This window comes from Magnetovibrio blakemorei (assembly GCF_001746755.1).
GTDB lineage: Bacteria > Pseudomonadota > Alphaproteobacteria > Rhodospirillales > Magnetovibrionaceae > Magnetovibrio > Magnetovibrio blakemorei.
Window position 1 is genome coordinate 1 of record NZ_MCGG01000018.1, and the last position, 57419, is coordinate 57419.

56 protein-coding genes and 1 other RNA gene (1 of these 57 running past the window's edge) are annotated in these 57419 nt (G+C 55.7%); 16 read left to right on the forward strand and 41 right to left on the reverse strand.

The window, feature by feature from the left end; genetic code table 11:
• The first annotated feature begins 86 nt into the window (after positions 1–86).
• Entirely contained in the window at positions 87–446 is a 360-nt protein-coding gene (locus BEN30_RS06160) for a c-type cytochrome (RefSeq protein ID WP_084005126.1), read from the forward strand.
• Positions 447–562: 116 nt separating this feature from the next.
• Positions 563–1078: an adenine phosphoribosyltransferase gene (locus BEN30_RS06165; RefSeq protein ID WP_069957470.1), complete on the forward strand. Its 516-nt coding sequence runs from the start codon at positions 563–565 to the stop codon at positions 1076–1078.
• 11 nt (positions 1079–1089) lie between these two features.
• Here BEN30_RS06165 and mutY read toward each other — a convergent pair whose 3' ends face one another.
• Complete coding sequence (gene mutY, locus BEN30_RS06170; protein WP_069957471.1) at positions 1090–2160, reverse strand: A/G-specific adenine glycosylase; 1071 nt, start codon at positions 2158–2160, stop codon at positions 1090–1092.
• A gap of 212 nt (positions 2161–2372) precedes the next feature.
• Between mutY and BEN30_RS18280 the strand changes: the two genes are divergently transcribed.
• The 9 genes from BEN30_RS18280 (at position 2373) to BEN30_RS06210 (ending at position 10855) form a co-directional block, all read left to right on the forward strand.
• Complete coding sequence (locus tag BEN30_RS18280) at positions 2373–2858, forward strand: hypothetical protein (RefSeq protein WP_139134883.1); 486 nt, start codon at positions 2373–2375, stop codon at positions 2856–2858.
• A 42-nt stretch (positions 2859–2900) separates the two neighbouring features.
• A complete protein-coding gene (locus tag BEN30_RS06175; RefSeq protein WP_084005128.1) occupies positions 2901–3467 on the forward strand; it encodes a DUF721 domain-containing protein in 567 nt (188 codons plus the stop codon).
• Between the two features lie 133 nt (positions 3468–3600).
• Complete coding sequence (locus tag BEN30_RS06180; protein WP_069957472.1) at positions 3601–4254, forward strand: DsbA family protein; 654 nt, start codon at positions 3601–3603, stop codon at positions 4252–4254.
• 56 nt (positions 4255–4310) lie between these two features.
• Complete coding sequence (smc, locus tag BEN30_RS06185) at positions 4311–7769, forward strand: chromosome segregation protein SMC (protein WP_245649000.1); 3459 nt, start codon at positions 4311–4313, stop codon at positions 7767–7769.
• A 160-nt stretch (positions 7770–7929) separates the two neighbouring features.
• Positions 7930–8334 (forward strand): AtpZ/AtpI family protein, encoded by a 405-nt coding sequence (locus BEN30_RS17875; protein WP_084005130.1) that lies wholly within the window; start codon positions 7930–7932, stop codon positions 8332–8334.
• A gap of 226 nt (positions 8335–8560) precedes the next feature.
• Positions 8561–9283, forward strand: coding sequence for a F0F1 ATP synthase subunit A (locus tag BEN30_RS06195; RefSeq protein ID WP_069957473.1), 723 nt, complete (start codon positions 8561–8563; stop codon positions 9281–9283).
• A 79-nt stretch (positions 9284–9362) separates the two neighbouring features.
• On the forward strand, positions 9363–9590 hold the full coding sequence (locus tag BEN30_RS06200; protein ID WP_069957474.1) for a F0F1 ATP synthase subunit C: 228 nt from the start codon (positions 9363–9365) through the stop codon (positions 9588–9590).
• A gap of 104 nt (positions 9591–9694) precedes the next feature.
• Positions 9695–10261, forward strand: a complete 567-nt coding sequence (locus BEN30_RS06205) for a F0F1 ATP synthase subunit B family protein (RefSeq protein ID WP_245649001.1) — start codon at positions 9695–9697, stop codon at positions 10259–10261.
• A 12-nt stretch (positions 10262–10273) separates the two neighbouring features.
• Positions 10274–10855, forward strand: coding sequence for a F0F1 ATP synthase subunit B family protein (locus BEN30_RS06210; protein WP_084005132.1), 582 nt, complete (start codon positions 10274–10276; stop codon positions 10853–10855).
• Between the two features lie 37 nt (positions 10856–10892).
• Here the strand turns inward: BEN30_RS06210 and BEN30_RS06215 are convergent, their stop codons facing one another.
• The 27 genes from BEN30_RS06215 to BEN30_RS06350 form a co-directional block, all read right to left on the reverse strand.
• Complete coding sequence (locus tag BEN30_RS06215) at positions 10893–11288, reverse strand: histidine kinase dimerization/phospho-acceptor domain-containing protein (RefSeq protein WP_084005134.1); 396 nt, start codon at positions 11286–11288, stop codon at positions 10893–10895.
• 141 nt (positions 11289–11429) lie between these two features.
• Positions 11430–13517 carry an NAD-dependent DNA ligase LigA gene (gene ligA / locus BEN30_RS06220; protein ID WP_084005136.1) on the reverse strand — a complete coding sequence of 696 codons (2088 nt, stop codon included), beginning with the start codon at positions 13515–13517 and terminating at the stop codon, positions 11430–11432.
• Positions 13514–15190: a DNA repair protein RecN gene (gene recN / locus BEN30_RS06225; RefSeq protein ID WP_069957476.1), complete on the reverse strand. Its 1677-nt coding sequence runs from the start codon at positions 15188–15190 to the stop codon at positions 13514–13516. The genes ligA and recN overlap by 4 nt, the downstream gene beginning before the upstream one ends.
• Before the next feature lie 21 nt (positions 15191–15211).
• Positions 15212–16018, reverse strand: coding sequence for an outer membrane protein assembly factor BamD (locus BEN30_RS06230; RefSeq protein WP_084005138.1), 807 nt, complete (start codon positions 16016–16018; stop codon positions 15212–15214).
• Positions 16019–16271: 253 nt separating this feature from the next.
• Positions 16272–17210 carry a UDP-3-O-acyl-N-acetylglucosamine deacetylase gene (lpxC, locus tag BEN30_RS06235; RefSeq protein WP_245649002.1) on the reverse strand — a complete coding sequence of 313 codons (939 nt, stop codon included), beginning with the start codon at positions 17208–17210 and terminating at the stop codon, positions 16272–16274.
• A gap of 205 nt (positions 17211–17415) precedes the next feature.
• A complete protein-coding gene (ftsZ, locus tag BEN30_RS06240; RefSeq protein WP_069957477.1) occupies positions 17416–19107 on the reverse strand; it encodes a cell division protein FtsZ in 1692 nt (563 codons plus the stop codon).
• A gap of 154 nt (positions 19108–19261) precedes the next feature.
• A complete protein-coding gene (gene ftsA, locus BEN30_RS06245; protein ID WP_069957478.1) occupies positions 19262–20530 on the reverse strand; it encodes a cell division protein FtsA in 1269 nt (422 codons plus the stop codon).
• A gap of 79 nt (positions 20531–20609) precedes the next feature.
• Positions 20610–21509: a cell division protein FtsQ/DivIB gene (locus BEN30_RS06250; RefSeq protein ID WP_084005140.1), complete on the reverse strand. Its 900-nt coding sequence runs from the start codon at positions 21507–21509 to the stop codon at positions 20610–20612.
• Complete coding sequence (locus tag BEN30_RS06255) at positions 21506–22411, reverse strand: D-alanine--D-alanine ligase (RefSeq protein ID WP_069957479.1); 906 nt, start codon at positions 22409–22411, stop codon at positions 21506–21508. The genes BEN30_RS06250 and BEN30_RS06255 overlap by 4 nt, the downstream gene beginning before the upstream one ends.
• Positions 22408–23340 carry a UDP-N-acetylmuramate dehydrogenase gene (gene murB / locus BEN30_RS06260; protein ID WP_069957480.1) on the reverse strand — a complete coding sequence of 311 codons (933 nt, stop codon included), beginning with the start codon at positions 23338–23340 and terminating at the stop codon, positions 22408–22410. The genes BEN30_RS06255 and murB overlap by 4 nt, the downstream gene beginning before the upstream one ends.
• Entirely contained in the window at positions 23340–24782 is a 1443-nt protein-coding gene (gene murC, locus BEN30_RS06265) for a UDP-N-acetylmuramate--L-alanine ligase (RefSeq protein ID WP_069957481.1), read from the reverse strand. The genes murB and murC overlap by 1 nt, the downstream gene beginning before the upstream one ends.
• Positions 24779–25909, reverse strand: a complete 1131-nt coding sequence (murG, locus tag BEN30_RS06270; protein WP_069957482.1) for an undecaprenyldiphospho-muramoylpentapeptide beta-N-acetylglucosaminyltransferase — start codon at positions 25907–25909, stop codon at positions 24779–24781. The genes murC and murG overlap by 4 nt, the downstream gene beginning before the upstream one ends.
• On the reverse strand, positions 25909–27072 hold the full coding sequence (locus tag BEN30_RS06275) for an FtsW/RodA/SpoVE family cell cycle protein (RefSeq protein ID WP_069957483.1): 1164 nt from the start codon (positions 27070–27072) through the stop codon (positions 25909–25911). The genes murG and BEN30_RS06275 overlap by 1 nt, the downstream gene beginning before the upstream one ends.
• A 2-nt stretch (positions 27073–27074) precedes the next feature.
• Positions 27075–28502 carry a UDP-N-acetylmuramoyl-L-alanine--D-glutamate ligase gene (murD, locus tag BEN30_RS06280; RefSeq protein ID WP_069957484.1) on the reverse strand — a complete coding sequence of 476 codons (1428 nt, stop codon included), beginning with the start codon at positions 28500–28502 and terminating at the stop codon, positions 27075–27077.
• A 10-nt stretch (positions 28503–28512) separates the two neighbouring features.
• Positions 28513–29598 carry a phospho-N-acetylmuramoyl-pentapeptide-transferase gene (gene mraY / locus BEN30_RS06285; RefSeq protein WP_407655965.1) on the reverse strand — a complete coding sequence of 362 codons (1086 nt, stop codon included), beginning with the start codon at positions 29596–29598 and terminating at the stop codon, positions 28513–28515.
• 5 nt (positions 29599–29603) lie between these two features.
• Positions 29604–31037, reverse strand: a complete 1434-nt coding sequence (locus BEN30_RS06290) for a UDP-N-acetylmuramoylalanyl-D-glutamyl-2,6-diaminopimelate--D-alanyl-D-alanine ligase (RefSeq protein WP_069957486.1) — start codon at positions 31035–31037, stop codon at positions 29604–29606.
• Positions 31038–31039: 2 nt separating this feature from the next.
• Positions 31040–32542, reverse strand: a complete 1503-nt coding sequence (locus BEN30_RS06295) for a UDP-N-acetylmuramoyl-L-alanyl-D-glutamate--2,6-diaminopimelate ligase (RefSeq protein WP_069957487.1) — start codon at positions 32540–32542, stop codon at positions 31040–31042.
• Positions 32529–34316: a peptidoglycan D,D-transpeptidase FtsI family protein gene (locus tag BEN30_RS06300; protein ID WP_211563304.1), complete on the reverse strand. Its 1788-nt coding sequence runs from the start codon at positions 34314–34316 to the stop codon at positions 32529–32531. Before BEN30_RS06300 ends, BEN30_RS06295 begins: the two co-directional genes overlap by 14 nt.
• On the reverse strand, positions 34313–34669 hold the full coding sequence (ftsL, locus tag BEN30_RS06305) for a cell division protein FtsL (RefSeq protein ID WP_069957488.1): 357 nt from the start codon (positions 34667–34669) through the stop codon (positions 34313–34315). The genes BEN30_RS06300 and ftsL overlap by 4 nt, the downstream gene beginning before the upstream one ends.
• Positions 34666–35631, reverse strand: coding sequence for a 16S rRNA (cytosine(1402)-N(4))-methyltransferase RsmH (gene rsmH / locus BEN30_RS06310; RefSeq protein ID WP_069957489.1), 966 nt, complete (start codon positions 35629–35631; stop codon positions 34666–34668). Before rsmH ends, ftsL begins: the two co-directional genes overlap by 4 nt.
• Positions 35632–35635: 4 nt before the next feature.
• A complete protein-coding gene (locus BEN30_RS06315; protein ID WP_069957490.1) occupies positions 35636–36130 on the reverse strand; it encodes a division/cell wall cluster transcriptional repressor MraZ in 495 nt (164 codons plus the stop codon).
• Positions 36131–36589: 459 nt separating this feature from the next.
• Entirely contained in the window at positions 36590–37096 is a 507-nt protein-coding gene (locus BEN30_RS06325; protein ID WP_069957492.1) for a hypothetical protein, read from the reverse strand.
• A gap of 38 nt (positions 37097–37134) precedes the next feature.
• On the reverse strand, positions 37135–37935 hold the full coding sequence (locus BEN30_RS06330; protein ID WP_069957493.1) for an ABC transporter ATP-binding protein: 801 nt from the start codon (positions 37933–37935) through the stop codon (positions 37135–37137).
• Between the two features lie 51 nt (positions 37936–37986).
• Positions 37987–38373: RNase P RNA component class A (gene rnpB / locus BEN30_RS06335), an RNA gene on the reverse strand.
• Positions 38374–38393: 20 nt separating this feature from the next.
• Positions 38394–39065 carry an N-acetylmuramoyl-L-alanine amidase gene (locus tag BEN30_RS06340; RefSeq protein ID WP_069957494.1) on the reverse strand — a complete coding sequence of 224 codons (672 nt, stop codon included), beginning with the start codon at positions 39063–39065 and terminating at the stop codon, positions 38394–38396.
• Positions 39066–39073: 8 nt separating this feature from the next.
• On the reverse strand, positions 39074–39814 hold the full coding sequence (locus BEN30_RS06345) for a TerB family tellurite resistance protein (protein WP_069957495.1): 741 nt from the start codon (positions 39812–39814) through the stop codon (positions 39074–39076).
• Between the two features lie 251 nt (positions 39815–40065).
• Positions 40066–40977 carry an SEL1-like repeat protein gene (locus BEN30_RS06350; RefSeq protein WP_069957496.1) on the reverse strand — a complete coding sequence of 304 codons (912 nt, stop codon included), beginning with the start codon at positions 40975–40977 and terminating at the stop codon, positions 40066–40068.
• A 217-nt stretch (positions 40978–41194) separates the two neighbouring features.
• On the opposite strand from BEN30_RS06350, the gene BEN30_RS06355 reads away from it, so the two are divergent.
• Complete coding sequence (locus BEN30_RS06355) at positions 41195–42526, forward strand: TolC family outer membrane protein (protein WP_069957497.1); 1332 nt, start codon at positions 41195–41197, stop codon at positions 42524–42526.
• A gap of 7 nt (positions 42527–42533) precedes the next feature.
• On the opposite strand, the gene BEN30_RS06360 is transcribed toward BEN30_RS06355, so the two are convergent.
• From BEN30_RS06360 to BEN30_RS06375, 4 genes are read right to left on the reverse strand one after another with little or no spacing between them, the layout of a single operon-like run.
• Positions 42534–43766, reverse strand: a complete 1233-nt coding sequence (locus tag BEN30_RS06360) for an efflux RND transporter periplasmic adaptor subunit (protein ID WP_084005144.1) — start codon at positions 43764–43766, stop codon at positions 42534–42536.
• A gap of 18 nt (positions 43767–43784) precedes the next feature.
• Positions 43785–46157, reverse strand: a complete 2373-nt coding sequence (locus BEN30_RS06365; RefSeq protein ID WP_069957499.1) for an ABC transporter permease — start codon at positions 46155–46157, stop codon at positions 43785–43787.
• Positions 46151–46867 (reverse strand): ABC transporter ATP-binding protein, encoded by a 717-nt coding sequence (locus BEN30_RS06370; protein WP_245649003.1) that lies wholly within the window; start codon positions 46865–46867, stop codon positions 46151–46153. The genes BEN30_RS06365 and BEN30_RS06370 overlap by 7 nt, the downstream gene beginning before the upstream one ends.
• A 49-nt stretch (positions 46868–46916) precedes the next feature.
• Positions 46917–47516 (reverse strand): LysE family translocator, encoded by a 600-nt coding sequence (locus BEN30_RS06375; RefSeq protein WP_069957501.1) that lies wholly within the window; start codon positions 47514–47516, stop codon positions 46917–46919.
• A 91-nt stretch (positions 47517–47607) separates the two neighbouring features.
• Between BEN30_RS06375 and BEN30_RS06380 the strand changes: the two genes are divergently transcribed.
• Together BEN30_RS06380 and BEN30_RS19095 are read left to right on the forward strand one after the other, a co-directional pair.
• The gene (locus tag BEN30_RS06380) at positions 47608–48495 is read left to right on the forward strand and encodes an NAD(P)-dependent oxidoreductase (RefSeq protein WP_069957502.1); all 888 of its coding nucleotides are present in this window, start codon (positions 47608–47610) and stop codon (positions 48493–48495) included.
• A gap of 73 nt (positions 48496–48568) precedes the next feature.
• Entirely contained in the window at positions 48569–48694 is a 126-nt protein-coding gene (locus BEN30_RS19095) for a hypothetical protein (RefSeq protein WP_281201827.1), read from the forward strand.
• Between the two features lie 24 nt (positions 48695–48718).
• Here the strand turns inward: BEN30_RS19095 and BEN30_RS06385 are convergent, their stop codons facing one another.
• Positions 48719–49564: a fumarylacetoacetate hydrolase family protein gene (locus BEN30_RS06385; protein ID WP_069957503.1), complete on the reverse strand. Its 846-nt coding sequence runs from the start codon at positions 49562–49564 to the stop codon at positions 48719–48721.
• Positions 49565–49704: 140 nt separating this feature from the next.
• Here BEN30_RS06385 and BEN30_RS06390 point away from each other — a divergent pair, with 140 nt between their 5' ends.
• Both BEN30_RS06390 and BEN30_RS06395 read left to right on the forward strand, forming a co-directional pair.
• On the forward strand, positions 49705–50229 hold the full coding sequence (locus BEN30_RS06390) for a DUF2478 domain-containing protein (protein WP_170826979.1): 525 nt from the start codon (positions 49705–49707) through the stop codon (positions 50227–50229).
• A 151-nt stretch (positions 50230–50380) separates the two neighbouring features.
• Positions 50381–50941 carry a hypothetical protein gene (locus BEN30_RS06395; protein WP_069957505.1) on the forward strand — a complete coding sequence of 187 codons (561 nt, stop codon included), beginning with the start codon at positions 50381–50383 and terminating at the stop codon, positions 50939–50941.
• A gap of 84 nt (positions 50942–51025) precedes the next feature.
• Here the strand turns inward: BEN30_RS06395 and BEN30_RS06400 are convergent, their stop codons facing one another.
• From BEN30_RS06400 to BEN30_RS17880, 8 genes are all read right to left on the reverse strand, one after another.
• Positions 51026–51424 carry a hypothetical protein gene (locus tag BEN30_RS06400; protein ID WP_139134886.1) on the reverse strand — a complete coding sequence of 133 codons (399 nt, stop codon included), beginning with the start codon at positions 51422–51424 and terminating at the stop codon, positions 51026–51028.
• 84 nt (positions 51425–51508) lie between these two features.
• Entirely contained in the window at positions 51509–53083 is a 1575-nt protein-coding gene (locus tag BEN30_RS06405) for a dynamin family protein (RefSeq protein ID WP_069957507.1), read from the reverse strand.
• A gap of 22 nt (positions 53084–53105) precedes the next feature.
• Positions 53106–53687 carry a DUF302 domain-containing protein gene (locus BEN30_RS06410; RefSeq protein WP_211563306.1) on the reverse strand — a complete coding sequence of 194 codons (582 nt, stop codon included), beginning with the start codon at positions 53685–53687 and terminating at the stop codon, positions 53106–53108.
• A 37-nt stretch (positions 53688–53724) separates the two neighbouring features.
• On the reverse strand, positions 53725–55113 hold the full coding sequence (locus BEN30_RS06415) for a hypothetical protein (RefSeq protein ID WP_069957509.1): 1389 nt from the start codon (positions 55111–55113) through the stop codon (positions 53725–53727).
• A gap of 31 nt (positions 55114–55144) precedes the next feature.
• Positions 55145–55756, reverse strand: a complete 612-nt coding sequence (locus BEN30_RS06420; RefSeq protein ID WP_069957510.1) for a nucleotide-binding protein — start codon at positions 55754–55756, stop codon at positions 55145–55147.
• Between the two features lie 27 nt (positions 55757–55783).
• A complete protein-coding gene (locus tag BEN30_RS06425; RefSeq protein ID WP_069957511.1) occupies positions 55784–56533 on the reverse strand; it encodes a hypothetical protein in 750 nt (249 codons plus the stop codon).
• A 129-nt stretch (positions 56534–56662) separates the two neighbouring features.
• A complete protein-coding gene (locus tag BEN30_RS06430) occupies positions 56663–57136 on the reverse strand; it encodes a sulfur globule family protein (protein WP_084005146.1) in 474 nt (157 codons plus the stop codon).
• 236 nt (positions 57137–57372) lie between these two features.
• A protein-coding gene (locus tag BEN30_RS17880; protein WP_084005148.1) for a hypothetical protein crosses the window boundary here: on the reverse strand, positions 57373–57419 show its 3' end. Its footprint extends 442 nt past the window's final position; only the last 47 of its 489 coding nucleotides appear in the window; its start codon lies beyond the right edge, outside the window; its stop codon occupies positions 57373–57375.

Below are 57419 nucleotides of genomic sequence, written 5' to 3' on the forward strand. Positions count from 1 at the left end.
ATTAACGTATTCAGGCGGTCGCGTCTCATAGTCCACGTGCGACGAACCGTCGTTGTTGGAATTTCAAAAATGCTTGGAGAGATCCCATGAAGTCAATTCGCATCTCCACCGTAATCGCTTGCTTAGCCGCCATCGCCCCCGCCGCTTCCATGGCCGCCGACGGCGAGGCGCTGTTCAACAAAAACTGCAAAACATGCCATTCCATTGAACCGGGCAAGCATGGCCTTGGCCCGTCTTTGGCTGGCATCGTCGGCAAAAAATCCGCTTCTCAGGATTTCACAAAATACAAAGCCCTCGTTGGTTCCGACATCATCTGGGATGAAGCCAACATAAGTGCTTGGATCGAAGATCCGAAAAAATTCATTGGCAAAACCTCCACCATGGTCGCCAAGATGAAAGATCCTGAAGACCGCGCCGCAATCATCGAATACCTGAAAGCCCACTAAGTTCAGTGTTTCAAAGTTCAAGGGCTGGTGCTTTTGCATCGGCCCTTGAACTTTGAATTTTAAGGCATACGCCTAACATCTCTTTTCAGACAAATCACTTAAGGATCTCTGCGCTCATGGATATCAAAGAATACATCCGCGGCATCCCCGACTTTCCCAAGCCGGGCATCTTGTTTTATGACATATCCACCCTTCTTTCGCACGCCGACGCGTGGCAAGTCGCCATGGGGCGCATGGCACGCATTATCGGGGCGTATCAGCCCGACGTGTTGGTGGGCATTGAATCGCGCGGATTTTTGGTCGCCGCACCGCTGGCGCTGAAATTGGGCTGTGGGTTCGTCATGGCGCGCAAGGCCGGCAAGTTGCCGGGCGGCACCATTTCGCACAGCTATGATCTGGAATACGGCTCTGACACCATCGAAATCCAAGACGACGCCATCCACCCCGGACAGCGCGTGGTGATTCTCGACGATCTGCTTGCCACCGGCGGGACGCTCAGCGCCGCCATTCAGCTGTGCAAAAAGGTCGGCGGCGATGTGGTCGGCACTTCGGCGTTGATCGAGCTCACCTTCTTAAACGGTCGCGACAAGCTGGACGCCCCGTTCGAAGCGCTCATTTCCTACGACGAATGATCACAAAGGGGTCAAATCATCACGGATGAGACCTTTTTCATGACACTCGGCAGGGCTTGGGTGTGCAGCAAGTGCGGGGCGCACCAAAGCGTATCAAAAGAACGCTCTGGCATCGCATCAAGACGCACGGCAATCACGCCCAGTTCCAGATGAAAATGTGTGAAGGTGTGGCGCACGGTGGTTTCCATCGTGCGCCATGTTCCTGTGAAGACCCCACTCTGCATCGCCTCATCAACAGCTTCATCGGCGGTCATGGGCTGGGTTGCCCAGTGGGTGGTCGGAAACCCGGTCATGCCGCCCAGCAAACCTTTGTCGGGGCGGCGTTCCAACAACACCTGACCATCGGGGCGCTGGACCCAGAAGGCCCAACCTTGACGGGTCGGCTTTTCTTTTTTGGCGGCCTTTTTGGGGTAAGCGGTGGCCGCCCCGTCCCCTGAGGCGCGACAATCCGCACCCCAAGGGCATGCCGCACAATTGGGGTTCTTAGGTCTGCAGACGGTCGCGCCTAAATCCATCAAGGCCTCGGCAAAGTCACCGCTGCGCCCGGGGGGCGACATCTCGGCAGCGCGCACGCCAACGACGGCTTTGTTCAAAGGCATTTCATCAGCAATGGCGAACAACCGCGTCAGTACGCGGATGACATTGCCATCCACGGGGGCTGCCGGACCTTGGTGAGCGATGGCGACGATGGCCGCCGCCGTATAAGGACCAATACCGGGCAGACCCAACAAATCCTCTTCATTGCTGGGAAACTGGCCCTGGCGCTGTTCCGCCACGACCTGGGCGCATTTCACCATATTGCGCGCCCGCGCATAATACCCAAGCCCCGCCCATGTATGCATAACGTCTTGGGTGTCGGCAGCCGCCAGAGCCTTCACCGTGGGCCACTTTTGCATAAACGTTTCAAAATAAGGGATCACGGCCGCGCACGTGGTTTGCTGCAACATGATTTCCGCCAGCCACACGGCGTAAGGATCGCGCTCCCCGCACGGCGCACCGCGCCACGGCAAATCAGTCCGCCCCGCTTGGTCGAACCAAACCAGCAGTTTTTGTGTTAAAGATTGTGCGGAGCTTTGAGACATGCAATCGCGCCATTGTTTTGACCTAATGTCTATGGTCAATGTTATTGCTTGCGTCATTTCCTGACGAAATCTACTGTTTTTTTATAACATGTAACATATAGTTAAGCTCTGTTTTATCAGACACTTTAATGATCATCCGAACTTTTTAATTCTTGCTTTTCCCAGAATCGCGACTTGGCGAGTAGAGTTTTCTATTAGTGGAATGACGTTTCATGAAAAACCTAATTACTGTGCTAATTCTCCTATCGCTATCAGCTTGCACCTCAATGACAGAGCAAGGAATTATACGCGATGGTGGCTATCGATTAGATATTGATGAAAACCTACGAATTTATTTAGAAGAACCTCTACCTCTCAGAAAAAGCGTCCTAATCCCCAATGCAAATGGGTTTATCTCATTCATAGGAAACACGACAACGAATACAATTAAGTTATCGGTGACAGATATTTTTTGGCGCCCAGATGGGACGATGCATGGCATCAGTGAGGGTGGCCGCAAGACTCGACAGGATAGTGAAGGTTCATGGAAAGTGGTCAATAACGAGATCTGTGTTAACTGGGAACGCCCTAATTGGCCAGATACATGCTCGAGAACATTCTATGACCCGGGATCGAAGCAACTCCATCAAGTTCTAGAAGATGGTTCTGTATGGGTCTCAATATTCAACTTCAGGAGCGGCAATCCAGAAAACCTATAAGGGCCGATTGTTTTGCAGAGATAAGCGCCATACCATACGGCCATGACGAAAAAACCCGGCTCCTCAAAAAACAAGGCCCCGATTTCCAAAAGCCCGGCCCCACGTGGTATCGTGCCCAGCGAAGGCCGAACCCGTTGGGCCAAGCCGGTTGCCCAATCGGTGGATCGCCTGACCAAAGGCATGATGGGGCAGCATGGCTTTACCCATGGGGCCATCGTCACCAAATGGCCCGAAATTGTCGGCGATGTCATGGCGCGTCATACTCAACCGGAAAAAATCGTCTTTTCCCGTGATGGAACCAGCGGCGGGGTGTTGCACCTGAAAACCGACAGCGGCGCGTTTGCCACCGAACTGCAACACAAAGAACCCCTGATCGTTGAACGCATCAACACCTTTTTCGGCTACCGGGCGGTGGAGCGCATCAAGTTGATCCAGGGCCCCTTGCCCACCACAAAGGCTGGCCCCCAAGGCTCCCCCCCTCGCCCCTTAAACAAAGAAGAAGCCCAAAACTTGGCCGGGACCATTGCCAACGTTGACGACGCGGAAATAAAAGAAGCCCTGGAACGGCTGGGGGCCAATATTTTAGGCCGCAAAAAGGCCACAGATTGAGCGCATATCCCCCTGAGCCCGCCAAATCGGGCCAGTTATCCACAATAACTTCGCTTTTGAGGGTCTTCTGACGCTTGAGCGATAGAAAAGACTACCCTATATTCAACAACATCTTGTGGTACGGGAGCAACCAATGTCCATATATTCCATCAACGCCCATTTCACCAAATCATTGGCCTCGGCCGCTTTTGTGGCCATGGCCGTCCTTTTTAGCGCCCCCCAATTGGCGCGTGCAGAAATGGCCCCGATCAATGATGCCCTGGCTGAAATGAGCATCGGTTCACCGGACGCCCCCGTCACGCTGAACGAATATTCGTCGCTGACATGTGGGCATTGCGCCAACTTCCACATTAAAACCTTGCCAGAACTCAAGAAAAACTATGTCGACACCGGCAAGGTGCGCATCGTATTTCATGACTTCCCGCTGGACAATCTGGCCTTTGCCGCAGCAATGATTGCGCGCTGTTCCGGCACCGCACGCCATTTTGAACTGTTCGATCGCCTCTATCACACCCAGGAAAATTGGGCTCGCTCTGATGATCCCCGCTCTGCACTGATCGCCATTGCGCGCTTTTCCGGGCTAACGGCGGAAGATGTCGATCAATGCCTCAGCAGTCAAGAACTGGCAAAGGGCGTTCAAGCGGCATCCCAGACTGATCAGGGCCTCTATGACATCACCTCCACACCGACATTTGTGTTGGACGGCAAAAAAATTGTAGGGGCGCAAAGCTACGACGATTTCAAAGACATCCTCGACAAAGCCCTGGCCACCAAAGGCGCCAAATAATCATCTCACGGCTCTGCTTCATCCAAGAGCACCAAGTATAAAGGGAACACCAGGACGTGCTGCGCTTTACCAAGCTCAGACTTGCGGGATTTAAATCCTTCGTCGATCCGACCGAGCTCATGATTGAGCCCGGTCTGACTGGCGTTGTGGGTCCCAATGGGTGCGGTAAATCCAACTTGGTTGAAGCCCTGAAATGGGTCATGGGCGAAACGTCGGCCAAACAGATGCGTGGCTCCGCCATGGACGACGTCATTTTCGGCGGTTCCTCCAATCGCCCGGCGCGCAACTTTGCCGAAGTGGTTTTGCATCTCGACAACAAATCTCGGGTTGCGCCGTCCATGTTCAACGACGCCGAAGACTTGGAAGTCGTGCGCAAGATTGAACGCGACAGTGGCTCCAACTACAAGGTCAACGGCAAGGAAGTCCGCGCCAAGGACGTGCAATTGCTGTTCGCCGATGCCGCCTCCGGCTCGCGTTCGACGGCCCTGGTGAGCCAAGGCAAAATCGGCCAAGTCATTTCCGCCAAGCCGTCCGATCGCCGCGTCTTGCTGGAAGAAGCCGCCGGGATCACCGGACTGCATTCGCGCCGTCATGAGGCCGAGTTGCGGCTGCGCGGGGCGGAAAACAACCTGTCACGCTTGGACGACATCCTCATCACCTTGGAAGGCCAGCTGCAAAGCCTCAAAAAACAAGCCCGCCAAGCCACCCGTTATCGCAATCTGTCCGACCACATTCGCAAGGCCGAAGCGCTGCTGTTTCACATCCGCTGGACCCAATCCATTGATGGCTTGGAAGTGGACCGTGACAAGCTGAAGGAAGCCGAAAGCATCGTCGCCCAGCTGACCGCGCGGGTTGCCGCGGCGACGTCGTCCCAGGCAGGTGTTGCCGATGTGGTGCCAAATCTACGCAATCAAGAAAGCGCCGCCGCCGCCGAATTGCAGCGCATCACCTTGGCGCGTGACGGCTTGGACGGTGAAGTCAAACGCATCGAAGACGCCCGCCTGGACCGGGTGCATCGCCTGGAGCAGGTCAGCCACGACATCGCCCGTGAACGCAACTTGTCCGAGGACGCAACACAAGCCTCGAGCCGCTTAGCGTCTGAAAAAACCGAAATTGAAGGTGCCCAGGACGGTGAAGAAGAAACCATCGCCGTTGCTCAAAGCAAACTGGCTGAGGCCACCGCCGATGTAAACGCCTTGGAAGACAATCACACCCAGCTGACCGACAAGCTGACCCGCGACGAATCTGAACGCGCCAGCCTCAGCCGTTCGGTGCAAGACCTGGAAACCCGCATCGACCGTTTGTCGCATCGCCTGCGCGAACTCAACGACCAGCGCAAACATTTTGAGCGCACCGCGGCCGAAACCAGCGGCCTCAATGACGCCGAAGCTATTTTGTCGGCCGCTCAAGACGCCATCGCGGGGGCCCGTGAACATTTGGAGAGCACGGAGCACACCGCCGCCGCCAGCCAAGACGCCTCCGAGGCCGCCAATCAGCACCTCCAAGATGTCCGCGTCGCCTTATCGCGCTTGGAAGCCGAAGAGCAAGCCCTGGCCAAAGTCTTGGAAACCGGCGAGCCGGAAATGTGGCCGCCGATGATCGATGCGGTGTCCGTCGAAGCGGGCTTTGAAGCCGCCCTGGGCGCCGCCTTGGGCGAAGAGCTGGACGCGTCCTCAGACGATGCCGCCCCGGTTCACTGGACCCGCTTAGACCCCTTTGCCGACGCCCCGGCCCTGCCCGCAGGCGCGCGTCCTCTGTCCGACGTCACCCAGGCCCCGGCGGCACTGGCGCGGCGTCTCAGCCAAATCGGCGTTGTTGACGACGTTTCCACAGGGGAACGCCTTGCGCCCAGCCTCAAACAAGGGCAGCGTTTGGTCAGTCGTGAAGGCGCGTTGTGGCGTTGGGATGGCTACACCATCACCGAAGGCGCACAAACAGCCGCCGCAGTGCGTTTGGAACAACTGAACCGCCTCAAAGACGTGCGTGGTCAATTGGACGGTGCGCTGAACTTGGTTGACCAAGCCGATGCCCGTGCCCTCAATGCCCGCGAAGGGGCCGAAGACGCCCGTGACGCGGAACGCGCCGCGCGCCAAGCCTTGCGGGAACGCGAAGCCGCCTACAACCAAGCCCGCGATCAGGTGGCCGCCATCCGCACCCAAATTGCGGAACAAAATTCAAAGCTGGAAGCCGTCGTCGCGGCCATTGAAACGGTTGAGCACGACATCAATGAAGCGCGTGAGCAATGCGTCGAATCGCAAACCTCACTGGCTGAGCTGCCCAACACCGAACTGGCCCGTGAAGAGGTGATGCGGGTGCGTGAAGAACTGGCCAACAAGCGCACCGTGCAGGTCGAACGCCAAGGCATCTTTGCGGGTTTAAAACGCAACGCCGAAGAACGCGCACGGCGCTTGGCCGACATTGAACGCGAACTGTCTTCGTGGCGCGAACGCAGCGAAGGGGCCTTACAGCGCATCAGCGACTTGGACGAACGCACCGTTCAAATCCGCGCAGAACTGGAAGAACTGGCCAAGCGCCCGGAAGAAATCAAACAAAAGCGCGAACAGCTTTTGGACCTGATCGACGCCGCCGAGGCCAAACGACAATCTGCCGCCGATCAACTGGCGAGCGCCGAAGCTCAATTGAGCGAAGCGGACAAAGGCCTGCGCGAAGCCGAAAGCGGCTTGGCCCTGGCCCGCGAAACCCGCGTGCGCATCGAAGGCGCGGTCGAACAAGGCAAACAGGCGTGCGCCTCCATCGCCGAGCGAGTGAAAGAAAAGCTCGACTGCGGTCCCGATGATTTGGCCGCCATTGCCGAACACGAAGACGATACGCCCCTGCCCGATTTGCCGTCCGTCGAACGCAAAGTCGAACGCCTGCTGCGCGAACGCGACAGCATGGGCCCGGTGAACCTGCGCGCCGAAGACGAATCCAACGAAATGGAAGAGCAGATCGAAATGCTCAAAACCGAGCGTGGCGACCTGATCGAAGCCATTGAAAAGCTGCGCCGCGGCATCAACGAGCTGAACCGCGAAGGGCGCGAACGGTTGTTAACGTCCTTTCGCGAAGTCGACAAGCACTTCCAAGAGCTGTTTGTGCGGCTGTTCGGCGGCGGGCAAGCGCATCTGAAATTGATTGAGGCCGACGATCCGCTCGAATCCGGCTTGGAAATCCTCGCCAGCCCCCCGGGCAAGCGCATGCAAGTGCTGAGCTTGCTGTCGGGCGGCGAACAGGCGCTCACCGCCACGGCGCTGCTGTTTGCGGTGTTTATGACCAATCCGGCCCCCATTTGTGTGCTCGATGAGGTCGATGCCCCCTTGGATGACGCCAACGTCGATCGCTTTTGCACGCTTTTGGAAGAAATTGCCGCTGCGGGAACCACCCGATTCATGATCATCACTCACCACCGCATGACCATGGCGCGCATGGACAGGCTGTTCGGCGTCACCATGTCCGAGCGCGGCGTCAGCCAATTGGTCAGCGTGAATTTGGAAGAGGCCGAGAAAATCCGCGAGTAAGATTAGAGACTTACGCCGTGCATAAGAAACCTCTCATATTCCCTGTATTATCAATCACTTATATACGAAACCGCTGGGCTTGACAGGGTCGATCTGGCGTCTATGATGCCCCGGATTCCGGCCTCAAGTCCGGCAACCTCGGGTACAATGAGTGTCAGCAATGACAAACCACGATCCCGACAGGTCATTGGAAGAACAAGGCGCCGATCTGGCCCAGCGCTTACGGAAAGCGCACCAGAGCGATTTGGGAACCACCCTGAATGCGCCAAAGCTTCGCAATGAATCCTCCGGACTTGGCCAAGCGTTCCGTCTCAGCACCGAAATGATCTCGGCGCTGTTGGTGGGGGTTGGTATGGGCTGGATGCTGGACCGGGCGTTCGACACAAAACCCATGATGATGGTCATTTGCATCTTTCTGGGCGGCGCGGCGGGACTCTTGAATGTTTACAGAACGGCCATGAGAATGGCCGGGAATATCGAAAAAGATTCGAATGAATCTGACGCCGACGACGCAACAAATGAGAACGCCCTACCCGTTGATGAGGATGAAACCTCGAAAAAATGACATATTTTCCTTTTTTCACGCTTCTGGGGCTTGCTCTCGACGACTAAGACGGCTAGGAAAGGTTCGCCTTTTGATGCGCTGCAACATAACCGACGAAAAGGTGTTGTAAGCCCAAAAAAGGCCATAATACGCGGGTCAGGCCTCCGGTCTCCTTCGGGGATTGAAATAGAGGCTGGGTCTGCAAAGTAGAACATAGACGCTCAACCTGATCAGGCGGACATACAACGTGGCAAATCCTATTGCACAATTTGAGATCAAACCTCTGGTCGAGATCAATCTGGGTGGCCTGGACGCTTCACTCACCAACGCCGGCGCCTTTATGGTCCTGACCATTGTGTCCATCACCGCCTTTTTGGTTTTGGGCATGCGCAAGCGTGAATTGGTGCCGGGTCGCTGGCAATCCATGGCGGAATTGAGTTACGAGTTTGTCGCCGGACTGCTGCGCGACAATGTCGGCTCCGAAGGGCGCAAATACTTCCCGTTCGTGTTTTCGCTGTTCATGTTCATCTTGTTCGCCAACATTCTTGGCTTGTTGCCATACAGCTTTACCGTTACCAGCCACATCATCGTGACCTTTGCCTTGGCGATGGTGGTGTTTTTGATCATCACCTTGGTGTCCATTGCGCGCCATGGTGCAAAATTCATCACCTATTTTGTGCCTTCTGGCGTTCCGATGGCGGTGCTGCCGCTGATGGTGCCGATCGAGATCATTTCTTATCTCTCGCGCCCGATCAGCCTTTCTGTTCGTCTGTTCGCCAACATGATGGCCGGCCACACCATGATGAAGGTGTTCGCCGGTTTTATCGTGCCGCTGGGTTTTGCCGGCGTTTTGCCCTTGGGCATTGACGTTTTGATGATCGGTTTTGAATTTTTGGTCGCGTTTTTGCAAGCTTATGTGTTCACGGTCTTGACCTGCTTGTACCTCCACGACGCGATCCACCTGCATTAAGTTTGAAGACAAAGGGCCGAACGCCCAAACACTGAACTCAACCCTCTGTTCACATTGAACGAGCATAAGGAAATAAACTATGGAACTCGAAGCTGCAAAGATGATTGGTGCTGGTCTGGCTGTTATTGGTCTGGGTGGCGTTGGTGCTGGTATTGGCAACATTTTTGCGTCCCTGATCAGCGCGATCGCTCGCAACCCAGCTTCTGAAGGCAAAGTCTTCGGCCGCGCCATCCTGGGCTTCGCCCTGGTTGAAGCTGTTGCGCTGTACGCACTGGTCATCGCAATGCTGATCCTGTTTGTATTCTAAGCTGGTTTTTGGTTATCGGTGCCAAGGCCTTTCGTCTCAAAGACGCGTCCTTGGCACCATACGCCCGTTACCTTTAGGTCACATCAACAGGCAGGAGCCCGCACATGCGGATTCTGAATTCTACAATTGCTGTTAGTTTGGGGGCATCGTTTATTGCCTCACCTGCGCTTGCCGCCGGTCTGCCGCAATTGGACCCGCAAAACTTCTCGTCGCAGCTGATCTGGCTGGCCATCACGTTCGTCATTTTGTACGTGTTGATGTCCAAGATGGCCTTGCCGAAAATCGGCGATGTCTTGGAAGAACGCCAGCAACGTATTGACGACAACCTCGCCAAAGCCGACGACTTGCAGTCTCAGTCCGATGCCGCCGCCAAAGCTTATGAAGCCTCATTGGCAGAAGCGCGGGCAAAGGCCTTTTCGGCCATCCGCGAGGTCAAAGACAAGGCGCAAGCTGAAGCCAGTGCGCGCCAGTCCGAACTCAATACCGATCTGCAGGCCAAAATAGCCGTTTCTGAAAAGGCCATCGCAAAGGCCCGTGACGAAGCCCTATCCGGCATTATGGATGTGGCTGTAGACGTTGCAGCCAGCGCTGTTGAAAAGCTGATTGGCGAAGCCCCGAAAGAGGCCTCCCTCAAGGCGGCTATCAGCGCAGCCCTGAAAAGCCGGGCATAAGGAGAGACGCACATGCTGATCAACCAAGCCCAAGCTGCCGCTGAAACGGCTGTAGAAGCCGCCGCCGAAGCGGGACACGCCGTGGCGAACGGGGCGGTGCATCACGTACCGTTCTACCAAGACACCACGTTCTTTGTTGCCGTTGCCTTCGTTTTGTTTTTCGTCTTCTTTGGCAAGAAGCTTTTTGCCGCGATGGCCTCAAGCCTTGATGACCGCGCGCAGAAGATCAAAGACCAGATTGAAGAGGCCACGCGCCTTCGCGAAGAGGCTCAAGAACTGTTGGCTTCTTATGAAAAGAAGCAGCACGAAGCCCTTAAGGAAGCGGCAAACATTGTCAAAGCCGCCAAGGATGAAGCAGAGCGCCTGTCCGTAGAAGCTGCCGAACAACTCGACGCCAGTCTCAAGCGTGCCGAACGGTTGGCCAAAGACCGCATCGCTCAAGCCGAAGTTCAAGCCATCGCCGAGGTCCGCACCCTGGCCATCAACATCGCCATGGAAGCCACCCAGAGGGTCTTGGAACAAGACGTTTCCGCCACCAAGGCTGACGCTCTGATCGACACGGCCATTAAAAACATGGAAGGCAAGCTGCACTAAGCTTCCCGACGATCGCAGAAAAATCAAAGGCTCCCACTCAGGTTGGGAGCCTTTTTTCTGTCTTTAGATGGGCGCTTTCGTCTTGTGTTTGACGCGCCGCCTCAATTTCACAGACCGCTTCCAAGTAGCCCAGCATGGCTTCGATAACCTTCATCAATTGCTGCGCTGAAACGTCGATGTGATCGATGTATTCTTCAGGCTTGAGCCCCAATTCCGGTGCATCCTTGGCCATTTTGATCACCTGCGTAAAGCCAAGTATGGCCGTCAACGGGGTCCGCAGTTCATGGCTCATATAAGCCAGAAACTCGGCGTGCTGCGCGTCTTTGGCAGGCGTTTTTTGCAAGCGCGTTCTGAGTTCTATGTGACAAAAGGCCTTAGAGTTGGGGAAATCAGGAGTTGCATCTCGGGTTTTGGAATCCTCAGCACTTAACATTCGTCTCAATCCTCATCCAAAGGCCTACACCGCAGAGGCCTCCCATTCCCCTTGCGACACAATGTCTATCCCAAGGTTAAGTGAGAACGGTTGCAAGTATGTGGCAGTTTTGGGAATTATCGGAGAGGTTGTAGAACGATGCTAAAGCGACGTCAGCGCAATCCATTCGGCTTCACTCAGCACCTTCAAGCCCAATTCGCGGGCTTTCTTTTCTTTTGAACCCGCCCCTGGACCAATGACCACGAAGTCGGTTTTCTGGGAAACGGAGCCCGACACCTTTGCGCCCAAGCTTTCGGCCTTGGCCTTGGCTTCGCCGCGGCTCATGGTTTCCAAGCTGCCGGTGAAAACGACGGTTTTTCCAGCGACTGGAGAGCCTTCCGTATTGGGGGCGGTGAAGTCTTCAACCGTGACGCTTTGCAGCAATTGGTCAAGCACTTCGTTGTTTTTGGGCTCGACAAAAAATTCAACCAAGTCCTTGGCCATGCTGGTGCCGATGCCATCAATGGACAGCAATTCTTCCAACGCCTCGGAACCAATAACCCTTGCCCCCTTCATGGCTTCGCGCAGCGCCTCCATGGACCCGTATTGCTTGGCCAACAGCCGCGCCGTCGCTTGACCGACTTGGCGAATGCCCAAGGCAAACACAAAACGCGGCATTTCAATGGTGCGTTTGGCATTGATGGCCTCAAGCAAGTTTTGGATCGATTTGTCTTTCCACCCTTCTCGGCCTTTAAGCGCCTCGGCCTTTAAATGGAAAATGTCGCCGGGGGTTTTGATCAAGCCGGCATCAAAAAAGGCCTCAATGTGCTTGCCCCCCAAACCTTCGATATCAAAGGCATTGCGCGATACAAAATGCTTCAATCGCTCATGCGCCTGGGCCGCACACACCAGCCCGCCGGTGCAGCGCGTCGCCGCTTCGCCCTCTTCGCGCACCGCGTGGCTTTGACACACCGGACAAGTTGCGGGAAAGGTGTACGGGGGACGGTCTTGATGGCCGCCATCGTCAACCACTTCGAGCACTTGCGGAATAACGTCCCCGGCTCGCTGGATGCGCACCCGGTCGCCAATGCGGATATCCAGATCGCGAATGTAGTCCGCGTTGTGCAGGGTCGCGCGGCTCACCACCACGCCACCGACCGTGATGGGCTCCAATTCCGCCACCGGGGTTAAGACCCCCGTGCGGCCCACCTGGATGGTGATGTCGTTGACGGTGGTGACCGCTTTTTCCGCCGGGAATTTGTGTGCGATGGCCCACCGGGGCGCGCGTGAAACGAAACCTAAGCGGTCTTGCCAATCCAGACGATTGACCTTGTAAACAACCCCGTCGATGTCGTAATCCAAATCCGTTCGGTGGTCTTGAATGGTTTCATAGTGCGCCAAGATGTGGTCAATACCGTCGCACACCCGCGTGTAGGGGTTCACGGCGAAGCCCCAAATTTTCAGCAATTCGATAAACGCCGCGTGGGTCGGCCATTGCACGTCGCTGACCTCGCCATAGGCATAGGCAAAAAAGCGCAACGGGCGCTTGGCGGTGATGGAACTGTCCAATTGGCGCAACGATCCGGCGGCGGCGTTGCGCGGGTTGGCGAAAACTTTGCCACCTGCGTCAAGCTGGCGCTGATTGAGGGCCAGGAAGTCTTTTTTGGACATATAGACCTCCCCGCGCACTTCCAAGATGTCGGGGACACCGCTGGGCAATGTCTGGGGAATGTCGGTGACGTGACGCGCATTGGAGGTAACGTCTTCGCCCTCCACCCCGTCGCCACGGGTGGCTGCCTGTACCAGTTTGCCATGCTCATAACGCAACGAGATGGACAAGCCGTCGATTTTGGGTTCAGCGACCATTTCCAACGGAATTTCAGGATTGTCGCTAAGCTCTTTCAAAAAGCGCCGAATGCCGTCGATAAAGTCCTGCAGTTCGGCTTCATCAAAGACGTTGCCCAGCGACAGCATCGGCTTGGCGTGCTTGATTTTGCCAAAGCCCGACGCCGGGGCCGCGCCGACCCGGTGAGTCGGGCTGTCGGGACGAACCGACAGGGGAAAGCGCGCTTCAATGGCCAGATTGCGTTGGCGCAGCGCGTCATATTCGCTGTCCGACACGGTGGGCGCGTCATCTTGGTAATAGCGCTGATCATGGGCTTTGATTTCACGCGCTAAGGCTTCCAGCTCTTGATCGGCTTCGACGGATGTCAAGTCTTCGACCGGCATCGCGCGCAATGCGGAACTCATTCAGCCGCTCCGGCCAGCAGGCTTTGGGCGGCCGCGCGGGCCTCGCTGGTCACGTTAGCACCGGCCAGCATGCGGGCGATTTCATCGGCGCGCTCAGGCCTGCTCAGGGTCGTCACAGAGGTGCGCACAGCCCCACCCTCTTCGCTTTTGGACACATGCCAATGCGCTAAGCCGCGCGCCGCCACTTGCGGGCTGTGGGTGACGACCAGGACTTGCACGTCTTCGCCCAAGCGCGCCAAACGTTGGCCGACCGCATCGGCAACCGCGCCGCCGATGCCGCTGTCGACTTCATCAAACACCAGCGTCGGTACCGGGTCCGATTGGGCCAGCACAACTTTCAGCGCCAACATAAAGCGCGACAGTTCACCGCCGGAAGCGATTTTCCCCAGCGGCCCCGCTGGTGCACCGGGATTGGTTGCAACTTCAAAGGCGACCCGATCCCAACCGCTTTCGCCCCACGACGCTTCATCCGCGCTGGTGGCGATGGTGGTGCGAAAATCTGCCGTTCCCAGACGCAAAGGTTCCAGTTCCGTGCGCACCGCCTGATCCAGCCCCAAGGCGGCTTCGCGCCGGGCTTGGGACAAGGCGGTGGCAACCTGTGCATACGTGCCCCGTGCCTGCGCCTCGGCATGAGCCAATTGCTCCAGGTGCTGGCCGCCAGACTCGATGCCTTCCAACTGCTGTGTGAGGCGGGCAAACAAATCGGGCAAATTGACCACGTCCACATTGTGCTTGCGCGCAAGGGCGCGCAGCGCGAACAAACGTTCTTCGACTTGTTCCAGGTGACGCGGGTCCAAATCGACCCGTCCCGCCGCAATATCAAGCTCATTGACCGTCAGAGCCACCTGTTCCGCCGCGCTGTCCAACGCTTTCAAGGTTGCATCCAGCAAGCCTTCAGCCTTTTCCGCGACGGGTTCCAGGGCGCGCAGGGCATCGCGCAGCATGCGCTCGACCCCATGGCCGCCTTCCAGCGCCTTGTTGGCCGCATTCATGGCGTCGATCAGCTTTTCGCCATGCATCAGCAGTTGGCGTTCGTTGGCCAGATGCGCTTCTTCCCCTTCTGCGGGGTTTAAGGCGCGGAATTCTTCGACCGCATGGCGCAGGTAGTCTTCGTCGCGTTTGGCCGTTTCCAATTCGTCTTCGGCGCGCTGGCGTTCGCGTACGGCTTCGCGCCAAATGTGATGAGCACGTCCCGCCTCAGCGCGCAACGCGCCGTGTCCACCATGGGCGTCCAACAAACCGATATGGGTCGCGGGATTGAGCAAACGCTGATTGTCAAACTGACCGTGAACTTCCACCAGTTCTTCACCGATTTGCCGCAACAAACCGACACTGACGCTTTGGTCATTGATAAACGCCCGCGAACGTCCATCTGTGCCCAACGTGCGACGCAGCATCAACGGCTCACCACGCACGCTCAGGCCATGCTCTTCCAGCAAAGCGTAGGTGGGATTGTTGGCCGGTAAATCGAATTCCGCAGTGACCACCGCTTGGTCTGCGCCATGACGCACCAAGCGGGCTTCCGCCCGTGCCCCCAGCGCCAAGCCCAAACTGTCCAGCAAGATCGACTTGCCCGCCCCGGTTTCCCCCGTCAGAACGCACAAACCCTGACTGAAATCGAGTTCCAGTCGTTCGATCAACACCACATCACGAATGGACAGACGGCTTAACATGGACAGGCAATCCTTGCGCTATCACCAGGGTTTGTACCAAGGTTTTTGATCCGGTTCCTTGATGGTCGGGTCTTCCAATAAGGCATACGCATCGACGTACCACGAACTGCCGGGGAAGTTGTGGCCCAGCACGGCAGCTGATTTTTTCGCTTCCTCGTGCAGACCCAAGGCCATATAGCATTCCACCAAGCGCAACAGGGCTTCGGGCGTGTGGGTGGTGGTTTGGTATTTTTTGACCACCGCATCAAAGCGATTGATGGCGGCAAGATACTGACCCTTGGTCTGATAATAGCGACCAATGTCCATTTCTTTGCCCGCCAGGTGATCATAGGTCAGTTCGATCTTCAACTTGGCGTCACGGGCGTATTGGCTGGTCGGGAAACGGGTGGTGAGCTCATCCAAGGTTTTGAGCGCCAGCTGGGTCATCAATTGATCGCGACCAACGTCCGAAATTTGTTCATAATAGCAAAGCCCCTTGAGGTAGTAGGCATAATCGGCATCTTTGTTGGACGGGTGCAGTTGGATAAATCGATCCAGCGCCACCACGGCCTCGTCATACTTGTTGGCTTGATAGAGGCTGTACGCGGCCATGACCTGTGCCTTGGTCGCCCAGTTGGAATACGGGTGCTGGCGCTCAACCTCATCAAACTGGGTTGAGGCTTCGGCGTATCTGCCCTGCTCCAACGAATCAACGGCGATGTTGTAGAGTTTTTCCACCGCAACTTCTTCGTACTTTTCTTCCGTTGCCTTGTCGCCGGAACACGCCGTCAGCGCCAGCAGTGCGGCGAGAAAGAAGGTGCTTTTGGAAAAATAAATCGATGATGTCATGGGGCTTTTGTTTCCGTTACGTGTCCCAGCACAATCTAGGATGTGGCGGATTATATCACGTCCCCGCGCGGGTCTGTCCAGCACCCCTTATCGCTTTTCGAGCATTCGTTGAAAATGCCTAAAAATGGGGACTATCTGGAGATTTTGAGAAGATATTCACGTCCGAAAGGTCCGCCAGCTCATGCCAATCAACAGCTTTGAGCGCGAATCGGAACATTTCGTGAATTTGAAACATCAAAGATGAAGCGTGAAATTATGCCGTTGCCGGGCTGGCGGCGACCGATTCTTTGGCCCAGGAAGAGCCCGTTGCCCCAAGGCGCGATACAGGAGCATTCATATCGACAAGCTCAAAATTCGCCGGGTCAGAGAACAGTTCGCGCAGCAAAGCGTTGTTCAAAGCATGGCTGGCACGCGTGCCCGTGTAATGGCCCACCAGGGTTGCCCCGGCCAGATACAAATCCCCCACCGCGTCGAGGATCTTGTGGCGCACACATTCATCATCAAAACGCAGACCGTCTTCGTTCAAAATCCGGTCGCCACTGACAACCACGGCGTTGTCCAAAGACGCACCCTTGGCCAAACCAGCTGCCCACAAGGCTTCGGCTTCATGCAAAAAACCAAAGGTCCGGGCGCGGGCGATTTCATTTTTAAAGACCCCATCGGTCAAATCAACCGACATGGATTGCGTGCCGATGATGGCGTTGTCAAATTCAATGTTAAATTCGATCGAGAAGCCGTCGGCCGGAACCAGGCTTGCCAATTTATCGCCGTCTTCAATAAAAACCGGCTTCAGAACCCGCACAGCTTTGCGCGGTGCGTCTTGTTCTGCAACGCCAGCACAATCAATGAGAAACATAAAAGGCGCCGCGCTGCCGTCCATAACGGGAACTTCAGGGCCGCCCACTTCAATCACCGCATTGTCGATGCCAGAACCGGCCAGGGCCGCCATCAGATGTTCGATGGTGGCAATGGTTTTGCCTTTTTCAGATCCGATGGTCGTGCACAGACGGGAATCACAAACTTGATCAAAGGCTGCCGGAATAACAGCACCACCGCCCGCGATATCCGTACGACGGAAAACAATGCCCGCATCAACATCAGCAGGCAGAAGGGTCATGGAGATTTTTTCACCGGAATGCAGTCCTACGCCTGTGCAGCTGATGGCGCTTTTCAAGGTCTGTTGCTTAATCACGGTGTGTTCCCCAATACCCTAAAATTCAATCGCTTCAGGCTCTATTTGAAGCTTGTGTTGCTTTTGGCCTAAAGGCTCGCTCAACACCCAAAAAGGAAGAGCGCTTCAGTTATAAGGTTTACCACCCTAGACTGAAGCGCTCAAATCAAACTGTGTTACCTTTTGTTACAGGTTTTACTGCAGCTAACACCTTCATTTTAAAAGACTAATTTGCCTGACGACGCAGGAACGCAGGGATGTCCAAAAGGTCGTCTTCAGCCTGACTTGGCTGCAGTCGTTCTTCGGGATCGAGCCCGCCCAGCGTCAGTTCGGCAGAGGCCGAAGTGCGCAACTGTGTAGAGGGTCGGCTTTCGACGGCATCCGAAATGGATTGACCAAACATGGACACTTTGTGCTTCGCCCCGCCGGTGACCCGTTCAAACAAACTCGGTCCCTTATTCACCGCTGAGCGTGCCGGAGCCGCGCCCGTTGAACCGTTGACCATGGCGGCTTCAGCCATTGGGTCGACTTCGTGAAGGTCATCGTTTTTCTTCGAACTGGTCGGTGCTGGCGGAATAAAGGCATCCGTTGAACCCTGAGACGGCATGGCAGCCGGCGCATTGAACCGTTCCGGAATGCGGGCCGGTTCTGGTGCGCCCATGTTTTCATCATCAAAATCTTCGTCAGAAGCAACTTCGCGCGCAATGGCATCGTCCATGTCGGCGTTGTGCATGACGGGATCATCCACAGGATCGGCGTCGCCTTCGTCATCGTGTGCGGCGACAGGCTCAGAGACAAAATTTTGCGACAACACTTCAGCAACGTTGGGGGCCGTAGCGACAACAGAAACGGTAGCTTGCGGCGCCACGTCTGCTTGCGGAACGGTCTTTCGTGCGACGGTGTCTTCTTGAACGCTCAATACGGCAGGAACGGGCCGAACCATGCTTTCCGCATCGATGCCCGTTGCCACCACGGAAACCCGCATGCGGCCGTTGAGGGTTTCGTCAAAGGTGGAACCGAAAATGATATACGCATCTTCTTCGACTTCCGAACGAATGCGGTTTGCGGCTTCGTCCACTTCGAACAACGTCATGTCGGCACCGCCGGTGATGTTGATCAACACCCCGCGTGCGCCCGCCATGGAGGTGTCGTCCAAAAGAGGGTTGGAGATGGCGGCTTCAGCAGCGTCCAAGGCACGACGTTCGCCTTCGGCTTCACCCGTACCCATCATCGCCTTGCCCATTTCGCTCATCACGGAACGCACGTCGGCAAAATCCAGGTTGATCAAGCCCGGCATCACCATCAAGTCGGTCACGCCGCGCACGCCGGAATAAAGCACATCGTCGGCCATTTTGAAGGCATCGGCAAAGGTGGTCTTTTCATTGGCGATGCGGAACAGGTTTTGATTGGGGATGATGATCAGCGTATCGACATACTGTTCCAGTTCAAGAATGCCTTTTTCCGCAATACCGTAGCGGTGCTGGCCTTCGAACTGAAACGGCTTGGTGACGACACCGACGGTCAAGATGCCAAGATCGCGGGCAGCGCGGGCGATCACGGGGGCAGCACCGGTACCGGTTCCACCACCCATACCGGCGGCGATGAACACCATGTGGGAGCCTTTGAGCTGCTCGTTCAATTCGTCGATGGTTTCTTCAGCGGCAGCGCGACCGATATCTGGTTTCGAGCCGGCACCAAGTCCTTGCGTCAACCCCGAACCCAACTGAATGCGTCGATCCGTTGCGGCAGAAGCGAGCGATTGAGCGTCGGTATTGGCGACGATGAACTCAACCCCCTCAAGCTTCGCGTTGATCATGTTGTTGACGGCGTTACCACCTGCGCCACCGACACCGATAACGGTGATCCTTGGCTTCAACTCGATCGTTTCATTTTTGGGTACGCTTAAATTAATGCTCATGATTCAACTCCACACTCCGCCCGTTTCTTCATTAGTGGCCAAAAACCCTTAAAATTTAGTAACTTTTAGGGACAAATCGACCAATTTGTTTTATCGAGTCGCTCTTGAGTCCTTGATCATTTCTGACTCAGTTATTTGAACTGTACTTACTCGGCTAGAAATTCTCACGCAGCCACTGGCCAATACGGCCCAAACGGCTGGCGGGCTGGTCCTTTGGGCGATACGTGCGCCCTGCTAATTCACCCGTAGATTCAAGCGCATAATAGATCAATCCTGCGCAGGTTGCGAATTGCGGCCCCGAAGAAGCTTCTGCCATGCCCTCCAAGTAACGCGGTTTCGCCATACGCACTTGGGCTTTGTTCAAAATGCTCCCGGCCATTTCCCGAACGCCCGGCAACAGACTGGCACCACCGGTCAAAACAATTCTTGGCCCCGATAGTTTTTCAAACCCGGCACTGTTCAAACGCTCGCGGATCAATTCGAACGTTTCTTCGATGCGCGGGCGGATGATGCCCACCAGCATGGAACGCGCCACCGGATTGGTTTCGCCCGTTTGTTCCTCACCGATCAGCGGCACTTTGATGACTTCCAAGTCGTCGCTTGGCGACGGCATGCAGTTGCCGTAAAGCGTCTTCATGCGTTCGGCGTGTTGCACCGGCGTCGACAGACCGCGCGCAATGTCATTGGTAACGTTCACGCCCCCCACCGCAATACAATCGGCATGGACCAATTCACCATCGAAAAAGACCGAGATATTGGTGGTGCCTCCGCCCATGTCAATCAAGGTGACGCCCAACTTCATTTCATCTTCGACCAACGCCGACAAGGCACTGGCATAGGGACCGACCACGCGGTTTTCCACTTCCAAATGACAGCGGTGCAAGCAGGTATCAAGATTGCGCAAAGCATTGGTTGAGGCTGTGATAACATGCAAGTTGACGCCCAATCTGTCACCAAACATGCCCCGCGGGTCGCGCACGCCGCGGTTTCCATCGATGGAATAGCCAACGGGGATGGAATGAACGATTTCTTGATCTTCGGGTAGTTCCGAGGCCAGGCGACTGGCGTCTAGGATTTTGCGCAGATCCTGATCACCAATTTCGTGCCCGGCAATGCCGATATCATATGCCACCAGTCGCGATTTGAAGACCGGACCGGATAACGCCACATTAACGCTGTGGATGTTGGTCCCGGCCATTTCTTCAGCCGCACCAACGGCGGCGCGTACGGCCGCTTCGGCATCGTCCATGTCGACGATGGCGCCATGCCTCACCCCTGCAGAAGCGTGATGACCGATGCCCAAAACCCGCGGAGGACGGGTGCCTTCTTGACGCGCGATCAGGCACGAAATTTTCGTCGTGCCGATATCTAACGCGGCGACAAGGCCGTTTCTCGGTTTCGTCTGCGGTTTATGGCGATGCATGTCTCAAAGCCCCTTTCTGAGTGCTTCGCATAACTGAAGATTCTTAAGCTTACGTTTCGAAATTTAATATTTTCTGCACTTACGTTTCTTGCCCCGGTTTTCGTTCGGGTCTTCTCAGCGCGTTCGGACTGCGGCGCACGATAACGCGGTCGGGCAAGCGCAAATCCAAAACCCGAATATCGCGGGCCAAAACACCACTGGCTTCTTCAAATTCCGCCAAACGCGCCAACGCTTTGGGCGCATCTTCCGCTGGCAGGCGCACATTGATGTCACCGTTCAGCGACAGATCCCAGCGCCGTCCGCCGACCCGAACCGCGGCCTTCACCAAGGCCTTCAATTCAGGCTGCGTTTCCAACAATTCCAACAATCCACCAACGTTATCGGGAGCGTCTTCGCCCACCACATGAATAAGATTCGCAAACCGCCCCAACGCCTTGCGCGTGATCACTTCACCGGTGTCGTCAATGAGGGCAAATTCTCCGTTGCTTTGCCACAACGCCATGGGGCGGCGTTCGATGATGTGAAGCGCCAATGTGTCTGGCAACAAGCGCTCAATACGCGCTTGCAAAACCCACGGCAAAGCCTCGACCCGTTCCTTTGCCGCCGAAAAATCATACGCCAAGATCGGCGTTCCGCGGGTAATGGCCAGAGCTTCAAGTAAATCGTCCCGGCTGGTTTCCAAGCGTCCGCTCACCAATACGTCTTGGACCGTAAAGCCCAAATCCGAAGACACTTTGATGGCCTTCCACTTGGTTGCATTCAAGGCCGCTTCCACGTGCCCGGACTTCCACGCCCAAACTGAGGCACTGCCGATCAAGCTCAGCACCAAAACAATCGCCACCACCACTGTTTGCGGACGACGCCATACGGGCACAACCCGCTTTCGTTTCGGTCTGGTGTTGCGCTCAACATCATGTTCCGACACATCCATATCGGTTGCGTCTGCACTGGCTAATAGTCGTGTCAGCATTTTTCTCATGCGTCACACTCCGCGTTTTCAACCATCCAACTGACCAATTCTTCAAAGCTGATTCCAACGTGCTGGGCTTGTTCTGGCACCAACGACGTCGGCGTCATGCCGGGTTGGGTGTTCACTTCAAGAATATACATATCTTCGCCGTCGTATCTGAAATCCGAACGGCTCACCCCGCGACACCCCAATGTGTCATGCGCCAACTGCGCCAGACGCAGGGCTTCGTCATAAACAGACGCGGGAACATCGGCGGGAATTTGATGACGCGAACCACCTGCGGCGTACTTGGCATCAAAATCGTAAAATTCGTGATCGGTCATAATTTCCGTAACGGCCAAGGCCCGATCGCCCATCACAGAAACGGTCAGCTCGCGACCGGGAACAAAGCGTTCCACCATCACCGTATCACCATAGGGCCAACTTTCATGGGCGAACGGCAACGCGTTATCGCCTTCTCGCACGATATGGATGCCGACACTGGAACCTTCATTTGCAGGTTTGACCACATATGGCGGCTTCATCACGTCGCCCGCTAAAACTTCTGCACGGGTTGCGATTTTGCCTTCGGCGACGTGAATGCCGGCGTCTTTGAACAAGCGCTTCGCCAGCGGTTTATCCATCGCCAAGGCCGACGCCGTGAGTCCTGAATGGGTGTAGGGAATGTTCAAAATATCCAGCAAACCCTGGATGCAGCCGTCTTCGCCAAAGCGCCCGTGCAAAGCATTGAAGACAACATCCGGTTTGGGATAGAGCCGGCCCAACAGCGAACCCACATCGCGTTGCACATCAATGGCCGTCACCGAATAGCCCGCACGTTTAAGGGCACTGGCGCACGCCGCACCCGACACTAAGGAAACCTCGCGTTCCGCTGACCAACCGCCCATGAATACGGCCACTTGCTTGATCATGACGTCCTCCCTTCGATGGGGACACCGATGCGGCGGATTTCCCACACAAGTTCAATGCCCGATGTTTCCTTCACCCGTTGGCGCACGGTTTCGCCCAAGGTTTCGATGTCGGCCGCCGTCGCGGTGCCATCGTTGATCAAAAAATTGCAGTGCTTTTCAGAGACCTGAGCTCCACCCACGCGCAAGCCCCGACATCCGGCATCGTCAATCAACTGCCAGGCCTTGTGACCTTGTGGGTTTTTAAAGGTTGAGCCCCCGGTTGATGTGCGCAACGGCTGTGTGCCTTCGCGGGAATGCTTGATGTCATCCATACGCGCTTTGATGTCGGCATTTTTTCCATCAAATCCACGCAGCATAGCTTCGACAAAAATCCAGTCTTCAGGCACAGCACACGTGCGATAGGCGAAGCCCAATTCGTCGACACCAAGTTCATGGAGTTCACCTTTGGGGTCCAATGCCAATGCGCCGATGACGACATCTTTCATCTCTGTCCCATAGGCCCCGGCGTTCATGCGCAGCGCGCCGCCAATGGTACCGGGGATGCCGCTGAGAAATTCCAGGCCGGAAAGATTGACCTGCAACGCCGCTTGCGCAACGCTGCCGTCGAGCGCCGATGCCCCGGCGATCACGTCGCCTTTGTGGATCATGACAGACGCAAATTCCCGGCCCAAACGCACCACCACACCCGGCACGCCCCCATCGCGCACCAAGATGTTGGAGCCCACACCCAAAACCGTCACCGCCACGTCGACAGGTTTGTTTTTGAGAAAATGCGACAGGTCTTCAACGTCGGCTGGTTTAAACAGAACTTCCGCCGGACCGCCGACGCCAAACCACGTGACCTTGGCGAGAGACGCGCCCTCGCTGATCCGTCCCCGCACCGGCGGCAGACGATCAATCAGGTTTTCGGCGTAAACGGCAGCTGCCATTACTCTGCCCCTCCCCCGGATTTGCCTGGAGCGCCGTAGCGCAATTTGCGCAAACGTTCCGGCAACTTGTTGGCCCACTGGGTAATGTTGCCCGCGCCAAGACACACAACCATGTCGCCCGGGCGCGCCAAATCTTTGATGACTTCCGGCAGCTCATCGGGATTGGTCAGCGGCATAACGGTGCGATGACCATGTCCGCGCAGGCCCGCCACCAAAGCGTCGCGATCGATCCCTTCGATGGGGCTTTCGCCCGCTTCATACACATCCGCCACCAGCACCGCGTCGGCATCGTTAAAGCAGGTGCAGAAATCTTCGAACAAATCGCGCAGACGGCTGTAGCGATGCGGCTGCACCACGGCAATCACTTGACCGCCGGATGCGGCACCGCGTGCGGCCCGCAATACGGCGGCGATTTCGACGGGATGATGGGCATAGTCGTCAATGATGGTGATGCCGTCCACATCACCGGTTTTGGTGAAGCGTCTTTTGACCCCTTTAAAACCCGCAAAGGCCGTCGTCAACACGTTGGGATCGATCCCCATTTCGTGGGCAATGGCTGCCGCCGCCAAGGTGTTTTGCACATTGTGCTGACCGAACATAGGCAACTTGATGTCGCGAATGGCCTGAGGTTCATCACCATATCCGGCGAATACCACGTCAAACGTCATACCGTCAGCGCCGGGGCGAACATTTTCTCCGCGCACCATGGCTTGGGGGGAAAAACCGTAGGTTATGATGCGCCGATCCGATACCCGTGGGATCAAGGCCTGAACTTCTGCATGATCGATGCACAAGGCGGCAAAACCATAAAACGGAATGTTTTCCACAAACTGGGTAAACGCCGCACGCAGGGCATCAAAGCTGCCGTAATGATCTAAGTGTTCGGGGTCAATGTTGGTGACCACGGCGATGGTTGCGGGCAGCTTCAAGAACGTGCCGTCGGATTCATCAGCTTCCGCCACCATCCAATCGCCCGAGCCCAAGCGCGCATTTGATCCCCATGCATTGATGATACCGCCATTGATAACGGTCGGATCAAGTCCCGCCGCGTCAAGCAGTTGCGCCACCAACGATGTGGTGGTGGTTTTGCCGTGCGTACCGCCAACGGCGATGGACCATTTCAGGCGCATCAGTTCGCCCAGCATCTCGGCACGACGCACCACCGGCAACAGTCTTTTTCTGGCCCCGACGACTTCGGGGTTGGTGGGTTTTACCGCGCTGGAAATCACCACCACACCCGCATCGCCCAAATTGTCTTCGCTGTGACCAACGGAAATGCTGATGCCCAGTTCACGCAATCGCGTCACGTTGGGGCCATCAGCTTGATCCGATCCTTGCACCGAATAGCCAAGATTGTGTAGCACTTCGGCAATGCCGCTCATGCCAATGCCGCCGATGCCGACAAAATGAATGGTGCCAATGGTCAATGGCAAAGCCCTCATAGCTCAGCACTCCCTGATTTTAAGTGTGTTTTGTTTTCGATAAGACTTGCGACCAAATCCGCCAAACGTTTGGCCGCATCCGCGCGACCCAGATCGCGCGCGCACCGCGCGGCTTTTTGTAGCACGGCAGGTAAACCCAACAAAGAGTCCAAGCGCAGGGCCAGATTGTCTGGTGTAAAGGTGTCTTGGGGCATAATCCAGCCCGCCCCCGCCGCATCCACGGCATGAGCATTATACGTTTGGTGATCGTCCGCCGCGTGGGGATAGGGCACCAAGATGGATGGTCGTCCCACCGCCAAGGCTTCCGCCACCGTTGACGCCCCGGCCCTTGAAATCACCACGTGGGCCTTGGCCATACGCTGGGGCACGTCGTCGATAAAGGTTGCCAAGTGCGCACGCAGACCGCTTTGGCTGTAAGCCGTTTTGACCTTGTCCAGATCTTCGGCCCGACACTGCTGGGTCACGTCAATCCGTGCTTTGATGTCTTCGGGCAATTTCGCCAGGGCTGCTGGCACCACGTCGCTGAGAACCGTCGCCCCTTGTGAGCCCCCCAACACCAACACGCTCAACGGCGCATCGCCTTCGGTTTCGGGATACGGTGTGCCCGCCATCGCTGCGATGGACGCGCGCACCGGCATGCCGGTTAAGGTGACAGATTGACCCGCACCTTGGGGCAAACCGCGGGTGTCGGCAAAAGAGGTCGCAATGGCTTTCACGCGTTTCGCCAACAATCGATTGGCGCGTCCCAAAAGCGCGTTTTGTTCGTGAATGGCCGTGGGGATCGGCGAAAACGTCGCCGCCAACATGGTCGGCACCGAAGCATAACCGCCGAAACCGATCACCGCATCGGGACGCAGGGTTTTGAGCAGGCCCCACGCCTGCCAACCGCCGAGCCCCAATTCCATCATGCTTTTGATCTTCGCAGGTCCACGTTTTCCAGCGATGCCGCCGGCCAATATATGATGGGTTTCCAATTCCCCCAGCGCACCGCCATAAACCTTGCCGCGTTTGTCCGTGACCAGACCTAAACGGTAGCCGCGATCCATCAGTTCGGACGCCAAGGCTTCCGCCGGGAAAACATGTCCACCGGTTCCGCCTGCCGCCAAGAGAACGTGAGGTTTGCTCATCAAAGGCTCCCCCGTCCCAATTTCACGCCGTGCAGTCGTGCTCGGGTGTTGGTCTGTCCGGGACGCACGCGGGTCAACGCCAACACCATGCCCATGCCCAACGCCAACGCCAAGGTTGACGAGCCCCCGTAACTGATGAACGGCAACGTCATGCCCTTGGGTGGAATAAGATTGGTGGTCGACGCAATGTTCACGATGGCTTGCAAGGCAAACTGCGTCAGCAGACCGGCCACCGCGACCATGACAAAAAAATCACTGTCTTTAAAAACCCGCGCAAATCCTCGCAACACGATGATGGAGAACAGCACCACAATCAGCAAGCACAACACCAAGCCGAACTCTTCCCCGGCGACGGCCAGAATGAAATCCGTATGCGCATCGGGCAAAACTTCTTTGACCCGACCTTCGCCCGGTCCGCGACCGAACAGGCCACCATTTTGAAACGCGTCAAGAGATTTTTCCACCTGATAGCCGACACCACCAGCCGGATCGAGAAACCGATCGATGCGCACACGCACATGCTCAAAGCCCAAATACACGCCGAACCCACCCAAGATAAACAGCAGCGCAAGTGCCCCAACCAACACCAGTGGCAGCCCGGCGATAAAAAACTGCACCGCCCACACACACGACACCACAATCGACATGCCGAAGTCCGGCTGCAACAACAACAAGCCTACGACAAACACAAACAGGAAAAACGCAATGGCGTAACCCGGCACATCGTCGTCTAGCTTTTGCGCAGAAAACATCCACGCCGAAACGATGGCGAAGCTGGGTTTGATGAATTCGGAAGGCTGCAACGAAAACCCGGCTATGTAGACCCACCGCGTTGCCCCCTTGGTTTCAAAACCAATAAACAAAACGGCGATCATCGCCAGCAAACCACCGGCAAAAACCAACAACGCCAATCGACGCACACCTTGAGGAGTCAACAACGACGTGGCGACCATCACCGCCAAGGCCATCGGCAGAAAGACAAAATGACGGCGCACAAAATAAAAGTTATCCAGACCGATGCGTTCCGCCACGGCAGGCGATGCGGCCAACACCAAAATCGCCCCCAGCGCCGCAATGATGATCACCGACACCAGCGTGACCCGGTCAATGGTCCACCACCAGCGACTGATAATGGATGTATCTGTGCGGGTAAATGTGCTCATGCCTACGCCGCTCCTCTGGTTGCCTTGATGGGTTCGCCCCCACCACTTAACGCCGTCGGAATTAATGTCTCATAAAGGCTGCGAAAAACGTCTCCGCGATGTTCGAAACTGCGAAACTGATCGAACGACGCACAGGCAGGTGACAGCAGCACCGTCGGCGCTGTCAAACCATCGGCTTTCGCCGCGGCAAACGCCGCCTGGGTGGCGGTTTGCAAATCACCGCATTGTTTGACGTCAAGCTTGCCATCCAGATAGGCCGCGAACTCATCCGCCGCCGCGCCAATCAAAAAGGCCCGGCGCACGCTGCCCAATAGCGGGTCGAGACCGTTCAAGCCGTCTTCTTTGGCCAGCCCGCCCAAAATCCAATAGATGTTGTCGTAACACACCAACGCCTTCGCCGTCGCTTCGCCATTGGTGGCTTTGCTGTCGTTGATAAACACCACGCCGTCCACTACGCCCAAGCGTTCCTGGCGGTGTGCCAAGCCTGGAAAACTTTGCATGGATTTGACAATGGCATCCATCGCAAGCCCTAAGGTGCGCGCCACGGCGTACGCAGCGGCAATGTTTTGCGCATTGTGCCGCCCCGGCATATTGGGCAACTGAGACAACCTCAAAACAGACTTTGCCGTCCCGTTCAAATCATCGATCAGCACATTGTCTTGAACGTATACACCACCGGGGGCTTCATATTCGGCACTGATGGGCACAACCTTGCGCCCGTTTTTCGCTTTAAGCTCGGCATAGATGCCGCGCGTCACATCATCGTCGATACCCACGATGGCGGTGTCACCAACACCCTGGCCGCGAAAGATGTTTTTCTTCGCCGCCGTATACCCCTGCATCCCGCCATGGCGTCCCAAATGATCGGGGGTAACGTTCAGCAGCACGGCGACTTTAAAGCGCGCAGACGGACACAGTTCCAACTGGTACGACGACAGCTCCAACACATAACAGCCATCGCGTTCCATCATCGCCATATTGCAAATCGCCGGACCCAGATTGCCGCCGACTTCAACGTCTTTGCCCATTTGCTCTAAGATATGACCGACCAGGGCCGTGGTCGTGGATTTGCCATTGGTTCCGGTGATGGCGATTTTTGGCGCTTGGGCACCGGACGTGGCCAACAGTTCCGTATCGCCGATGATTGGCACGCCCGCATCTTTGGCAAAACGCGCAGCTTTGTGTGGCTCAGGGAAGGTATGGGGAATGCCGGGGCTCAACACCAACGCATCGACGGATGCCCAATTGATGCGTTCGGGTTGGCGCACGGGAAAGCCTTCGACAGCGGCTTCGGCTTGACGGGTTTCGCTGTCATCCCAAACCAGTACCCGCGCCCCACTGCTGCACAAGGCGCGCGCTGCCGCCAGACCGGACGTTCCCAGACCAACAACAACAACATGCTTTGTGGCGTAACCTTCACACGAAATCATGGATGCTCAACTACCTCAGCTTCAACGTCGATAAACCGACCAGCGCCAAAATGGTGGCGATGATCCAAAAGCGAATAACGATGGTGGACTCGGCCCACCCTTTTTTCTCAAAATGGTGATGCAGTGGGGCCATGGCGAACACGCGCTTGCCCGTCAGCTTGAACGAAATCACCTGAACGATCACCGAGACCGTCTCCAACACAAACAAACCGCCGACAATGGCCAAGACCAGTTCGTGCTTGGTGATGACACTGACCGAACCCAAGGCCCCCCCCAAACTCAGCGACCCGGTGTCACCCATGAAGACGCGCGCTGGTGGGGCATTAAACCATAAAAACCCTAGCCCACCGCCAATCAGTGCGCCTAAGAACGTCGCCAACTCGCCCGTGCCCGGGACATAATGCAATTGGAGATAGCCCGCAAACACCGTGTTGCCGACCAAATAGGCAATCAGCATAAACACCCCAGACGCGATCATCACCGGAACGATGGCCAAACCGTCCAGACCATCCGTCAGGTTCACCGAATTGGACGAACCCACCATGACGAAGGTGGCGAACACCGGGAAAAACCAAGCCAGATGAACCAGCGTGCCCTTAAAAAATGGCACCGCCAAGGTTGTTGCCAAATCAGCTGGCATCAAGCGCATGGTCCAAAACGCAGCAGCCAGGGCAAACGCCACTTGCAACACCAACTTAACTTTGCCCGGCAGCCCTTTGTGATTGCGCCGACTGACTTTCAGATAATCGTCGAGAAATCCAATGATGCCGTAAGACACCGTAACGCCCAACGCCACCCACACAAAGCCGTTGGACAAGTCCGCCCACAAAATGGTTGAAATCACCAAAGCGATGAGGATCATCAATCCACCCATGGTCGGCGTGCCTTGCTTGGTCAAAAGATGACCTTCTGGCCCATCGACGCGGATCGGCTGCCCACCCTTTTGGCGCATGTGCAAAAGCCGGATCATGGTCGGGCCAATGAAAAAACTGATCACCAGAGCCGTCATCACCGCACCGCCGGTGCGAAAGGTCAGATAGCGAAATACGTTTAAGACTGGAAATTGATCGGCCAATGGAAACAACAGATGATACAGCATGCTTAAGCCTCCCTCTTTGCAAGGTGAGAAGTGTTGAGGGATTTTAACGCGTTCACAATTTGGCCCATGCGCATTCCGGCTGAGCCTTTGATCATCACCACGTCACCGGGGCGCACGGCTTGACAAACGACATCGATCAACGTGACCGATTTTTCGCTGTGCGCGCCGCGCACAGATGCGGGCAATGCCGCCCACATATGGGCCATGGCTTCACCTGCCAAAAAAGCAAGATCGATGGAATTGTCTTGGAAGACTTGCGCCAGATCGGTGTGCAGTTGCGGCGACGTTTCGCCCATCTCCAACATATCGCCCAACACGGCAATGCGACGGGCACCCAGTTTGATCGGCTGCGCGCCCAGCACCGCCATAGCCGCCCGCATGGAGGCGGGGCTGGCGTTGTAACTTTCGTCAATCAGAACGAAGGAACCGTTCTCCGTCACAATTTCAAATTTCTGCCCACGACCCGATGGGGCTGACAGTTCCGACAAAACGGTTGCGGCCTCGGCGACATCGCCTTCGGCCCCATAGACGCTTGCCAACACACACAAGGAATTGATCACCCAGTGACGTCCGGGAACGCCCAATGTATATGAAATCTCACCCAACGGCGTGAGCGCTTTAACCTCGGAACCGTGTGCGTTCAAGGTGCATTCCAGCAAACGGAAATCCGCGTTCCCAGAACCACCAAAACTGACGATGTCTTGAAGACCCGCGGCCTTGGCTGCTTTTACCAAGCGATCATGTTCGGGAATGTCCGCATTCAAGACGGCAACACCGCCCTGGACCGCACCCTTGAAGATTTCCGCTTTGGCATCGGCAATGGCGTTGGCGTCAGCAAAGAATTCCGTATGCGCCGGCGCAATGGTGGTCACCACACACACATGCGGACGCGCCATTTCAGACAGCGGCGTCAACTCACCCGGATGGTTCATGCCCATTTCCAATATGGCGAAATCCGTATCGGACGGCGTACGCGCCAAGCTTAACGGCAGGCCCCAGTGATTGTTGAGGCTGCCTTCACTGGCTGAGGTTTTGCCTTGACGAGACAACACCAGTTTCAAAGCCTCTTTGGTGCCCGTTTTGCCAACCGATCCGGTCACTGCGATAACTTTGGCGTGATCCAACCGATCGCGTGCGGCACGCCCCAAACTTTCGAGCGCTTCCATGGTGTCATCCACCACCAACAACGGTGCATCCGGGTCCAACACGGGGGGGCGATGACAAACCGCCGCACAGGCAGCCCCCTTTTCAAAAGCATCGGCAACAAAATCGTGACCATCCACATTGGGGCCTTGCAACGCGATGAACAAATCGCCCGGCTGCAAGCTTCGGGTGTTGATGGATACACCGCTGGCACGCCAAGCCGGATGCACTTCACCCGCTGTTGCGTGGGCGGCGTCTTCTGAGGTCCAAAGTGTATCCGTGACTTTTATCATGTTCACGCTCCGGCCTCCTCTTGTGCAAGCTCAATTGCGGCTTTGGCCTCTTGCACATCGTCAAAGACCAAGACTTGATCACCAACGATCTGCCCCTGCTCATGACCCTTGCCCGCCAACACCAAAACATCGCCGTCGGACAATGCCTTTACCGCAGTCAAGATTGCCGTGTGACGGTCGGCGATTTCAATGGCGCCCGGACAGGCGGATAAAATTTCCGCACGAATGGCGGCGGCGTTTTCCGTGCGCGGATTGTCGTCGGTGACGATGACATTGTCGGCAAACTTGGCCGCAATCGCGCCCATTTGAGAACGCTTACCGGCATCGCGATCTCCACCGCAACCAAACATCACATGAAGGCGTCCCACCGCATGGGGACGCAATGCAGCAAGCACGTTTTGCAAAGCATCAGGGGTGTGGGCATAATCCACATAAACCGATGCCGAACCGAGGTTGCCGACCTTTTGCAAACGACCCGGCACACCTTGAAGGGTTTTCAAGGCCTCAATGGCTTTCACCGTATCCGCCCCCAACGCCAACGCCAAGCCCAAGGCGCACAAAGCGTTTTCCATCTGAAATCCACCCGCTAAGGGCAGCGCAACCGAATAGGCTTTACCACTGACTTGAAGCACCAAGGTTTGTCCGTCGACGTGGGGACGTTGTTCAAGCACGCGAATGTCTTGACCGTCGCGCCCAAAAGTTAGGACGGATAAGCCGCGTTTGCGCGCCACGGCCGCCACTTCACGACCTTCGGGGCTATCGGCGTTGATGACCGCATAGCCAGCTTCATCGACCACCTCTGAAAACAGCCGCATCTTGGCCGCTAAATAGTCCTTCATGGTGGCGTGATAGTCTAAATGATCGCGCGTGATATTGGTAAAACCTGCCGCCATCACTTTTACGGCATCAAGGCGATACTGGCTCAGCCCATGGCTGGACGCTTCCATGGCGACGCATTCGATGCCGCCCCGCGCCAACCGGGCAAGCGTTTTATGCAATTTTACGGGGTCCGGCGTGGTCAGAGTGCCCGGTTCATCAAAACCATTTCCATGCACACCCAAGGTGCCGATACTGGCGGCCTTTTGACCTAAGCGTTGCCAGATTTGACGCAAAAACGAGGCCGCCGAGGTCTTGCCATTTGTACCCGTAATGGCCGCAACCGTACCCGGTTGGCGGGCGTAATACTTCGCCGCCATGTGAGCAAAGCGCAAACGCACGTTGGCATCTTCAATGATGGGAACAATGAAGCGGGCGTCGTCAGCGGTGCCCAATGGGGCCAGTACGGCGACCGCACCATTGGCCGTTGCAGCTTCAATGAAGTCACGTCCGTCTACAGACTGTGATCCAGCACGCGCACTTGACCCCGCACTGGGAAGCGCCGCGAACAAGAAACCAGGACGCACGTCTCGGCTATCGCAGGTCAATCCCGCGATGTCCATCTGACCAATCGTGACGTCCATATCCTGCAGCGTCGGGTCTCCCTTCAATACATCAATAAGCCGCATGTTGCACACTCGCCCCCACCCGCGCGGTACGCTTGGGACCGTTGGATAGGGGAACATGCATAGGATGATCTTTTGCGTCTTCCGCCTTATCCCCACGGGGATCGGCAATCAATCCATACAGCGGCCCTAAACGTTCAATAATGTCTTTCACCACCGGCGCCGCAACCCAGCCCCCGGTGGCGTAACCCAAACTTTCTTTGATGCCTTTTGGTTCATCAAGCAACGCCAACACCACAAAGCGCGGCTGGGTCATCGGGAAAGCACCGACAAAGGAGGACACCAAATTGCTTTTTTCGTATCGCCCGCCCGCCTGTTTTTCTGCGGTGCCGGTTTTGCCCCCCACCAGATAACCTTGAACATCGGCATTTTTGCCTGTGCCGTCGCGCACCACTTGACGCATCAGGGCGCGCATCATTTCTGAGGTCTTCGCCTTAAGCACGCGCTCACCGCTCACCTCTTCATCAGCGCTGCGTTTGATCAACGTTGGCGTCATCATCACCCCACCATTGACCAGCGATGAAACGCCGGCGGCAATCTGCAGGGGTGAAACGGCGATGCCGTGGCCATACGAAATGGTCATGGTGGATATATCCCCCCAACGCACCGGGTACAGCGGGCTGCCCACTTCAGGCAATTCAATATTCGAAGGCCCCAGAAGACCAAACCGGGTCAAATAATCTTTTTGTTTCACCGCCCCCACATCCATCGCCATTTTGGCGGTGCCGATGTTGCTCGAATAGGTCAAAATTTCCGGCACGCTCAACCACCGCTTTTTGCCGTGAAAATCGTTGATGGTGAAGCGCGCGATGTGAATGGGTTCTGACGTGTCATAGCCGTCGGTCAAACCCACGGTGCCGGTGTCGAGCGCCATGGCGGTGGTGAACAGCTTGAACGTCGAACCCATTTCATACACACCCATGGTCGCCCGGTTGAAGCCGCGATCTCCCAGCGAACCGGCTGGTTTGTTGGGATCAAAATCGGGCAGCGATGCCATCGCTATGATTTCTCCGCTGTTGACATCCATCACCACGCCCGCCGCCCCCGTTGCGCTAAAGCGCTCTTTGGCTTTGCTCAATTCATCATGCAAGACAGCTTGCACTCGCATATCGATGGACAGTTCGACAACCTCACCTTGATTGCCAAGCTTGCCTTCAAAGGTGTGCTCGACCCCGGAAATTCCGCGCCCATCAACATCTGTATAGCCAATAACATGGGCAAAAGTCGGGCCGTAGGGATAGACCCGGCGCTCTTCCCGACGAAAGCCGAAACCCAGCAAGCCGAGACGGTTGACCGCCCACACCTGATCCGGCGTCAAGTTGCGCTCCACCCATTCAAAACGGGAACCATTATTAATTTTATCAATGAGTTGCTTGCGATTGAGACTTGGCAAAACCGTCATCAGGAGGTCAACTGTGTCTTCGGCCTTCCCGCCTTCAATCGCTTCACGGCTGTCCACATACAACGATTGCGTCGGCAAACTGGTGGCAAGAATGTGGCCAAACCGATCAACAACGTCGCCCCGCACCACGGGTTGATTTTTGCTTGCCGCTGACGCCATATGCTGCCAGCTCGGCGCCCCTTCTTTGCCGTGACGGGTGAGTTCCACAAGACGCCCGCCCAGAACCACAAACGCCAGCGCAAACATGACGCCCGTCACCAACAAACGCGTACGGCCTTGCTCCAAGGCTTGCTTGCGCGCCCCATCCATGCGGATGCGTTTGGGGTCCAGCGCTTCAAAAGGAATTTCAGATTGCAACGGCATCGGACGGTTCATTTTCCGCCCTCCCGATTTTGATCCCCTGAAGCTTCATCGCCAAAGACCATTTCACGCACCGGGATAGACATCATGGCATCCGCCCCCACCACTTGGCGCGGCGCGATGGGCTGCATATCCAAATGCAGTTTGGCCAGTTGAGCGATGCGTTTGGGGTCGTTCAATGTCGCCCATTCCGCGCGCAACACATGAAGCGCGCGCTGTTCATCTTGCAATTCACGCGTGAGACGGGTGTGTTCGTATTCCAAATCATGAACTTGATATTTGACTAAGAACAGCACCATCGAAATGCCGCCCGCCAGCACCAAAAACAGCACCGTGGTGTGACGCAAAAATGAAGCGCGCTTGCTCATGCGGCACTCCTTTTCGAAAAAGGCCATGCCGGGGCGTCGGTACGCTCGGCCATGCGCAAACGCGATGAACGCGACCGCGGATTGATTTTGCATTCTTCGGCAGTGGGCTTCACGGTGCCCTTTTTGAGCAGCTTAAATGTCGGCGCGGGGCCATCACCACTGGTGTCGGGAATGTGCCGGGAAGGATTGGGCATATTGCCCGAACGCGCGTTTAAAAACCCCTTCACCCGTTTGTCTTCCAACGAATGAAACGACACCACTGCCAAACGACCACCCGCCCCCAGAAGATGCTCTGCCCCACTCAAACCGCGATCCACTTCGCCCAGCTCGTCGTTCACATAGATGCGCAAACCTTGGAAGGTTCGGGTTGCGGGGTGAATGCCGTCTTTGGCTTTTTTCACCACTTTGCGGACAATTTCAGCCAATTGTTTGGTGCGGGTGATTTCACCCTCCGCGCGGGCTTCGATGATGGCGCGGGCAACCCAGCGCGAACGCCGTTCTTCGCCGAATTCATAAATGATGTTGGCCAGCTCTTCTTCGCCCAGCCCGTTCACCGCATCGGCAGCCGTTGGACCACTTTGTTCCATACGCATGTCCAAAGGACCGTCGGTCATAAACGAAAAACCGCGTTCGGCTTGGTCCAGCTGCATGCTGGAAACACCCAAGTCCAGGGCCACACCATCAACACCGGAGACACCTTGGGCGCTCAACAGGTCAAACATATCGCCAAAACGGCCTTCGACCACGTTCAACCGGCCGCAGAATTCAGCTTGCATGTCCTGGGCTTTGGCGATGACATTGGGATCACGATCAATACCCCACACGGCGCAGTCGCACGATTCCAAAAGAGCCCGCGAATACCCACCGTTGCCAAAGGTGCCGTCCACGTAAACGCCGCCGTCGCGGGGGTTCAGGGTGTCCAAAACCTCTTTTAACAGAACCGGGATATGAGGCATGGACATATACTCATGCTCCCCGGTCTTTGCGCGGTGATTGTTGAGGTGAAAGCTGCGGCGACAACTTCAGCGTCGCACCCGTCGCCTTGGCCCGTTCCAACGCGCCGCTTCTGTGTTCCTCATACGCATCGGGCGACCAAATCTGGAAGCGCGAGCCACGGCCAACAAACAACGCCTGACCATCGAGACCCGCATGCAAGCAAAGCTCGACAGGCAAACTGATGCGGCCTTCGGGATCGAAGCTGAGTTGAAAGGTGTTTTCCAATGTAATGGCGGCCAAGTCTTCTTGAGCATCGGAGAACAGTTCAAGATTGTCTTCAAGGCTGGCGGAGATGCGTTTCATAAACGCCTCGCCCGCACCTTCTAACGCTGGAAATTTGAAATAGGGGTAGATGTAAACGCCCGCGAAGCCTTCCGCCAGGACAGCCTCACGATAAGGCTTCGGGACAGACACCCGGCCTTTTTTATCTATTTTATTGAGATGACGGCCGACGAGCAGCGCCATGGCTCCCCCTTAATGATGCATCATGCAAAAGCCCGATGTGGACCTTTGACCTTCACCTGCACCGCCTTGAAATCGGCCCCGTCCCCGTGACGAAGCTCAACCCCAAAACCCTGCAAGCCCGTTCGAGAACCCGCAAAGCGCGCCCACGAACCCCATTTGGTTCATTATGGGATATCATGGGAATTGATGGGCGTCAATGGGAATGCTTGGAATTGGTTGGGTTTTAGCTAGGTTTTACTGGGAGTTTACTGAGACCTAGACCTCCCCTCCCAGTGCGCCGAAACACAAAAAAAGCCGCCCAATGGCGGCAACACTTTGATAAATTACACTTATTTCTAGCAAAGAGGGCAGTAGCCCTAAATGTTCTTGTTACGTTCCTTATTTAAGCGTAACGATCTGCCGTCTTAAACAGCCTTACAGAGCAGACCCTTGTTGCCGAACTCATCGGGCTGCGCGCCTTTACAGGTCCTCTTCATCGCCCATGTAGAAGAACTTTGGAACGAAGCACCACGAACTGTCCGCAGAGTTTCCATCCGCAAACGGCAGAAACACGGCTTCATATTTCAAATGCGCCTTGTCGTTACTCCACGACATGGTTTTTTGGCAATAGGTCGGCACACCATGACGGGCACAGTCATGAAGACGCATTTTGACATCATCGGCATTGGCCTTGGGGATCAGGTCATAAAGGGCACCTTTGCTGTATTGCAGGCCAATATACTCCCGGCATTGATCACCGATCATCGAAAGGTAAATCTCGTCGCCTCGCAGATTGTAAAGGGTGGAACTGCTGACGACCGAAGCGTGCTGCAAGGCGAACCCCATGTTCCAAACCGGCAGTTTACCCGTTGCTTGATGCAAAGCCCGCCAACCCAGAACCGTATTTCTGAGCAAATCATCGTAAATTACCCCCAAGTCCAAGAGGGGACAGATTTCGCGCAAAATTTCGGGTGGTGTAGATGTCATGTCAAACCTGAATATAAAGTACTGTCCAATTTTAGTGTTTAAACCCGCCCCTGATGAAGGGTTGGCATGTGATCGAAATAGGGTCGTATGATCGGTGAGGTTGATGCCGAAAACGCAACGAACGAGCCATCAAAATACACCTTGCCATCATGCAGCATGATGATGCGCGGGGCCAGGCGGTTGAGCAAATCTTTGTCATGGGTGATGATCACCGTGGTGCGTTGGCTGTTCGCCCCCTGCTCGTGGGTGGTGAGGATCAAATCTTGGATTTGCAGTGCACTGGTGGGGTCCAACCCGGTGGTCGGCTCATCGTAAAAAATCACATTGGGGTTCATGGACAGGGCGCGGGCCACCGCCAAGCGTTTGGCCATGCCGCCGGACAGGCTGTTGGTGTCAGTGTCCAAAAAATCATCGCTGTCGTCCAACGCCACCGCTTGCAGCACCCGGCGCGCGATGGGCACAATGTCTTCATCGTCCATATGTTTGATTTCGTGCAGCCACAGTTGGATATTGTCGAACACGCTGCCCGAAAACAACGCATTTCTTTGAAACACCATGCCCCAGTGGGTGTGCAAGTCCGACAATTGTACTTGGCCCAATTTCGCCAAGTTCACCAACGGCGCCCCTTCCCGGCCATGATCGGCGACAAGGACTTCGCCTTGGTCGGGTTCCAATTGAGACAGCACGTGGTTCAACAGCACCGTTTTGCCACATCCCGAGCCCCCGACGATCACCACCAGTTCACCCTTGAGAATTTCAAGGTCGATGCCGTTCAGCACCTGATGGGCGCCAAACGCTTTGGACAAGCCTTTGATTTGAATTTCAATATCGGTGCTCATCCGCGTAGCGTACACGGCGAAACCAAAACGCAAAAGCACTGAGTGAGATAATGGACCAGATGGCCTGTAAGCCGGGTTCTGTCCCCCTTTTCCATAAAGAAAAGGATGGATGACCATTCATCTGGGACGCCTGTTACCAGACGCCTCGCGCGATACACCCGAACGACAGCGCACAAACCCGCTTGAGGCCCTAAGCCCCTGGTCGTCCTTCTCGATCTTGCACCCGGTGGGGTTTACCGTGCCATCCCTGTTGCCAGGGACGCGGTGCGCTCTTACCGCACCCTTTCACCCTTACCCAGGCAAGCCTGGGCGGTTTGCTTTCTGTGGCACTTTCCCTAGGGTCGCCCCCGCCGGTCGTTAACCGGCACCGTGTCTGTGTGGAGCCCGGACTTTCCTCCCTTGCCCAAAAAGAACAAGCGCGGTCATCCAGCCATCTGGTCCGCCGCCAACCTAATCGGTTAGCGCGTGCGAAGCAACGCTTTGAGCAAGCCCGCCGTTTCCCCATCCGGCAGACCGTTCACCAAGGCCGGGCGAAAGTGACGTTGAAAGGCCATCAGGGCCGCCGGAAAATCCGTCATATCATAGCCGAACGCCGCCAACATCAAGTACACCTCGCCGGGTCTCATCTCGATGGGCTGAACATCGTCGACCCACAGACCGATCCCAAACCGGGCTAGGCGTTGCCAGTCAAACAGCTCACCGGGGTCAAGTTTTCGCCGCGGCGCGATATCGGCGTGTCCAACCACGTTGCGCGGGCTGATGGGATGGCGCTTGAGGATGGCGCTGGCGAGGCCTTCCAGGGCGACCATTTGCGCGTCTGGAAAGGCACGATAGCCAAATTCGTGTCCCGGATTGACCAATTCGATACCGATGGACCGACCGTTGATATCCATAGCCCCCCGCCACCACGAAACGCCCGCATGCCATGCGCGCTTGTCTTCGTCGACCAAGCGATACACCGTGCCGTCCTCGTCAATCAGGTAATGGGCGCTGACCTGAGCGTCTTTGTCGCACAACCGATCCACGGCCGCCTGGCACGTTTGCATGCCGGTGTAATGCACCACCAGCGTGTCAATCGGCAAACCGGGCGCACGGTTGTTGAAATTGGGCGAAACCAAGGGAGTGCGCATTCAGCTCTCTATTTTAAGTCACGAATTTTTTTGATCTTGTCGTAAGCCGCATTGATGGTCGCCATTTTGTCGTTGGCCAAATCGATGAATTCCTGGGGCATGCCCTGAGCCATCAGCTTGTCGGGGTGGTTTTCGACGATCAGCTTGCGATAGGCGGACTTGATTTCACCATCCGTCGCCCCGGCTTCGACACCCAAAACGCTATAAGGATCGGCCTTGCTTGGGTCCCCATGGGTGGCGGTGATGCGCTCAAACGTGTGCTGAGAAAAGCCAAAAATGTCCGATACGTGTTTGAGGTAGGCGAATTCCGCGGGGTGCACCACCCCATCGGCCTTGGCAATGGCAAACAACCCGCCCAGCAACTCTTCCAGAACCGCCGGTTCATGGGGAAAGAGATTCGCAACCTGCTGGGCATACATCTCATAACCCGCCGTCGAGGCTTTGGCGCGATCAAAGATTTTCGCCACGTTGGTCATTTCGTCCGGCGGGATATGAAACAGCTGCTTAAACGCTTCAACTTCATCGCGGGTGACTTGACCGTCGGCCTTGGCCATTTTTGCGCCCAGTGCAATCACCGCAAGGGTGAAGGCCACTTGACGCTGTTCCGCCGACGATACGCGTCCCAACGCTGGAGAACCGCCATGCGCTTTGTCAATAGCGTGCCCCGCCACCGCGCCCAACAACGCGCCCAACGGCCCGCCAAAGGCAAAACCCGCGACGCCGCCCAATACTTTTCCCCAAATGCTCATCAGCCGATCCCGTTTTCCGTGCACGCCTGTGCGAAACTACTCCACTCTGGGCATAAATTGCAAAAGCGTAAAATCACACAGGGTGTGATGGCCGTCATACCCTGTGCCTTCCTAGAGGCTTAATTTCACCAAACAGCGAAAGTGAATTGCCGATTTCGCACCAAGAGCTTAACCCAACCGGAGCTCTGCCGAGCAAAAAAACACTCAGCCAGAACGGCTGAGTGTTTTTTTATGCACATGTGGGAAAGTCGTTAGCGGTTGAGAACCGTCAGCCGTTCGCGCAGGCGATCCAACAGTTTTCCATCGCACCCGCCACCGCCCAGGCCTTCGGCTGCCCGAAATTCGGCAATGGCGCCGTAGGTCCGTTCCCCATCAATGCCATCGGCTGTACCGGGGTCATAGCCCAAACGGCTCAAGGCGTATTGAGCAAAGCGCAACGAAGCCCGATCACCGGTCGTGTCTGAAAACGGCTCATTACGCCACGATTGGGCCTGCTGTTCAGCCGATTCAATGTACATACTGGAAAGCCGCGCCCTCAAAGTACGGATGGCAGCAGCCCCCCCTTCGATGTTGTTGTCCTCGGCAATCAACAGCCACGTCAAGGCCCGGGCCCGTTGACCGCGCCCGGCGACGCCCGATGCCATGGCAACGCCCAAGGCCAACTGAGCAGGACCGTATCCGGCGCGTGCAGAGCGTTCCATCCACATCAGCCCCCAACCGGGTTCTTTTGCCGTACCGCGTCCATTTAGGTACGCTTCGCCCAATTGATACTGCGCACCGATATGACCCATGGCAGAGGCCATGGAGTACCATTCGACGGCACGATTGGGGTCCGATTGCATCAAGCCCAACTGGTACGCAGCCGCGCCTTGACCTTGTAGGGCTGCACTTTCAAACCAGCGAGCCGCTGCGGCGGGGTCAGATTCGGCCAAAGTCAGGCCCAAATCATACTGTGCGCCGATGTCACCCGATTCGGCCCACGCCCGCAGGGTATTCAGGGATTGCGCGCGTTCATTTGCGGTTTCTTGAGCGGTTTGTATGGGTTTGGATTTATTCGCATTGCCGCCACAACCGCCCAATGTTAGGACGAATCCCAACCCAAGTACTGCAATCGTGCGCGACGAAAACAAACCTGCCGTCACCATCCTATAGCTGCCCACCATTATTTAGCCCCCGCTTGGTATTCTATACGCCAATATGTTTTATCCTTATATTATCGTCAGTTAAGCAGATTCAAGTCCGTTTTGCCCAGGTATTTTGTTATATGGCTCAGACAATGTTTTGCGCAGCCACGAATTGTCGCCGTATAAGATGTGTGATATGAAGGTATTGCAAGCGGTGAAAGCCCCTAAGCTCATCCACTTTAGGAAGAAAATACGCGTGAAGTCCCTCAAGGTAACGGCTCCTCTTTTGGTATCGATCATTGCGCTCGGCTCAGGCCTGGGCGCACTCAGCGTGGGCGAAGCTGCGGCTCAGCCAATTGAGCAAGAGCTGAAATATCTCATCGATTCCCACCCGAAGATCCGCGCATCTGAAAAAACCTTGGAATCGCGACGCGCGACGATTGCGGAATCTGAAGCGCTCTATTATCCAACCGTCAGGGTTACCGCAGAAGTTGGGCCGGAACACATTGACAACCCAACGACCCGAGGCAGCGCCGGCGGCAAACCGTCCAGTATGGTCCGAAATACGGTCGGCCTCACCGTCACGCAAAATTTGTTTGATGGCTACAACACCTCATCACAAGTGCGCGCTGCTCAGATCAACCGTGAAGTTGCAGAGCTTTCCTTGGAAGGCACACGGCAAAGCACCCTCTTTGAAGGCATTAGGGCCTATGTTGAAGTGTTGCGTCAGCGTCGCTTGGTGGAAATTGCCCGTGAAAGCGAACGCACCATCTTGCGCCAACTGAATTTGGAAGATGAACGCGTGCGCCGCGGGTCCGGTGTGACGTCAGATGTCTTGCAAGCAAAATCACGCCTGCAAATCGCCATTGAACGTCGCGTCGGATACGAAGGCACGTTTGACAACGCCATCAGCACCTATGAACAGGTTTTCGGCCATTCCCCCGACCTGACCACCATGATCGATCCGGCTCCGCCCGCCGAAGTCATTCCCAGCACCATGGACAGGGCTATGGAAATCGCATTGATGGAAAATCCTGCCCTTGTGGGCAGCGCGGCCTCCGTTGAGTTGGCGCGCGAAGATCAACGCACCACCGACAGCGAATTTTTCCCCGTCGTTGATTTGGTCGGAGCCGCCAACTATGAAAAAAACAATGGAGCTGTTACGGGGACCCGTCGCGATTATTCGATGTCCTTGTCGGCCAGTTGGGATTTGTTCAACGGCGGAGAATCATTGGCGCGGCGCAAAATCAGCAACTTTGACTACCAATCTTCCATGGACAACCTTGACTTCAGCAAGTCCAAGGTGATCGAGCAAGTTAAATTGTCATGGCAATCCTTGGTCACATCGCGCAAGCGCAAGGTCCTTCTGGGCAACGCCGTCAATATTGCCGCTGAAGTTTTTGAAGGCCGTAAAAAGCTCCGTGATGCGGGCAAAGAAACCGTCATCAACGTCTTGGATCAAGAAAACGAACTGAACAACACCCAGATCAACTATGCCACGTCGTCCTATGATGAACGCATCACGATCTATCAGTTGTTGCTGGCGATGGGCAGGTTGTCCCCCCAATACATTGTTGCGACGCGCTGATTTATTCCTACATCTTACGCCGCACCAAGGAAACGCCGTCCTGAATGCGCTCTGAGGGGTGCAGAACGACTTCATCGCCCGCACTCAAGCCGCTCAACACTTCGGCCTCACGACCATTCAAGTGGCCAACCGTTAAGCGGACCAATCGCGCCGTCTCATCCGTTTGCATGACAAATGCAGCCCATCCGCCATCGACGCGAAACAAAGCCGCCATCGGGGCCTTCAGCACACCATCGCTCTGCCATTCCTGGATACCGACTTCAACGCGAAAGCCATGCCCTAAGGCCTTGGGAATGGCATCCGCTTCATCAAAATCAATAATCACGTCGACGCGCTGTTCTTCAATACCCAGAACGGAAATCTTGGTGTAGCCAAACGGTTCGATCCGGCGCACGGTCCCGTTCAGGGCGTCTCCGCCCCAATTTTCAATCACTGCCGGGGCACCTTCATGTATGCGCGCACCATCGCGGGTGAGCACGTCCACGACAACTTCCAAATGACGCGGGTCGCCAATCTCCATCAGCACTTCGCCCGCCGCCACGACGCCTTCACTTTCGTGTAAAATGCGCAACACTTGACCATCGACCGGGGCCGTAATGGCGACGCAGCACTGCGCGTCCCCTCCACCGTCCGCAGGCGTCAGCAAGCGCGCCCGCGCCATCGCCAATTCATGCATTCGGACCTGCACGGTGGCCTCTGCGCTTTTGAGTTCCGCAGCCCGCGTCGCCACGTCCAACTGCGCCACATCCAAAGCCCGGCGCGATATGGTCCCGTTCTGACTGAGCTTTTCCGCCCGGATCAATTCTGAGCTAGCAAACGCCAATTCAGCCTTCGCCCGATCTTCTTCGGCCGATGCCAACGCCAAGGCATCTTCCGCTGCCTGGGCTGTGGCTTCGGCTTCAGCGCGGCTGCGACTGTCCAAAATGGTCGGATCAGCCGGTTCAATCACCGCCAAGCGGGTTTTGGTGGCTATGACCTTGTCCCCGGCTTCCGTTTCGATGCGCATCAAGCGCCCCGCGGCGGGTGCCGAAATGGCATAGATGTCTTTCACCCGTGTTTGCCCTTCACCTTCGACCCGCACAGTCATGGTCCCGACTTCGATTTTGCTCACATCCACGGGCACGGCGGTGGGGATAAACGCCCAGGCTAAAAAGCCTGCGATCAGAATGCTCACCACCAACCAAAAAATATATCGACCGAAACTCACGGGTCTGCCATGTGTCATGGGCTCATGTGTCATGGGCAAAGGCCCCCTTCCTTATTCGCGCGTTTTCAGCGCCTGCACCATATCGAGTTTGCCAATTTGGCGAAAGCTGGCAAGACCTGATCCCAACGTCGCCAACACCACCACCAAGACGGAAAAGCCCAGCGTCTGTTTGGTCACTTCCAAAGGAATGCGGTAAAGATCCGTATCCAACGAAAGCGTCCACACCCAGGCCAGGCCATATCCCAAACCACAGCCTAAGGGAATGGCGAGCACGCTCAAGAGCGCCAATTCCCCCAGCAAGATGAACGAGACCTCGCCCATGGTAAAGCCCAGAACCCGCAGGCTGGCCAGTTCGCGGCTGCGTTCCGATAGGGAAATGCGCGCGGCGTTATAGACCACGCCCACGGCAATCACGACCGCAAACATGACGTTGAAGAACGTCATCACCAGAACGTTTTCAGCCATGGTTTCGCGAAAGCTTTTCAGCGTCGTGCGCTTGATCGATACGGCGGCAATGCCCGGCGTGTTTTTGACGGCCTTATAAAAGTTTTTTTGTTGGTTGTCGTCGAGCTTCACATACACACCGTCAAGCCGTCCCGGCTCCTGCATCACGTTGCCTAAATAGGCGTAATCCATAAATGCCGGACTGCCCATCAAGGTTTTCGAGACTTGCACAACCGGCAATTCCAAAGTCGGACGACGGCCTTGTGTCACTTGGGCGATGACGACGTCTCCAACCCCAGCGCCCAACAACTCCGATAATTTTTGCGACAGCACCAAACCGCTTTTGGGCACCGATACGGGCTCATAGTTTTGGTTGAGAATGCGGTTCAGTCGGGCATCTTGAACCAAGCCGATTAAACTTTCCCGACGGTTTGCGCCTCGAAACGAAAGCTCCGCCGCAACCGCACGAAACGGTTCGGCTTGCATCACCCCCGCCATGGCTTTGACGTTTTCAAGGGCGCGGGGCTCTTGCGCCTCCATAAAGCTGAGGGTGGCATCTTGGCGCTCGGCTTGGTTAAAGGTCACGTCGATGAGCTTTTCCATGGCATCCATAAAAAACATCGATCCGATCAACACAGCGACGGCCACGGCACTGCCCAAAACGGTGAGTGCTGAGCGCATCGGCCAGCGCACCATATGGCGCACGATCATCCGCGCGGGCTGCTCCAAATGCGTCAACCCGCCTTCAAATAAGGATCGTTGGTAGCGTGTTGGCGGAGGCGGCACCATGGCTTGGGCCGGGCTCAGCAAGGCTGCCCGGCGCACGGCCCGCCAAGTGCCCGCCAACGCCACAATAAGGCTCGCCCCGCCCGCAATGGCAAACACCGATGTACTGAACTGAAAATACAAAAACGGAAAGCGGAAAAACTCTTGATAAATTCCAGCCATCCCCCGGCCCAACCACACGCCGCCGCCAAAGCCCAAAGCGATGCCAACCAAGGTGATCACCATCACCACCTTTAAATAATGTCCCGTCACGGCCCAAGTGCTGTATCCGAACGCCTTAAACAAACCAATTTTTTCGCGTTCCATCTCAACCCAACGGGTGATGACGACATTCAGCAAAAACGCAGCGATGGCCAAAAAGATCGGCGGAACAATTTGGGCCATGTTGCGCAGCTGATTCATTTCACCCGACACATACCAATGCGACACTTGATGTGCGCGTTCATAGGCCCCCACTCCGCCATATGTTTCCAGCACAAGGTCCACGCCGTCCTTCACGTCTTCTAAGTTTGCGCCGGGGGTTATGGCAACAAGAACATCGTTGAACGCGCCCTTCATATTAAAGGCGGCTTCCAAGGCCGGGCGCGCCATCCAAAAAACGCCGAAACGTTTGTTGTCGGGCATCATCGCACCGGGTTGAATGGCATAGATATATTCCGCCGACAGCACCACGCCGACGATGGACAGCAGACGTTTGCGGCCATTGATGATCGCGGTGATATTGTCGCCGGGTGTGAGGGTATGGGCTTCGGCAAAGGCTTCGCTGAGCAACACTTCGTCATTGTTTCCCGGGGCCAGCCACCGCCCCGAAGACAAATACAAACGGTTCAAGCGCGGCTCGGCGCCGACGGGATAGGACAAGATTTCCCCTTGCGCCGGTTCATCCAAATCGGGCATGTCCAGACGCACGCGTTCCTTAATACGGGTTTCAATCGTACTGACGCCGGGCACGTCCTGAAGACGCGCCACCAGCGCATTGGGGGCACGCTTCAACGGTGCGAACACATCGGCAAAACCGTAGCGTTCATAGTACGCCGCACGGGTTTCGAACAAAGACTTCAACATGCCCTCACTCATCACAAACATCGCCACCCCTGCGGCGATGACCATCGCAATCGCCAAGGCCTGCGCCCACATGGCGCGCAAATCGCGCACAACTTTTTTGTCTAAGGGGGAAAGGTGCAGGGCTACCATGACAGCTCCCCCGGTTGCTTTTTGGTGGCGTTTTTTCTGACCTCTTGAACCCGCCCGTCACCGATGAGAACGACCCGATCCGCCATGTCCGCGATCACCGCGTTATGGGTGATCACCACCGTTGTTGCACCCAGTTCACGATTGCTCTTTGCCAAGGCTTCTAAAACCAAAATCCCGGTTTTGGAATCCAGTGCCCCGGTGGGCTCATCACACATCAAGATATTGGGGCGTTTGGCAATGGCGCGGGCAATGGCAACCCGCTGCTGTTCGCCGCCGGACAGTTCGGCGGGGAAATGATCGGCACGACTTTCCAATCCCACCAGGGCCAGGGCCTCATCCGCGCTCATGGGATGGGTGGCAATTTCGGTGACCAGCTCAACATTTTCGCGGGCCGTCAGGCTGGCAACCAAATTGTAGAACTGAAACACAAAGCCCACGTGATCGCGTCGATACAAGGTCAAGGCCTTGTCATCCAAAAGCGTCAAATCTTGATCTTGAAACGTGACGGAGCCGCTGGTGGGTCGATCCAAACCGCCCAAGATATTGAGCAACGTCGACTTGCCGCTGCCGCTGGGCCCCAACAGCACCACCAACTCACCTTGAAAAAGGTCAAAATCCACATCGCTCAGCGCCGCAACTTCCAGCTCACCGCTACGATACAATTTCGACAGTCCCCGCGCCGAAAGGCTCATGGTTGGATGTCCAGTCAAGACACACGATCCTTCATAAAAAAGAATGGCTTATAAAGGATACCATGATTTAGACCACAGCGGGAATGATCGACAACAACAGCAACCCGGCCATAAACCAGTTGAACGCTTTGAGTCGCCCCGGCGTGTGCAAAAATCGCCCAATGAACAGGCCGAACACCGCCCATGTGCCGGCACTGGGAAACGTCACCAAAAAAAAGATCGCCGACATCACCGCCACTTCCACCAGCAAGTCACCGCGTAGCGTTGTGAACGTCGCCACCGCGCCCACGGCAATCGCCCAGGCTTTGGGGTTCACCCACTGAAATGCGGCGGCTTGTAAAAACGTAAACGGCTTGGCGCGGGCCTTGCCCCCTTTAACTTCGCCCGACGTGGCAATCTTCCACGCCAAAAAAACCAGATAGGCTATGCCAACGTATTTCAACACCACGTGTATTTGGGGATACATTTCAAAAACCGAGCCCAGCCCCAACCCGACCATCAAGTTCATGAGGGCAAAGCCGACCGCAATGCCCAAGATGTGAGGGACCGTGCGCACAAAGCCAAAATTTACCCCGCTGGCCGTCACCATCACATTGTTCGGACCGGGCGTAAAAACCGCCGTGGCGCAAAAAACGATGAGGGGAATGATCTGGTCAAATAGACCCATAACGGCAGTCCTTCTGCGGGACGGAAAAATTTGATACGCTCAGCATATATATCTCATCATTTTACGCAAATACGAGCACAAGGATTGCATCATGACGTCATCGCCCCTCCCATCCGGTAATTTAGGCCTCATCGGCTGCGGTCTCATGGGGCATGGCATTGCCAAGAACCTCTTGCTTAAAGGCCATCGGGTCGCGATTTTTGATCACCCCGGCAATCAGTCATGTGACGATTTGATCCAATTGGGGGCAACGTTCTGTTCCACATTTTCTGAACTGGTCCAAGACAAAGACGTGCTTTTCATCGTTTTACCGGGATCGCCAGAGGTCGAAGCCGTGCTGCTGGGCGAGCAGGGTCTGGTGGCGCACTTGCCCCCCGGCACTTTGATCATTGACGCCACCACGGCCGAACCGGAACGCAGCCTCACCATTGCCGCTGCCGTGACAGCAAAAGGCTGCTCCTATGTCGATGCACCAATGACCCGAACCCCCAAAGAAGCCGAAGCCGGTCGGTTAAACGTCTTAATCGGCGGGGAAGACAAAGACGTCACCCGGGCAAAGCCCTATATTCAGTCTTATGCGGAAAACATCTATTGGGGCGGCGGCGTGTCGGCAGGACACCGTTTGAAATTATTGCACAATTTTGTCTCCATCGGCCAAGCCACCATCATTGCCGAGGCGGTGGCCACGGCCCACAAGGGAGGCGTGGATCTGTCCGTGTTGACCGAAGTCTTGGCCTCCGGTGGTGCTGGGGGTGTGGCGCTGGAACGCATGCGGCCTTACATTGAAAACAAAGACAGCTCAGCCTTTCGCTTCGCCATCAAAAACGCCGCCAAGGATTTAGACTATTACACCCGCATGGCCGAAGCGCTGGACGCGCCTTCTCAGGCGGCCCAAGCGGTCCATCAGGTATTGAACCGTGCCCAGATCCAATCAGAAGCAGCCGTCATGCCGGAACTCATCGATATTTTAAACGCCTAAACGCGTTCAGGCTCCGTTCAGTGGGGAACATGCATAAAGGTCACCACACCCCCCATGCTCAGGAGTTCCCCCCATGTTAATCCGTGCCGCCGAACACATCGAAAAAAAGCGCGCTGCCATCGGTGCCACCACCATCATCCTCACCATCGCTGTCCTGTTTGTGGCTGTGACCGCATTGGGCTTGGCGCAAATGGCTTAAGGGTCTAGGTGCAAAGAGCTGGGTTTAAGCGTCAGCCACCACGCGTTGGCGCTGTTCCCCCAGGCCTTGCACGCCCAGGCGCATTTCATCACCGGGTTTTAAGAACTGCTGCGGCTTCATGCCCATGCCGACACCGGGCGGCGTTCCGGTGCAAATCACGTCACCGGGATAGAGCGTGAAAAAGTTTGAGAGATAACTGACAATATGGGCCACGGAAAAAATCATCGTGGCGGTGTTGCCCCGCTGGCGGCGCTCGCCATTGACGTCCAGCCACAGGTCTAACGCCTGAGGGTCAGAGATTTCGTCACGGGTAACCAGCCAAGGACCAATGGGGCCAAAGGTGTCACACGATTTGCCCTTCACCCATTGCCCGGTGCTTTCCAACTGAAACGCCCGCTCTGACACATCGTTGACCACGCAAAAACCTGCAACGTGATCCAGCGCATGGGCCTGTGTGACATACTTCGCCCGGGTGCCGATGATTACGCCCAACTCGACTTCCCAATCGGCTTTGATGGAACCGCGCGGCAGCACCACGTCGTCGTTTGGACCGCTCAGGCAACTGGTGTGTTTGGTGAACAGCACAGGCTCTTTCGGTTCCGCCATGCCGGTTTCTTTGGCATGGTCGGAAAAGTTCAAGCCAATGGCCATGAATTTACCAACACCCGCGACGCAAGCGCCGATACGTGGTGCACCTTCGACAATGGGCAAAGTACCAACGTCCAAAGCCGCCAGACGCGCCAGTCCTGCATCCGACAGAACTTCGCCTGACAGATCGGGCACACGAGTTGATAAGTCGCGGATGTTGCCATCCCCGTCCAACAGACCTGGCTTTTCCTGACCCAAGGGGCCGTAGCGTAAAAGTTTCATAGCTCTTCAATGCCTTGGAGAGACTGCCCTGTCAACACCGCGTCAACACCGCCACTTTCCCCAGCCCTCATTGATGCTGAGACCTTTCGCAGTTTGCCATGACGTTCTATACTCCGCGCGTTCAACTGAAAGGGCCGCATATGTCCAACCCAAAGATTGCTGGTGTCGTATATGAGCGTGGAGCCCCCATCCGCGACCTCATGAAAGCGTTCGTGCAGATTCTGAAGGCCAACAACGTCAATGTTCACGGCATCTTGCAAGAAGTCCCCCAAGAGCTCGACCCTGCAAACGCCGGTTGTGGTGTGGACGCCATCGACATCAAAACCGGTGAGCACGTGGCCCTGGTGCGTCCCACCCAATACGAATTGGACAATAATATTTGCAGCCTTGATGTGGCACAGTTGGCGGAAGCCTCAATGATTTTGCGCCGCGCTCTTGACGACCACGCCGATATTGTCGTGGTCGAGAAATTCGGCAAGCATGAAAAAGACGGCGGCGGATTAAGCGATGAATTGTTGGCCGTCATGGCCGAAAACATTCCCACCGTTGTCTCGGTGCCGCTGTTTGAACAAGAAGCCTGGGAACAGTTCACGGGCGGTTTGGGGACGATGCTCAGCTGTGAGCTTGACCAAGTCGTCACTTGGTGGAATGCACAAAAACCCTAGGCTCAGAACCAATACCACCCTGCTCTGTCAGCAATATTCAATTTTCATTAATTTCGAATGCTCTAATATGCATTTTTACGCTATAATTCATTCGTCGCATAAATAAATAGATTCTATCAATGAATCAGCTGACAGTATTTTTGGGGGCAAAATGACTTCAACAAAACCGCATAAACAATGTTCCGACGCCACATTTCGGCTGTCTGTCTACGAAGCTGGTCATACCATTACAGCATATCTTCTCAATCAAAAAATTGTTGCCGTACGCATGTTGCCGCGCCCACCGATGACCATTGCCGAAAAGAAGTTCATCAGCAACAGCTGGGAATCCTTTATGGACATTTTGGAAAATCGAGCACTGGAATTGTTTGGCGGACAAATCGCCGAAGAAATGTTGTGCGGCAACACCACATGTTGCTCTGGCGACATTTCCCGCATTGATGAAATTTCCCGTATTCTGGCTGGTCTATCCGTCAATGAAGACTACGACAACGAAGACATTTTGTTCTCATTGGAAGATCGCGCCATAGCCATGTTTGCACCAGAGCATGTCCGCAACGCCATATTGCCTGTGGCCAAATATCTCTATGATCAAGATGAAGCCGGTGAAATTGAAGTGAGCGGCAAGGAAGTCACAAAAATTATCGAACAATATATTCCGCGTCCGCCCAAAGAAAAAGGCGGACTGCTTAGCCTGCTGAGACTGGGGTAAGCCTTCCACCTTTTAGGTCACCTTATTGGGGTGTCCTTGAGCCGTCGAACGTTCCCGCTTTCCAGCCAAATTTCGAAATTGATCTTATTGCCCCATGTTCCAGAAGTAGTTCATGGGCGATGAGAACATGCTGGTCGAACGACCGACATCATGCGACATGCGCGCGACGTTGGCATTCATACCAACCGTTGACCCGGTCATGATCGCCATGTTTCTCGACACTGTGAGCAACTGCGCATCCATGCCCTGTACAGACGTCTGAATGCTCGCGATGTTGGTCGACATAGCGCCGATATCTTGGACCATCACCTTTTGCACTTCCGTCATGGTGTGCAAGTCGGTGCCCATAGCCACGATGGTTTGCGTCATCGTATCGATGCGGTTGGCAATGCCCCACATCAAATACGTGAAAACGCTCATCACCACCACGATGCCACTGATGCCGACAACGACATAGCGGCTGTTATTGACTCTTCTGTACACGTCCAACCCCGTTTTTTTATTGTTTAGACCTGCGTTCACCGTGGGGTTGATCCCCCCGGCCACGTTGATCTTGATTGTTCACATTCACCCAGTCGGAACTGAGCTTGATTGTATAACAGATTCTGAGGGGAGAACCTGCTGTGTTTTATCAGCAACCAGTCCCGTATTTATCGATTGCCCAGGATCGACATCAACGGGTGGCGTTGCAGCCAAGGCGGCTTCCCTCTGTGCTTTGCGCCCGGACGGATCCGTATGCTGATCGTTCAGACGCTGAATGTGGCCTTCAACCGCACCCAAAACTTCGCTCACCATCCGACGGGTGCCCTTCCCCCAACCGGTGACGCCGCTGCTGAATGTGCTTCGCCAAGCCCGGGTGTTTTTCACAAACGCATTTTGCACGTTGAGTTCGTAATCCCCAAACACGCTCGGCAGTTTGGTCGCAATGTACTTGGCCGCCATTTTACGCATGGTAAAATGCCACGAAAAGGCGACAACACCGATCGCGCCAGCGATGGCCAACAAACTCAGAACATAACCCTTTACGGCGTCAAAGGCAGACACAAAGGTGTCCAGGCCAAAGACCTGTACGGCCCCAAATGCCACCGCCACGGCAAGCACGGCACCGATGGTGTCGCCGATCCGAACCAGTCTGCACCAGCGTTCGACCGCCACTTCGATGGCAGGCACGGCTTCGGCTTCCAATTGACGGGCAACATCTTCAAGAGAACTGACCACGCGGTAACCGCGTTCGATTTCGACCTCGTCCATGCGCCGGGTGATTTCCGCCATGTCTTCATCACGTTTGCGCCGATAGCGTTCGCGCAGCGTCGCATCGGCGATGGGCACGGCGGCCGCTTCGTTGTAAACGCACAAGAACCGCCCACTGGCCAAGCCCGCTTGGGCCAAGGCCCGCTGCCACGCAGCAACCACTTCTTCTGGATTGTCTTCCCGTGCGGTGGTGTCGATCTGATTGAGGATGTAAACAAATTTTGTTGAATCCGCACGCCCGGCCGCTTTCGCCACCAGGTGCTTCAAGGTGTCTTGCATCGCGCCCGGTTCTGGATGACGGGCGTCAAAAAAGATCAACACCAAATCGGAAATATCGATGATGTGATCTGTCAGGCGCAGGGTTGAACGGCGTTGATCATCGGCATCGAAGCCCGGTGAATCAATCAGCGTGCGGCCCTTCAAACTTTCCGTATTCGCGGTTTTCAGTTGAAGGTAGGTATCAATGCGACGCCCTTCCCCTTCAGCCACTTTTTCAATTTCCATGGCAATGCCAAAGAAGGGAAAGCGTGGATCATTGTTTAACGCGGTGCCCGGAAGGGTGCGCGATGTTTCGTGATTGGAATAACAAACCACCGTAAACTTATCATCCACAGCTTGGTTGCCGGTCCGTTGTAACGCTTGGCCTAAAATGTGGTTGATGAACGTGGATTTGCCCGACGAAAAAGTCCCCATAACGCTGATCAAGGGCCACCACGTGATCCGCGTCGCCAAAGACTCGTCCGTCTTCAAAAGCCCCAAACGATAGAGCACCTTGTCGAGCTTGCGGTACGTCGGCAAAACCTGAAGAAGGTCTGGATGCTCCTCTTGCAGGTGCGTCTCCAGGTTGTTCAAACGCTCGATAACGGTCGCATTTGGGCGGCTAAAAAACATTCATATCACTCCATCGCCGATGTTAAAAATCGCCTTTTGCACCGCGAGCCAAAACATCTTGCATGATCTCTTTAACCTTTATGGCTTCTGCTTTGAGTTCCGGCGGCAAAGGTGTTCCGCCGTAAATCATCGGGTCCATATTCAGCGTGTAAATCCATAACCGCCCTTTTTTGTCTTCAACCAAAGACAACCGGCACGGCAAGTAGGCGGCATAAGAGTCAGAATAATCCAACATTTGCGCCGCCGTCATCGCATTGCAAAACATATAGATTTTGACAAACCGATAGGGCTTGCCGCTCATGGCTTCGACTTGCTTGGACAGGGGCAATTCGCCAACGTTTTTAATGTTGTGTTCGTTGGCGACGAACTTGATGGTTTGGTCCACCTCATCGGCGGTCAAACTTTCGTTCACTTGCGCCTTCCACACGGTGGCATCCGCCGCATTGCCGGTTTCCAAAATTTGTTGGAACATGCTGACATACGTATCAAGTGCTTTTTCATCAAATTCAGCAAAGCGGTTTTTCACGTCCATCACATATGGTGCGGCAATAAGCCCCGCAAAAACAACCACAAGGCCGATGATCGCAAAAAGATTTCTGAGCATGCCCATTGGTATCAATCCCTAATCGTTTTGGTTTCACCTACTGCGCTGCTGGAGCCGGGGCCGGGGCCGGGGCCTGAGCCGGAGCCGAGCCAGGAGCCGGGGCGTTCTGACGCGCGGCCGCAGCCTTCTGCATAAACTCAACATGTTTGGCCTGCATCTGGGTGCGCAGTTCATTGGCCTTTTCAGGGTCTAAGCGGTACAACGTTCCCATTATCGAACCCGCCGCCCAAGGCGTATCCCCGGCGAGCAAACGCACGCCTGTTTCGAAATACATATCTGCGGCTTCTTTGAAACGACGCTGGACAAAGTACACGTTGCCCAATTCGCCCGCGACATCGGCTTCTTCCGTGGTTTCAAGCAAAGCTTTGTAAAGTTCTTCGGCTTTGTTCAAATCGCGTTGCCAAAAGGCTGTGCGTGCGGCGGTCCACTGTTCCAGCACGGCTGGGTCAAGCTTGTCATTGGCCGGAACTTGTTGGGCAGGCAATTTTGCCCGCTCGGCCATCATTTCAGCGCGACGGGCTTCAGCTTGGGCTTGCGCTTCAGCCTGGGCCTTCTCATAGGCTGCACGGGCTTTGGCCTGAGCAGCTTGCTGTTGAGCCTGATATTCAGCCATCGCTTTTTCGCGCGCTTTCATCGCTTCAGCCTGGGCCTCTGCTTGGGCTTTCGCTTGCGCCTGAGCATTTGCTTGCGCCTGAGCTTGGGACGCTTGTGCCTGAGCAGGTCCCTGATTTGGACCCGACATGGCCTGATTTTGGGCCCGGCTTTGAGCGGCTTTCATCTGTTCAAGCGCCTGTGCCTGAGCTTTGGCATTTTCTGCGCGTGCCTCAGCAGCCTGGGCTTGAGCCTTATAGGCTTGCTCCGCCGCTTGGGCTTGAGCCTTTTCAAATTCAGCTTTCTGACGCTCTTCGGCTTCTTGCTGGGTTTGCTTCATGCTGGCTTCTGCCGCAGCCTGAGCCTGCTTTGCAGCTTCTTGTGCCTTCAACGCATCCGCCTGGGCTTTTTCAAACGTCTCTTTACGTTTGGCCTCGACTTCAGCTTGCATTTGTTTGGCTTTTGCCTGGGCCTGTTCAAACGCCGCTTTGTTTTGAGCCGCATGCTCAGCAGGGCTCATAGGCTTTGACGAAACTGCTGCCGGAGCAACAGGTGTTGATGCTTCAGCCGCGGGCTCACTATCAGCCTCGCTGAGAGGTTCACTGGCCACTGGCGCGGTAGGCGCACTCGCTGACGCGGCAGGCGTCAATTGCGTTGGCATTTGTGCAGGCGTGCTGTTTTCGCTCACGGAGGCCGTCTGTGTCGACGGTCCATCCATAACACCCAATTGCACGAGTTCTCTCTCAATCTCTTCTTGGTACACCAAACCGGCGACAACCAAAACAGCGACGAAGATGATAACCAGATGATTCAAAATCCAACGAATAACAGGCATGCCTAACTCTCCAATTCTTGACTATTGCGGCTCATCCATAGAGCATTTCAGCCAATGCACTCAGTTCAAGCGCCGCTTTACCGCGAGGCTCCAATTCAAAAACGCCCAGTCCTTCACTGAAGGAACGGCGAAACGCCATACGCTGCGACAATACGTGATCCAAAACCTGCATGCCGGGAATTTGTTTGAGCACCTCTTGGGTCTCAAGATTCTCGCTTGAAGATGGATGGGTGTCGGCGCGATTGAGAAAAGCGAAAACTTCGGGTTTTTTCACATTGGCGCGTGTACTTTCTTCGATGATCGCCAAAAACTGCTGGGTTGCCCACACATCCGCTTGGGACGGGGTCACCGGAATCACGATGCGATCGGCACGTCCCAGCGCATTGCGCGCCGCTTGCATGTCGGACAAACCAATATCGATCAATACATTGCCCGCAGCTTTTTTGGGGATAGATCCAAACACCGAGACGGTCGGCTCATAGCCTTCTTCAACGCGCACATCAACGGCATCGCGCAGGGTGTTTTGGGGATCCAGGTCGCAAAGCACCACATCGTGCTCGGCACAGGCCAGCCACAGGGCAAGATTAAACACCACGGTGCTTTTGCCCGTTCCGCCCTTTAAATTTCCAACCACTGTGATCATGTTGTTATTGTCCTTTGATTGGCTTCGTTATTGTCCAGGCTTCGGTGCTTCAATGCGTTGGTAACCTGCGGGCACATCGAACCACGTCTCGTCACTGTCGGCAACTTTCAGACCGCGCAATTCACGGGACAATCCGGTGCTGGGATCTTCTTCTTTCACGATGATGCCCAGGTCCGTATCAACCAAACGATATGATGAGGTGATGGTCCCATCCGGCGCGGCCAACGAAACGTCCCAACGTTCCGTCTCGCGGCCTTCAAAGGTCACATTCCCGACCTTGGTCAATTGCATGATCCGCCCGTCGGTAAATTCTTGTCGCACGATCATTTTGCGAATAGGTTCCCACCACAATGTCGAGGTGCTTTTCGTCGGCTCAAAGTATTGGCTCCACTGCTGCACCGTCAATGCACCAAACTTGGCATCGCCCACCTTGGTGCACGTCAAACCTTCGATCTGCGGACAGGGATTGCTATCGTCGCCGAACACCATCGGCGCATCCGCCGGGGCGACAATTTCCATGTAGAGTTTTTCCTGAGGAAACAGAATGCGCATAATATTCTGTTTGGGCAGAACGATTTTAACCATTTCACGACCGCGCTCAACATATTCAAAACGCGTGGCGGTATCGGAAACAAAAATCTTCCCGCTTTGCTGCGGTTGATCCTTAACGCTCTGCACGGCAGTTGCCGTAAAAGGTTTTTTGCTTCCCGCCAATGCAGGTGCCGACAGCGTCGCCAAGCTTAAAACAATTGCTGTAATGGTGATCAAATACCGCATAGCGAAGCGTGTCCCTAACTTTGTCCCGAAAGACTTGCCCAGAAGGCTCGGTCGTGTTTTTAACAAATCGATTGAAGGGGTGGGTAGGAGGCATCACAATGCGCGATGCCTCCCATCCGACCGATCAGCTTATTTAGCTGGTGCTGCGGGAGCCTGCGGGGCTGCCGGAGCCGGAGCGCCATACGGAGCGCCATAAGGTGCGCCATACGGAGCGCCATAAGGTGCGCCATACGGAGCGCCATAAGGTGCGCCATAACCATACGGTGCATAGCCATTGTAGCCGTTATAGCCGTTATAGCCATTCCAGCCGTTATAGCCGCTGCCGTTGTAGTTGTTGTAGGCGTTGCCGTTACCACGGCCGCTGCCGCTGCCGCTCATGCCGAACGAAAAGTCGCCAGAGCCGTCGCCGCCGCCATTGCCATAGCCGTTGCCGTTACCGTTGCCCCAACCGTTGTTATAACCATTGTTATTCCAACCGTTGTTGCCCCAGCCGTTGTTGCCCCAAGGGGTCCAACCCCAAGCGGCAGCATCGTTTGCGACCATGGAGCCAACCATAGCCACACCAGCGATTGCCAGGACTTTCATGATTTTTGTTGAGTTCATTTCCAGTACTCCTTCGTGCTTCTCTTTTTAGCCCTCTCGTGTGACGACGGATACCGGAGAGAGGACACTCCATAATCCGCACCGGGCGTTAGCCCGTAACCCTAACGAGCGTTAGCCCGTAACCCTAACGAGCGTTAGCCCGTAGCTTTAACGGGCGCTAACCCGTCACTTTAACGGGCGTTAACCCGAAAACCATTGGGCATGTGCCCAAGACGTCATGCCCTGTCCCTGCGCGTCTACCAAAATGGCAAGATCGCTGCGGGAGAATTTCCCCAGCCATAAC

What these genes read in the sequence shown, in the direction of transcription:
- BEN30_RS06160 (WP_084005126.1), top strand. Translation starts at nt 87, where the DNA reads ATGAAGTCAATTCGCATCTCCACCGTAATCGCTTGCTTAGCCGCCATC.
- BEN30_RS06165 (WP_069957470.1), top strand. Translation starts at nt 563, where the DNA reads ATGGATATCAAAGAATACATCCGCGGCATCCCCGACTTTCCCAAGCCG.
- mutY (WP_069957471.1), bottom strand. Translation starts at nt 2,160, where the DNA reads ATGTCTCAAAGCTCCGCACAATCTTTAACACAAAAACTGCTGGTTTGG.
- BEN30_RS18280 (WP_139134883.1), top strand. Translation starts at nt 2,373, where the DNA reads ATGAAAAACCTAATTACTGTGCTAATTCTCCTATCGCTATCAGCTTGC.
- BEN30_RS06175 (WP_084005128.1), top strand. Translation starts at nt 2,901, where the DNA reads ATGACGAAAAAACCCGGCTCCTCAAAAAACAAGGCCCCGATTTCCAAA.
- BEN30_RS06180 (WP_069957472.1), top strand. Translation starts at nt 3,601, where the DNA reads ATGTCCATATATTCCATCAACGCCCATTTCACCAAATCATTGGCCTCG.
- BEN30_RS17875 (WP_084005130.1), top strand. Translation starts at nt 7,930, where the DNA reads ATGACAAACCACGATCCCGACAGGTCATTGGAAGAACAAGGCGCCGAT.
- BEN30_RS06200 (WP_069957474.1), top strand. Translation starts at nt 9,363, where the DNA reads ATGGAACTCGAAGCTGCAAAGATGATTGGTGCTGGTCTGGCTGTTATT.
- BEN30_RS06205 (WP_245649001.1), top strand. Translation starts at nt 9,695, where the DNA reads ATGCGGATTCTGAATTCTACAATTGCTGTTAGTTTGGGGGCATCGTTT.
- BEN30_RS06210 (WP_084005132.1), top strand. Translation starts at nt 10,274, where the DNA reads ATGCTGATCAACCAAGCCCAAGCTGCCGCTGAAACGGCTGTAGAAGCC.
- BEN30_RS06215 (WP_084005134.1), bottom strand. Translation starts at nt 11,288, where the DNA reads ATGTTAAGTGCTGAGGATTCCAAAACCCGAGATGCAACTCCTGATTTC.
- ligA (WP_084005136.1), bottom strand. Translation starts at nt 13,517, where the DNA reads ATGAGTTCCGCATTGCGCGCGATGCCGGTCGAAGACTTGACATCCGTC.
- recN (WP_069957476.1), bottom strand. Translation starts at nt 15,190, where the DNA reads ATGTTAAGCCGTCTGTCCATTCGTGATGTGGTGTTGATCGAACGACTG.
- BEN30_RS06230 (WP_084005138.1), bottom strand. Translation starts at nt 16,018, where the DNA reads ATGACATCATCGATTTATTTTTCCAAAAGCACCTTCTTTCTCGCCGCA.
- ftsZ (WP_069957477.1), bottom strand. Translation starts at nt 19,107, where the DNA reads ATGAGCATTAATTTAAGCGTACCCAAAAATGAAACGATCGAGTTGAAG.
- ftsA (WP_069957478.1), bottom strand. Translation starts at nt 20,530, where the DNA reads ATGCATCGCCATAAACCGCAGACGAAACCGAGAAACGGCCTTGTCGCC.
- BEN30_RS06250 (WP_084005140.1), bottom strand. Translation starts at nt 21,509, where the DNA reads ATGAGAAAAATGCTGACACGACTATTAGCCAGTGCAGACGCAACCGAT.
- BEN30_RS06255 (WP_069957479.1), bottom strand. Translation starts at nt 22,411, where the DNA reads ATGATCAAGCAAGTGGCCGTATTCATGGGCGGTTGGTCAGCGGAACGC.
- murB (WP_069957480.1), bottom strand. Translation starts at nt 23,340, where the DNA reads ATGGCAGCTGCCGTTTACGCCGAAAACCTGATTGATCGTCTGCCGCCG.
- murC (WP_069957481.1), bottom strand. Translation starts at nt 24,782, where the DNA reads ATGAGGGCTTTGCCATTGACCATTGGCACCATTCATTTTGTCGGCATC.
- murG (WP_069957482.1), bottom strand. Translation starts at nt 25,909, where the DNA reads ATGAGCAAACCTCACGTTCTCTTGGCGGCAGGCGGAACCGGTGGACAT.
- BEN30_RS06275 (WP_069957483.1), bottom strand. Translation starts at nt 27,072, where the DNA reads ATGAGCACATTTACCCGCACAGATACATCCATTATCAGTCGCTGGTGG.
- murD (WP_069957484.1), bottom strand. Translation starts at nt 28,502, where the DNA reads ATGATTTCGTGTGAAGGTTACGCCACAAAGCATGTTGTTGTTGTTGGT.
- BEN30_RS06290 (WP_069957486.1), bottom strand. Translation starts at nt 31,037, where the DNA reads ATGATAAAAGTCACGGATACACTTTGGACCTCAGAAGACGCCGCCCAC.
- BEN30_RS06295 (WP_069957487.1), bottom strand. Translation starts at nt 32,542, where the DNA reads ATGCGGCTTATTGATGTATTGAAGGGAGACCCGACGCTGCAGGATATG.
- BEN30_RS06300 (WP_211563304.1), bottom strand. Translation starts at nt 34,316, where the DNA reads ATGAACCGTCCGATGCCGTTGCAATCTGAAATTCCTTTTGAAGCGCTG.
- ftsL (WP_069957488.1), bottom strand. Translation starts at nt 34,669, where the DNA reads ATGAGCAAGCGCGCTTCATTTTTGCGTCACACCACGGTGCTGTTTTTG.
- rsmH (WP_069957489.1), bottom strand. Translation starts at nt 35,631, where the DNA reads ATGTCCATGCCTCATATCCCGGTTCTGTTAAAAGAGGTTTTGGACACC.
- BEN30_RS06315 (WP_069957490.1), bottom strand. Translation starts at nt 36,130, where the DNA reads ATGGCGCTGCTCGTCGGCCGTCATCTCAATAAAATAGATAAAAAAGGC.
- BEN30_RS06325 (WP_069957492.1), bottom strand. Translation starts at nt 37,096, where the DNA reads ATGACATCTACACCACCCGAAATTTTGCGCGAAATCTGTCCCCTCTTG.
- BEN30_RS06330 (WP_069957493.1), bottom strand. Translation starts at nt 37,935, where the DNA reads ATGAGCACCGATATTGAAATTCAAATCAAAGGCTTGTCCAAAGCGTTT.
- BEN30_RS06340 (WP_069957494.1), bottom strand. Translation starts at nt 39,065, where the DNA reads ATGCGCACTCCCTTGGTTTCGCCCAATTTCAACAACCGTGCGCCCGGT.
- BEN30_RS06345 (WP_069957495.1), bottom strand. Translation starts at nt 39,814, where the DNA reads ATGAGCATTTGGGGAAAAGTATTGGGCGGCGTCGCGGGTTTTGCCTTT.
- BEN30_RS06350 (WP_069957496.1), bottom strand. Translation starts at nt 40,977, where the DNA reads ATGGTGGGCAGCTATAGGATGGTGACGGCAGGTTTGTTTTCGTCGCGC.
- BEN30_RS06360 (WP_084005144.1), bottom strand. Translation starts at nt 43,766, where the DNA reads ATGACACATGAGCCCATGACACATGGCAGACCCGTGAGTTTCGGTCGA.
- BEN30_RS06365 (WP_069957499.1), bottom strand. Translation starts at nt 46,157, where the DNA reads ATGGTAGCCCTGCACCTTTCCCCCTTAGACAAAAAAGTTGTGCGCGAT.
- BEN30_RS06375 (WP_069957501.1), bottom strand. Translation starts at nt 47,516, where the DNA reads ATGGGTCTATTTGACCAGATCATTCCCCTCATCGTTTTTTGCGCCACG.
- BEN30_RS06380 (WP_069957502.1), top strand. Translation starts at nt 47,608, where the DNA reads ATGACGTCATCGCCCCTCCCATCCGGTAATTTAGGCCTCATCGGCTGC.
- BEN30_RS19095 (WP_281201827.1), top strand. Translation starts at nt 48,569, where the DNA reads ATGTTAATCCGTGCCGCCGAACACATCGAAAAAAAGCGCGCTGCCATC.
- BEN30_RS06385 (WP_069957503.1), bottom strand. Translation starts at nt 49,564, where the DNA reads ATGAAACTTTTACGCTACGGCCCCTTGGGTCAGGAAAAGCCAGGTCTG.
- BEN30_RS06390 (WP_170826979.1), top strand. Translation starts at nt 49,705, where the DNA reads ATGTCCAACCCAAAGATTGCTGGTGTCGTATATGAGCGTGGAGCCCCC.
- BEN30_RS06395 (WP_069957505.1), top strand. Translation starts at nt 50,381, where the DNA reads ATGACTTCAACAAAACCGCATAAACAATGTTCCGACGCCACATTTCGG.
- BEN30_RS06405 (WP_069957507.1), bottom strand. Translation starts at nt 53,083, where the DNA reads ATGTTTTTTAGCCGCCCAAATGCGACCGTTATCGAGCGTTTGAACAAC.
- BEN30_RS06410 (WP_211563306.1), bottom strand. Translation starts at nt 53,687, where the DNA reads ATGCTCAGAAATCTTTTTGCGATCATCGGCCTTGTGGTTGTTTTTGCG.
- BEN30_RS06415 (WP_069957509.1), bottom strand. Translation starts at nt 55,113, where the DNA reads ATGCCTGTTATTCGTTGGATTTTGAATCATCTGGTTATCATCTTCGTC.
- BEN30_RS06420 (WP_069957510.1), bottom strand. Translation starts at nt 55,756, where the DNA reads ATGATCACAGTGGTTGGAAATTTAAAGGGCGGAACGGGCAAAAGCACC.
- BEN30_RS06425 (WP_069957511.1), bottom strand. Translation starts at nt 56,533, where the DNA reads ATGCGGTATTTGATCACCATTACAGCAATTGTTTTAAGCTTGGCGACG.
- BEN30_RS06430 (WP_084005146.1), bottom strand. Translation starts at nt 57,136, where the DNA reads ATGAACTCAACAAAAATCATGAAAGTCCTGGCAATCGCTGGTGTGGCT.